We start from the raw sequence: 57,671 nt of genomic DNA, 5'->3' as shown, positions 1-57,671 counted from the left end.
AGATTTAGTACAGCAAGCCGACAAGCCCGTATTGGCCTACTGCCGCACCGGCACACGCAGCTTATTGCTCTGGGCATACCATCAAGTGCAAAACGGCATGAGCGTTGCCGAAGCCAAAGCAGCCGCGGCCAAAGCAGGTATTGACTTAAGCAATTTTGAATCACGTTTGCAGGATGCTGCCGAGCATAAATCAGCTTAATCCGGCAGCATAAAAGGCCGTCTGAAACGTTTCAGACGGCCTTTCCATTGTTTTTTTTCAAATCAAAAATCCTGCTGCGTAGCCATCATTACGGCCATGTGCACCAAACCAAATGCGATGGAAAGCAGCACGGACAACAAAACCGCAACCATCAGCCATAAACTCACATCCAATAAGGTCATGTTTGTACTCCTTCTTCATCAGGCAGGCTTATTTTAGTCGGCTAATGTTGCAAAATTTTGACTTTCAAATCATACAAACAGGCCGTCTGAAAGTTTAGACTAAACACTCAAAGTTTTAGTTCAATTATTCTTTCAGACGGCCTATTAAATAGATGGGCGGAGATTTTTGCGAAGCTCTCCAACTGTTATTCTGCTTTGGTTTCTGTGACAAAACCGATTTTACTGATACCGGCAATTTGTGCAGCTTCGAGCGCCTTTTCAACATACTCATATGCTACACTTTTATCCGCAGCGATAGCCAAAATAGTATTTTCGTTTTTTGACTTTTCTTCTTTCAAACGGGCCGTTACACCGTCAAAAGTCACTTTACTATCTGATTCTGCACCTAGATAATAGCTGCCATCCGGCGCAACGGTTAAACGTAAAATATCTTTTTGCGCAGGCTTCTCTTTCTGGACAGCCTGCTCCGAAGCGGTCGGTAACGTCAACGGAATCGAATGCGTCAGCACCGGCATGGTAATCATAAACACAATCAGCAACACCAGCATCACATCGACCAAAGGGGTCACGTTGATGTCAGACATCGGCGCGTCTTCATCACCGGAATTCATTGAACCGAATGCCATATTTTAATCCTTTTGATTCAACAGACGAACGTGCAAATCATGCGCGTAAGCGTCTAAGTCTTGGGAAACCGTTTTTTACCGCGGGTTAAGAAGTTGTAAGCCAACACCGCCGGAATCGCCACAAACAAACCTGCCGCAGTCGCCACCAAGGCTTCACCAATCGGGCCTGCTACCGCAGCGATGCTCATTTGGCCGCTTTCACTGATGTTAATCAACGCGTGGTAAATACCCCAAACGGTACCGAACAAACCGATAAACGGCGCGGTGGCGCCAATCGATGCCAAAGCAGTCATGCCACCGTCAAATTGACGCATGCTCTGATTCATGCTGGTGCGGATTTGGCCGGCTAAGAATTCATTCAGCGGCAATGCGTTGGCTAAGGTTTTGGTGGTGCTTTGACGATAATTGTCGTAAGCACGCACGGCATCAGCGGTCAGCATGCTGATCGGCGCATCAATATTTCTGACTTTCTGCACGGCATCGTTCAAAGTAAACGAATCCATTACCGCTTTTTTAGCAGCAGCATTACCTGCTTTAGCTTTGCGCAGCTTAACCACGCGCACGATCAAAACGCTCCACGTGACAATACTCATGATGACCATCAATAAAAATACACTGATTAAGACGTAATCGCCCGATTGAAACACTAATCCTAAATTCATGGTTTTTCCAAAATCAAATAAATAAATGAAAGATTTGGCGGTGGCCTGCTTAGCCTTAGGCCGCCGCATGACTGCTTTCAGACGGCTTATCCGCCCAAGCTGAAGCGCACCGGCACACGGTAGCTGGTCCACACATTGGTGTTGAAATGGCCGGATTTTGCTGCATTGCGCGCGGCACGGTCTAAACGTGACGAACCGCTGCTCTTGGCAACCGATACCGAAATAACTTTACCCCCCGGCGCCACCAACACATTCAACACAACAGTACCTTCTTCACCATTCTCTTGTGATAAAGAAGGATATGGCGGGGTCGGAATCGAACCGGTGGCCTGCACCGGATTGCTGCGGCTGCTGCCCGGACCACTACCGACGCCCGTGCCGCTGCCGTCACCGGAGCCGCTTTCACCTTTTTTACCGCCTGAACCGCTGCCACTGCCTTTTCTTTCGCCTTTGGCAGACGAACCACCTTTACCGGTCTCGCTGCCCGCTTTTTCAAACGCGTTACCGCCGGCTTTTTCCACCGGTTTTTCGGGTTTAGGATCTGGTGCCGGTTTCGGTTCAGGCTTGGGTTCAGGCTTGGGTTCAGGTTTTGGCTCGGGCTTAGGTTCCGGCTTAGGCTCGGGTTTTGGTTTGGTTTTTTTGACCGGTTTCGGTTTTTCTTTAGTTTGCTGCATATCCGCGTCTGCTTTTTTGGTAATCACCGGCTTAATCACGGGCTTCGCCTCTTCTACCGGTTTCGGCTTAGGTTTTGGCCCCGGACGAGGTTTAGGCTTCTGCGGCGGAGCCTGCACCGGAGCAGGCGCACCGGCACCTTCCGGTGCACCATCGCCGCCACCTAAATCTCCTAATTCAACAAACTCGATATGCGTCACGTCAACAATGTCAAGCTTATGGGCTTTCCATAATAAAGACATCAAGCCAATGTGCAAAAGAGCGACCACGGCGACCACCGTGGGGTTTAAAATTCGATCTTTTTTCATAGTATGCGCATGGTAATAGCAATTATTCCTGTTTGCAACTTATTTCTACACAATTCCGCCCTTTGACAGGCTTACTAATATTCAAACAACTACTTTAAAAATCAGATATTTAAAATAAAGGTAATACTTACTTTCATATCAACCCACAAAAACGGCTTTATTTCCGATAACGTATCGGGAATAAAGCCGTTGGAACGGATATGGATTTACCGGAGTACAGCGGTCACGTCTTTCATGCCAACTTAAAACTTAATCCGTTTAGGTGGCGGTATTTGAATTTAGTTCACCACATCAATACGAATATTCGGCTGCGCCACTTTATTCCGGCACACACTCAACTTCATCAGACACAGTAGTCGGCATGGTCTCTACTACTTCCTGCTCGGGCAAAATGTCGATTTTAGGAAAATACAGCAAATCATAGGTTGGCTTGTTCAACAAATCTTCCAGTGTAAAACCATCGAGATAGTTGAAAAACGATTTAATCGCGCCGCCAAGGATACCGGCCAAACGGCAAGAAGGTGTAATCAGACAATCATTGTTGTTTCCCATACATTCAACCAACTGCATAGGTTCCAAATGCCGTATCACAGCACCGATATTGATCTTGTCTGCAGTCATAGCCAGCTTTAATCCTCCGCCTTTTCCACGCACACTGGTCAGGAAGCCGCCTTTTACTAGAGCGGTAACCACTTTCATCAAATGACTTTTAGAAATACCATAAGTATCGGCAATGGTGCTGATGTTGACCAATGCATCATCGTTAATCGCGGTGTAGATTAAAACGCGTAGCCCATAATCTGTATGTTGGGTTAAATACATAACAATCTCTGTTCTGAATCGGGTTGTATTTGTTATTTAAAATCAGCCACCCTATTGTTTTATCATGCAGTTGGGGCGGTATGTATTTGACTTTATATGAAGTTAAGTTTCATAATATATGAAACTTATAAATTAATCCAGTAAAATCCGACACGAGCTGCCGATTATGAAACCATTAAAACGCCATCCCGCGCTGATTGAACTCTCGCGCGAACACCATCACTCTCTTTCTTTATGTGTGCGTATTTTGCGCACACCATCTGAAAGCCATCAAGCCGAAATCGAACCGCATTTTGTTGAATTGGCGCAACATTTCCAAGAAGAAGAAAACCAGTTCGCGCCGCATTGGCGGAATATTGCGCCCGAACTGCGCGCACGTTTTGAAAACGACCACGCCAAACTGCGCCAAATGATGGCACAACCCGATTACACCAGCGAGGCATGGAATCAAGAATTGGCCACCACCCTGCGCGACCATGCCCGCTTTGAAGAGCGCGAGCTTTTCCCTGCCGTTGAGCCTTACTTAGACGATGCAACGGCCTAAGCGGACAAATAAGGCCGTCTGAAACTTTTCAGACGGCCTATCCACTATCCACCATAATAATTCAAGGAACCACCATGAACGCACTGTTCAAACACCCCGTTTGGGCCATGGCTTTCCGCCCGTTTTACTCGCTGGCCGCCCTTTACGGCGCCTTGTCGATTTTACTGTGGGGCTTCGGCTATCAAGGCACACCCGAGCTGCCCGGCTTTTACTGGCACGCGCACGAAATGATTTGGGGCTACGCAGGCTTGGTGGTAATTGCGTTTCTGCTCACCGCCGTTGCCACTTGGACCAGCCAGCCGCCGACCCGTGGCGCGGTATTGGCCGGCTTAACCGCGTTTTGGCTTTTGGCACGCATTGCCGCGTTTATTCCCGGTTGGGGAGCGGCGGCCAGCGGTATTTTCGGTACAGTTTTCTTTTGGTATGGTGCGGTGTGCATGGCGTTGCCGGTGTTCCGTACCCAAAACAAGCGCAATTATGCCGTCGTCTTTGCCATCTTCGTGCTGGGTGGCACCCATGTCGCCTTTCACCGCCAACTCAGCCCGTTTGACCCCGCTGCCTTATTGGTCGGCCTGCAATCCGGTCTGATTATGGTGGCCGGTTTCATCGGCTTAATCGGCATGCGCATTATCTCGTTTTTTACATCCAAACGCTTAAATATTCCGCAAATCGCCAGCCCGCAATGGGTTGGCCATGCATCTTTGTGGCTGCCCATGTTGACTGCCATGTTGATGGCGCACCAAATGTTGTTGCCGCTGGCTGCCTTATTTGCCTTTACGGCTGGCGTTATCAACTTGGTGCAGGTGTATCGCTGGTGGCATAAAAATGTGTTGAAAGAGCCGATGCTGTGGATTTTGTTCGCCGGCTATTTCTTCACCGGATTGGGCTTAATGGCGGTCGGCATTTCCTACTTTACGCCGTCTTTCCTGAATCTGGGTGTACACTTAATCGGCGTGGGCGGCATCGGCGTGTTGACCTTGGGCATGATGGCGCGTACGGCACTCGGTCACACCGGCAATGCGATTTACCCGCCGCCGAAATCAGTGCCGGTCGCGTTTTGGTTGATGATTATTTCAACTTTGGTGCGCATTTTGGCTACCTTCGTTCACGGCACGGCTTACACCCACAGCATCCGCTTGTCGGCCGCACTATTTGCCGCCGCCCTACTGCTTTACGCGTGGAAATACATTCCTTGGCTGATTCGCCCGCGCGCCGATGGCAAACCGGGTTGAGTGGTTAGATTAAAGGCCATCTGAAAGAATTTACTTCTTTCAGATGGCCTTCTCGTTTTTCGGATTTTTCAGAAAGCCTGAAACCTACTGTCCTTTCAACCACTCATCGCGTGTGCTTTTGGCCTCTTCAAAGTAAGTATAAAGCGCCGCTTTGTTTCCGGTTGCCAGCAGCTGCTCCAAAGTATCCAATTGCCGACGGATACCGCCGATTAAATCTCGCAGGCTGTTTTTATTGGCCAAGCAAATGTCCGTCCAAATCGCCGGATGACTGGAAGCAATGCGGGTGAAATCTCTGAAACCGGAAGCGGCGAAGTTCAGATAAGCTTGTCCGTCGGGGTGGTCGAAAATTTCGTGCACAAAAGCAAAGGCCAACAAATGCGGCATGTGCGACACGGCGGCGAAAATGGCATCGTGCTCGGCAGCGCTCAAACGAAACGTTTTTGCGCCCACTGCCTGCCACAGCGATTCAAGCCGCTCAAGGCCGTCTGAATGCTCGTCGCCGTGCGGTGTGATAATCAGCTTTTTGTCTTGATAAAGACCGAATTGCGCTGCCAATGCGCCATGACGGTCGGAACCGGCTATCGGGTGCGCGGCGATACAGCGCGGCAAATGTTCGGGCAGATAAGTGCGGAAAGCTTCGACAGTGATTTGCTTGGTGCTGCCCACATCCGACACCAGCGCATCCGCCCACAAAAACGGCTTAATGGCCTGGCAAATCATCGGCAAGGTCGATACCGGCGTGGCAATCAACACCAAATCCGCCCCACCGATGCTCTCGGCATTGATTTCGGTAAACGCGGCGTCAATCACGCGTCGTTCTAATGCGCGGTCAAGATTTTCTCGGTTTAGATCTATGCCGACCACAGTTTCCACCAGCCCCAAGCGTTTCAAATCCAGCACAAACGAGCCGCCGATCAGCCCGACGCCGATAAGGGTGATTTGTTTGAGTGGGGTGATGGCAGACATAACAGGCGACAGCATGGATAAAAGAACGAGTTTACCTGATTAAGCGTTGGGAGTAAAAGGGCGACACCTTTGCACCTTAGATTTGAGTGCAATTTGAAGTTGCAGCAACACAGAAAGCGAGGGCATATCATGAAGATAGGCAAGCTTTCGAGCAGCGCATAACGAAGAAATGTGCCAAAGATAGGGATTTCGCACAGGTCTCAGGCCGTCTGAAACCGATTCCGTTTCAGACGGCCTGATTCAAACATTCATCGCCATTGGCCGACAAATTCCTGCCAATGCAGTTTATCCTCGGCTTGCTCCTTGAGATAATTTTTCATGCGCTTGACTTCGACTTCGTATTCATCGCTGTCCAAAGCACCGCTCATCAAGCGGAAACGCAGATACATCAAATAAGTATTGGCGGCATCGGTTTCGCAATAATCACGGATGTCTTTCAGACGGCCTTGATAATATGCTTCCCAAACTTGGCTGCCGTCCATACCCAATTTACCCGGAAAACCGCACAGCTTGGCCATATCGTCCAGCGGTACACTGGCACGAGGTTGATACAGCGCGAGCAAATCCATCAAATCGCAATGGCGGTTGTGATAGCGGCTGATATAATTATTCCATTTGAAATCGCGGCTGTCGCCGAAATCGCCCTCGCCCATGTCCCAATAACGCGCGGCGGCAATACCGTGTATCAGGGCGCGGTAATGCAATACCGGCAAATCGAAACCACCGCCGTTCCAACTCACCAGCTGGGGCGTATGGTTTTCAATCAGCTCGAAAAATTTCGCAATCACCGTCTCTTCGCTGTCTTCGATTTCGCCGATGGTACCGACATGGATTTTCTCGCTGCCCCAACGCATACAGCACGAAACCGCCACCACTTGATGCAGATGGTGCTGCATGAAATCGCTGCCGTTTTGTGCGCGCCGTTTTTGTCGGGCAAACAACACTACTTCGTCATCCGGCACGCTTTGCGGTAAATCGTAAAGCAAACGGATGCCGTTGACATCGGGAACGGTTTCAATATCAAAAGCGAGTATCGGGGTCATGGCATGCTCCTTGGGTCAGGATATGGGCATTGTGACACGAAGCCGTGGATAAAAAAGAGGCAACCCCCACAGGATTGCCTCAATACCTCAAATCAGAGATTTACGCTTCACAAACAATACAGGCTCTCGCCTGCGGCTTTATTAATGCAGCTCAACTCTGCATTAATAAACAGTCGTTTCATCGGCAGAATCTTGCCGCTAAAACGCCCGTTAAGGGAACTTGACGATATTCAAAACTTGCTTGGCTGAATATCTTGTAACTTTATGTAGTGAAATTTACGCGTTTTTAACGCACTTGCCAAGTCTTTTTTTGAAAAATTCGCTTTTCCTTCTAAAAATATAATATTTCTCTGAATATTTAAAAATATTAAAATAATTTCTATAATTTATTTTAAAAATATAAAATGCCGATTTTTATAAAATCTTACCTATCATATAATGAAACGTTAAATTCGATTTATTTTTTTATAATATGTTGTTTTTTTTAAAATATATTTAATTTAATATATTGATTAAATGTTCAATAAATATGAAACTTAAATGTTTCAGTTATTTGACAAAAATAAATCCGAAACTTTCAGACGGCCTGTTTATCGCTTTAAATAAAGGGGATTACCCTCCTTTAATTACATACCTACATCAAATAAACATTCACTTTCTGCTCGATCAAACAGAAATAAAAAAGGTTCGGCAGTCACCGAACCTTCTATTTTTTGCAACTGTATGTAATCAATAAAAGCCTGCTTCACCTTCCGGACGGGTTTTAAAACGCTTGTGCAGCCAGAAATATTGCTCAGGAATTTCACGCACGCGCTCCTCGATGAAGTCGTTCATACGTTGGGTATCGGCAACTACATCCCTACTGGGAAAATCCTCCCACGGTTCGTAAAAACGCAAAGTCACGGTATTATCCGCCTCACGAAACGGAACCGCCGGAATCACTTTGGCTTTGGCCATACCTGCAATGCGGCTCAAACCGGTAATCGTGGCCGTCGGAACGCCGAAAAAATCGACAAAAATCGAATCATTGCGACCGAAATCCTGATCGGGCAAATAGAGAAAAGGCGCATCGCTTTTGCGCAAATATTTGATAATTGCGCGCAGGCCTTCCGTGCGGCCAATCAGAAACACATTATCGTAGCGGTGGCGGCCTTTTAAAATCTGCTCGTCCACCGCTTTGTTTTTCTGATGCGAATACATGCTGGTCAGCGGCACATCTTGGTTGAGTGTGTACACCGCCATTTCAAAGGCGGTAAAGTGCGGATAAAGCAAAATTACTTTTTCGCCCGATGCCAGCACATCATCCAGATAATGCTTGTTTTCATAGCGTACAAAACCGCGCAACCTCTCCGCCGGCGCATACCAATAAAGACCGTACTCAAACATCAGCTTGGCCATGTGCTGAAAATGGCGTTTCAACACAGCTTCACGCTTTTCACCGCTCCATTCGGAAAAACATTTTTCCAAATTAACCTGCCCGACTTTGCGGCGCGGTTTCACGACATAATACGCCAGCCAACCCACTGCGTCGGCGATTTTGTGTATCAGCTTAAACGGCAGAAGCTGCACCAGATACAAAATAAAAAAAGCAAATTTCATGTTTCAGACGGCCTGTGTATGAAGTGGCATCATTATAACAGCAAAGGCCGTCTGAAAATTTCAATACCGTATGCTATTTTTACTTCAGACAGCCTTTATCCATGAGATACGTGAGTAACATATCCCCATACAGGGTTCCGTTTTGGAAGCATAGGCCGATCTACAGTAGAAACGTATTTTAATGGAGCAAACTGCTAAATTCACAGTCATTTTTATAGACACAACTTGACGAATTTGCTGCTCTTCTATACTATTTAAAAATGATTATCATTTATTTAAGGATATACCCATGAAACCATTGCTACTGAAACGCAAATTAATCTGTTCCGCCACTATATGTGCGTTGCTGCCGGCAAATACTTGGGCTCAAACAGAAACCGAAAACGAACAGGTAGCATTAGAGCCCATTGTTGTGATGGGTACTGCTGTTCCCACTAAAGTAACACGCAAACGGCTTGACCAAACTAATACAACCGATTTGAAACAAGTTATGAAAAATCAAATAGGTATGTCTGTAGGTGGCGGCAATGGCGTAGCACAGTACTACAGTATTCGTGGGATAGGGGAGGACAAAATCGTGTTGGACGTGGACAACACCAGCCAATCCACCAAAGTTTTCCACCACCAGAGCCGTTTTCAGCTCGATCCTGCTTTGTTGAAAAGCATCAATGTAGAAAAAGGCACCGGTTCGGCAAGTGCCGGGATAGGGGCAGTCGCAGGGGTAATTCGGGCGACAACGGTTGATGCGAAAGATTTGTTGGTGGATGACAAACCTTTTGGTTTCCGTGTAGGTGCAGGTTACAGCAGCAACAAAGGACACCACAGCAGTTTGGCGGCCTACACCTACCAAAACGGTTTCAGCGGTCTGATTGCAGGCAATTTTCTAAATAACGGCGAATACAAAAGCGGCGGCGAACTCCAAAAAGGCAGCAAACTTAACCAACGCGGTCTGTTGGCAAAAATCGGCTACGATTTTAATCCAGACCATACCGCTTCTTTAAGTTACCGCCAAGAATATCAAAAAGGTTCGCGCAGCAATAAAGCGGAATTCCGTACCGATGAGTACCGCGGCTTCCCGGGAGCGGAGCAAAAAGAGCAAACATTGAATGCACAGTACACAGGGCACAATATCGGCTTTATCAATAAACTGGATATAAACGCCTTCCAAATCCGCACCGAAGACATCAAACCGCCCAAAGATTGGGAAAGCGGTAAAAATGTCTCGCACACAGGCGAAAAAACTACCGCAAAAGCCATAGGTGGCAATGCGGATTTTACCAGCAGCATTTTTGATAAGCACACACTCAAATACGGCATCAACTACCGTCGCGAGACCTCCGTGCCGTCTGATAAAGCCACGTGGCTGAAAATTTTGAACGTTACCCCCACTCCGAACGCAAAACCGATATCGGCGTGTACGCGGAAGGTATTTGGGATTTGTCCCCATTACCTTAACCACCGGTTTGCGTTACGACCATTTTAACTGGACTTCAGCCAGCGACAACCCTGCCGCACGCAAAGCCAAAGCGGGGCAAATCAATCCCAGCTTGGGTGTGATTTGGGAAGCCAATCCCAATCTCACCCTATTGGCAACACTCAATCAAGCCAGCCGTTCACCGCGCTTGAACGAGGCTTTGCTGGCAAACGAACGGGCAGGCGCAGTAATGGATATTAATCCCGATTTAAAAGCGGAAACGGCACGCCGTGCGGAAGCAGGCTTCAAATGGAAAACAGGAAACTTTGATGTTTCAGGCAGCGTATTCCGTCAAAAAATCGACGATTTAATTATTTACAAATGGGCAAACATCAGCAAAACATCCGTCAGCAAACGCGGTGCAGTATTCAACAACGGCAGCCTGAACATGAACGGCTATGAATTGGACGCGTCTTACCGCAACGGCGGTTTAACCGCACGCGTAGGCGTATCACACACCAAACCCAAAATACAGGGCAACGACATTTGGTATGGTGAAACCCCATTGGCAGATGAACACCATGAGAGCTCATTTTATTTTTGGAACACCGGCCGCCAATGGCTGACCGGCTTGTCTTACCGGTTTGAAAATCCCAAGCTGGAAATCGGTTGGCTTGGCCGCTACGCCCAAAGCACGAAGTACACAGATACCGCCCGCCGAAAAGGTACATTACGCGCCACCAAATCAGGTTATGGCGTACACGACATTTACGCCAACTGGCAGCCGCTGAAAAAAGATACCATGAACGTGAATTTTGCCGTCAATAACGTAACCGACAAAAAATTCCGCAGTCACAGCCAGCACTTCCCCGATGGAGAACAACGGGTACCGTTTTACGAACGTGGGCGTGAATTCGTTCTCAGCGTAAATTATCGTTTCTAAAAATCCCATGACGGCCTTTTAGAATCTACCTTTCATCGCTTTGTTTTTACTGATGTAAATAGCGGTGTACATTGTGATTGAGCGTGTACACCGCCATTTCAAACGCCGTAAAGTGCGGATAAAGCAAAATCACTTTTTCTCCCGATGCCAGCACATCATCCAGATAATGCTTGTTTTCATAGCGTACAAAACCGCGCAACCTCTCTGCCGGCGCATACCAATAAAGACCGTACTCAAACATCAGCTTGGCCATGTGCTGAAAATGGCGTTTCAACACAGCTTCACGCTTTTCACCGCTCCATTCGGAAAAACATTTTTCCAAATTAACCTGCCCGACTTTGCGGTGCGGTTTCACGACATAAATGGCTGTTATATCTATAATAGTGAATTGAAATATTCGTTGGCTGCAGCTTTGCCGTACTATCTGTACTGTCTCCGCCTTGCCGCCTTGTACCTTTCTTATTTCAATTCACTATAGTAGCCATGGCATGTGCGCGTCGGACGCACTCAAATCAGTGTATTTGCACAATCCTGACAGCAAACTGTTTGAAATCAATCGCCGTTGCGTCTGATATCGCTCTTTTTCAGAATGCTGAATACACGGTCTTGGATGATGACAGGCAGCCACCGAAACAAACGCCTGTCGAAAATACGTTCAGGCGGCCTTTCAGGCCGTCTGAAACAATGGGCAATTAAGAAATGTGCAGCTTGCGCTTTGCCGCTGACAGCAGGGTAAAGTCAGATACCGTATTTTCCTGCCAGATAAACTGCCGCATAGCAGAAGAATATGGCACCATAAGTCAGCGAACAGAAAATTTTCTGCCGGGATGTTTGAGGAACGGGGACAGTCCAAACAGCGATGGCTGCCATGATCAAAATCACGTCACCCGATGTGGGATTCTCGATACGGCGGTTGCACAGTTACAATATGCCCCAGCCTACTGCCAGCAAAACAGTAAAGCTTGCTCTGATTATTTTTCACGGTTCATTACCAACCTTGTCTGCCTGCCACACCGCGGATGCTGCCACCCGCAAGTACCGTTGAAACTCCAGATGCCCCATCGGCTCTGCGGTTCCGCCTGCAACTGCTCCTCCGGCAGCATAAGTGGCAAGCTTGCCGGAGAAAATTTATCGCCGCTGATTTGCTGTTCGACTAAATAACCCGCACTTGACCGATCACACCGAAAGTGCCTTGGACACGTGTTAAGTCTTCATTGCTAAAACGTACATGATGCTCCCCTTCAATAAAAATAATAAACAAATTTAATCAGGAACTCGAAACTAAAAAACAGATCTTGTTCCTGATTTGTTAGGAAAAAAATAATAAAAATAATAAAAGTTTCAAACTGATTTCAGCTTCTAATTAACTTATTGATATCAATAAGTATTACTTTAATTTCAGCAGGTTTGTAAAATCCGCAATTTGCGATTTGAGACACTTTCAGGCCGTCTGGTGCTGCCGTACATGCCAATTTTTCTTGCTTTAATTTAATAAGAAGCAGGATTTTGGCAGGATAAAAGGTTCGTTGTTTGAGCTACCCAAAGACAGCGACTTCAAGCCTGCTGCCAAAATTCTGCGCTGTGAGGGAAATCCGCCCGGAGACCGAACCTGCAACTGCGCCGCCTTTCTTTTGCCTGCTTTTAAGCTTCGCCTGTCATAACTATGGTTTAACATTAAAGTCTCACTTATATGGTTTCATATGGTTTCAGAAAACATCCAATCTTTTCAGACGGCCTCAACCATGAAACCGCCCGCCCTTAATCTGCAAACCGTTGCGGTTGATTTGATTGGACAAACCATGATTGCGCAGCGCATGGGTGAGCGCCACGGCCAAACCGTCGGCCGCATCGGCTTGCGGCGTACCCGACAACCCCAGCATCTGCACCACCATATGCTGTACCTGCTCTTTCGCTGCTTTGCCCTGCCCGACCACCGCCTGTTTTACCTGCAACGCCGTGTATTCATACACCGGCAAACCACGCAGCACCATGGCCGCAATCACCGCACCGCGCGCCTGACCGAGCATCAGCGTGGCTGCCGGATTGACGTTTACAAACACTTGTTCGATGGCGGTTTGATTCGGTTGGTACACATCAATGATTTCATTGATGTGTTCGCAAATCACGCCGATGCGTCCGGCCAGTTCGTCACCGGGAATGGTTTTGATGCAGCCGGAAGCAACGTAGCTGTGTTCACGGCCATATACGTCAATCACGCCAAAGCCGGTTATGCGGCTGCCGGGGTCAATGCCTAAAATGCGGATGTTTTTTTATTCATTGGATTCAAGTTGGAAAACAAGCCGTCTGAATCGGTTTCAGACGGCCTTTTTTATTTAAAGCAAACGGTGCTGCAAAGCCGGTAAGCGCGTACGCACGCTGTTCAGACGGCCCGCATCCAAATCCGCCGCCACTACACCTTCACCTTCCGGCAACACAGCCAGCACTTCGCCCCACGGGTCGATAATCATACTGTGACCAAAGGTGCGCCGTCCGCTTTCATGTTTACCGCCTTGAGCCGAAGCAACAACGTAACATTGGTTTTCTACTGCCCGCGTGCGTAACAGTAATTCCCAATGTGCCGCGCCGGTGGTGTAGGTAAAAGCCGCGGGCAGCAGCAATACGTCAAACGGCGCCTGCATGCGGAAAAATTCGGGGAAACGCAAATCGTAGCAGACGCCCGCTGCCACACCCATGCCGTCCACCTGCCAATCAGGCACTTCCTTGCCCGCAGTGATGGTGCCGGCTTCGGCATAGCGTTCGCCCAAGCCGGAAAAGCCGAACAAGTGCATTTTGTGGTAATGCGTCAAAGACCGGCCGTCGCGGCCGTAAGCCAGCATGGTGTTCATCACTTTACCGTCTTCATCGCTGGTTAAAGGAATGGTGCCACCGAACAAAACCACCCGGTTTTCACGTGCGGCCTCACTTAAGGCCGTCTGAAGTTTGCCTTCGCCCAATGTTTCGGCAAAAGCAATTTTATCGGTATCCTGCTGCCCCATAACCGGCCAGTATTCCGGCAGCAACACCCAATCAGCCCCTTTTTCGGCGGCTTCTTTGACCAAACGGCGCATGGTTTGGATATTGGTATCGGGGTCAGTAGTGGAAACCATCTGCACGGCGGCAGCGCGGATTGTGTGAGCCATATCATTTCCTTTCAGACGGTCTTTACTGAACCGTCATTCTTTTACAGCCAAGTCGGTTATACTTACCCCATCTTATTTTTTTTCACCCGAAAGGCAAATCATGAAATCCACCGCCTTTATCCTAACCGCCCTGCTCCTGCCCACTCTGGCGTATGCCGAAGTGAAAATCTACGGCGAACTCAAAAGCGGCGTAGAAAGCTCGCGCACCAAAATCAACGGCAAGCCTGTTTCCCATACCCAAATCGCCGATCAAGGCAGCTTTATCGGTTTGCGCGGCTCTTACCCGATTGGCAGCAACGGCAGCCAAATGACGTGGCAATGGGAACAAGACGCACCCACCGCTTCGGATAAATGCAACAGCAGTAACAACGGCTCATTACGCCAAGAATGGCGCGGACGTAAACAGCGCGGCGAATCGTATATCGGTTTTGAGAAAGATCGCTGAAACTCAACAGGCTGAGACCTTTGTAAAACCCTAGGTTTGAGTACAGTTCAACGTTGTCGCAGCGCAGAAAGCGAAGACCTACCATGAAGATAGGCAAGCTTTCGAGCAGCGCGCAACGAAGAAATGTGCCAAAGATAGGGTTTTGCAAAGGTCTCAGGCCGTCTGAATATTCAGACGGCCTGTTGGTTCTCAAAATACTGGCTAGCGCGGCAAGCCCAATTTTGCCGCGATTTTTTCCCACACTACTTCCAAAGGAATCGCACCGAGCAAACGCGCTTTGTCATCCGTATTAATGCTTTCCGGGTGCGGTAATTCGCCGAAATCGCCTGCCCACACCACTTCAGCCTGTTCCGAATACGGCCGCCAACGGCCAACCCATGTCGAGCCGAACAGAGCAACTTGTAGCTTATCCAAGGCTGCCGCAATGTGCATAGGTGCGGAATCGACGCCGAAAAACAATTGAGCGCCGTCGATTGCAGCGGCAAGTTCCCGCAGGTTGAGTTTACCGCCCATATCCCATACCTTCACACCGGCAGGAATATTCAGACGGCCTAAAATCTCATCCAGCATTTTGCGTTCGGTTTCATCAGGCGCGGCGGTGAGCACCACATGGCAGCCGTGATTAAGCAAAAGCTGTACCACTGCCGCATTTTTACCGTCTTCCCAGCATTTAAACAACCAACGCGAACCGGGATGCACCAACACATAATCTTCGCCACGCCAGCCTTGTTGGCGTAATTTGTTCTCCCAACTTTGCCGCGCTTCATCACTGATGGTGAGCAGCACTTTCGCTTCGCCGCAATCTTCACGCGCCATCAGTGGCGGCAACACCGCCAAATGCCGCTCGATCACATGATGGTTCACATCCAAATCAGGATTGATAAAATCATGGGAAAACCGCCATGCCGCATTATCGCGCTTTCCATAAGCCAAAGTCGCGCTACATTCGGTGCAAAATTTGGCAATAAACGCCGTGCGCCATTGGTCGGACAGGTTAAATGCCCAATCATAACGACGCGCTTTAAGCTGTTTGAACAAATCGGTTTCATGTTTGATTTGCGCCTTCAGACCTTGCTTTTTCCACGCGCGGGCCACGCTGAAAATATGTGTAATCTCGGGATTGTCGCGGATGATGTCGGCAGTTTCCCGATACACCAGCATGTCGACTTCGCAATCGGGAAAACGCTGTTTGATGGCGGCCACCACCGGCGTGGTCAGCAACACGTCGCCATGATGGCGCAATTTGATGATTAAAATTCGTTTGGGGTCAGCGATGGACATAATAAATAAGCTTTCATGAGCTTTCAGACGGCCTGATGAGTTCGGCACCAATTTAAGAATAGCCCGCAATTGTAAAACGAATAGGAATTTTAGGGAATGCCCTTATATATATAAGCCATTCAATTCCAAACGGAGAATGACAATGACACACACCATTTATCTGGCCGGCGGCTGCTTTTGGGGCGTAGAAGCCTATTTCCGCCGCATTCACGGTGTCGTAGAAGCGGTGTCGGGCTACGCCAACGGCCGTACCGAAAATCCGTCTTACGAAGATGTTTGCCACCACAACACCGGCCATGCCGAAGCGGTGAAAGTAGTGTTTGACGACGAAAAAATCAGCTTGGCCGAGATATTGCAATACTATTTCCGCATCATCGACCCGACTTTGCTCAACCGTCAAGGCAACGATGTCGGCGAACAATACCGCACCGGCATTTATTATACCAAGCCGGACGATGAAGCAGCTATCCGCGCCGCCTTGGCCGCCGAGCAGCAACAACACGCCGCACCGATTGTAGTCGAATGCGAGCCTTTACAGCATTTCTACCCTGCCGAAGACTACCATCAAGATTACTTGGGCAAAAACCCCAACGGCTATTGCCACATCGACATTCGTTTGGCGTATAAACCCTTATCTGCTGATAATGCCGCCCCGCGTGTATTCAGCAGGCCGTCTGAAAGCGAAATTCGGGCAAAATTGAGCGACGAGGAATATTACGTCACCCAACAAAGTGGCACCGAACGTCCGTTTTCCCACGCTTACGACCATCTGTTCGAGCCGGGTATTTATGTCGATATTGTCAGCGGCGAACCTTTGTTTAGCTCCGCAGATAAGTTCGATTCCGGCTGTGGTTGGCCCAGTTTCGCCAAACCGATTGTGCCTGAACACATTACCATGTTGGAAGACTTAAGCCACAATATGCATCGCATCGAAGTGCGCAGCAAAGCGGCCGATTCGCATTTGGGACACGTTTTCCCGATGGCCCGCAAGCACTAGGCGGCCTGCGTTTCTGCATCAACGGCACCAGTCTGCGTTTTATCCCGTTGGATAAAATGGATGAAGAAGGCTACGGCGAATGGAAATATTTGGTTGAGGCCGTCTGAACGTTTTTTCACCTTCAAATACAAGGCCGCCTGAAGTTTCAGACGGCCTGAAAACTATTTAAAACCAATATAAAAATCTAAGAAAATTATTTTAAATCAATGGCATGATGAAAAACGGCAGCAGAAACATCACACTCAAGCAAACTTCACCGAATAAAATTCGTGCCAATTGTTTGGTCGATATCGATATGACGCTGATTGGACACTTCGTTGCAGAACATTTGTTGTTCCAATATGATCTCGGCCTGGGGCACACCTATTGGCGAAAGGCGTCTCTGGCTTGTTTGCTAACATCAAAACCAAAAAATTATGATCTATATAGAGAAACAAAATATTCAAATCAATTTAGGCGCGTTTGGCGAATTTAAAGATATTTTAAAAACACACAAAATCGCTGACGCACAGATTGAGTAACTAGGATTGGTTTATTGGTTTTAGATTTATGTCGAGAAATAATTTAATCAAAATTGTTCTATAAAACAAAAGGCCGTCTGAACATTCAGACGGCCTTTACTCATATCAAACTTAATCATGCTTTGAGTGAATAATCCACTCGCTGATTTCCAGCCACATTACAGCAAACCCGGCTGACCCAACGCAGGGTCGGTCGCGCGGGCGGCTTGTGCCTCGGCAACGGTCATGCCCAAAGCTTTGGCAACGCCTTCGCCGTAAGCAGGGTCACACATAAAGCAGTTGCGGATGTGGCGGTGTTTGATGAAATCCTCCGCATCGCCCATAGCCGCGGCAGTGTTGCTGAACAAGGCTTGTTTTTGAACATCACTCATCAAGTTAAACAGCGCACGTGGCTGGCTGAAATAATCCGCATCATCTTCACGGAAATTCCAGTGGTCGGCATCGCCATTAATTTTCAAAGGCGGTTCGGCAAAATCAGGTTGCTCTTGCCATACACCAAAGCTGTTTGGTTCGTAGTGTTTCAAGCTGCCGTAATTGCCGTCCACGCGGGTCAAACCGTCACGGGCATTGCTGTGTACCGGACAACGCGGTGCGTTCACCGGAATTTGATTACGGTTGACGCCCAAACGGTAGCGTTGTGCATCCGCATAGTTAACCAAACGTGCTTGCAACATTTTGTCTGGAGAAACACCAATGCCCGGAACCAAGTTGCTTGGCGCAAACGCGGATTGTTCTACATCAGCAAAGAAGTTTTCAGGGTTTTTATTCAGCTCAAACTCACCTACTTCAATCAGCGGGTAATCACCTTTCGGCCATACTTTAGTCAAGTCAAACGGATGGTACGGCACTTTTTCCGCTTCGGCTTCCGGCATGATTTGCACATACATTTTCCATTTCGGGAATTCGCCACGTTCAATCGCTTCATACAGGTCGCGTTGATGGCTTTCACGGTCTTGGCCAATTATTTTTTCCGCTTCTTCATCGGTCAGATTTTCAATACCTTGTTGGGTACGGAAGTGGAATTTCACCCAGAAACGCTCGCCGGCTTTGTTCCAGAAGCTGTAAGTATGCGAACCAAAACCATGCATATGACGATACGATTTAGGAATACCGCGATCCGACATCACGATGGTTACTTGGTGGAAAGCTTCCGGCAATAAAGTCCAAAAATCCCAATTGTTGGTGGCAGAACGCATATTGGTGCGCGGGTCACGCTTAACCGCCTTGTTCAAATCTGGAAATTTGCGTGGGTCGCGCAAAAAGAATACCGGCGTATTGTTGCCCACCATATCCCAGTTGCCTTCATCCGTATAGAATTTTAAAGCAAAACCACGAATATCGCGCTCGGCGTCGGCCGCGCCACGCTCACCGGCAACGGTGGTAAAACGGGCAAACATTTCAGTTTTCTTGCCAACTTCGCTAAAAATAGAGGCACGGGTATATCGGGTGATATCATTGGTCACAGTAAAGGTGCCGAATGCACCGCTACCCTTGGCATGCATACGGCGCTCAGGGATGACTTCGCGTACAAAGTCGGCCAATTTTTCATTCAGCCACAAATCCTGTACCAGCAACGGACCGCGCGGCCCTGCGGTCAGACTGTTTTGATTGTCGGCTACCGGCGCACCGTTGCTCATAGTCAAATGGTTTACAGGGCATTTATTCATGGTTTTGCTCCTTGGTATTACGTTATTGAATGGAAATCTTTTAAAGCAGGCTCAGTTTAAGCTGCTTTGATGACTTTTATTATCATGGTCGGAGATGACTGCCGCCCGTTGCTGTTTGTTACGATGATACAGACTATACATGAATAATTTAGCTATTAAAACTATAGGATAGATTATTATTTTCTATTTAAATTTTAATCTTACAACAGCTTTAACCTCTTGATATTCAGCCGGAACTATCGTCTATCATGACCCATACAGTGTGACACAAAGCACAGCCAACAGCAGCATTTTTACGAAAAATTAAATCAAATAAATAGGATAATCATCCAAATAAACTTTTATTCTATTTTAAATACAAATATTTAATCTCATACTGATTATCATACCCCACGTTATGAATGGATTCAGACAACCTATCGGCTCTTAAAATTTAACGCAATAATTACATTTTTACCGGTTGAATGCGATGCCGCCAATAACATACAAAATGCCGTCTGAAATTGTGTTTCAGACGGCATTTGGATACATTAAATCAATTAAGCATCAATATTTTGCGCAATCAAGGCATTGTTTTCGATAAACGCGCGGCGCGGCTCGACTTCATCGCCCATCAAGGTCACGAACACTTCATCCGCCGCAATGGCATCTTCAATGCGCACTTTCAGCAAACGGCGCACGTTCGGATCCATCGTGGTTTCCCACAATTGCTCGGGATTCATCTCGCCCAAGCCTTTGTATCGCTGAATGCTCATGCCTTTTTGCGCGGCACTCATCAAGATATTCAAGGCTTCTTCAAAACTAGTAACCGGTTGCTCATTCTCGCCTTTCAGCAATACTGCTTCTTCACCGACCAAACCATCCAACATTTCCGCAGTTTGCACGATGGTTTGATAAGATTTGCTGCTCAAGAATTTCGGCTCGATGTAGCTGATGGCAACATTGCCGTGCAACTGACGGGTAATCTTGATGAAATGGCTGCCTTCTTGATGGCCTTCAATGCGTTGCAACGCAATTTCCTGATTTTTGAGCAGACCGCCCAACTCAGCAATGGCTTTATCGGTGCTTTCCGCCGTCGATAAATCCACCGGCTTGGCATAGAGCATGGCATTGAGTACCAAGCTGTCAATCACGCGGCTTTCTTGCTCGATCACGGCTTTGGCCAACAAGAATTGCTTGGCGATTTGCGCCAATTCTTCGCCTTCGATGGTGCGGCCGCCTGAAACCAATTTGGCTTTATCTACAGCCAAACCCAACAACCATTGGTCTTTTTCAAATTCGTCTTTCAAATAACGCTCTTGCTTACCGTATTTGGCTTTATACAAAGGCGGCTGAGCAATATAGATATAGCCGCGCTCGACCAATTCCGGCATTTGGCGGTAGAAGAAGGTCAGCAACAGTGTACGGATGTGTGCACCATCGACGTCGGCATCGGTCATGATGATGATGCGGTGGTAACGCAGTTTTTCCGGATTGAATTCTTCCTTGCCGATACCCGCGCCCAACGCAGTAATCAGCGTCGCCACTTCTTGGCTGGCCAGCATTTTTTCAAAACGCGCTTTTTCCACGTTAAGAATTTTACCTTTTAACGGCAAAATCGCTTGGAATTTGCGGTCACGGCCTTGCTTGGCCGAGCCGCCGGCGGAATCCCCTCGACCAGATACAGTTCTGACAAGGCCGGATCTTTTTCCTGACAGTCCGCCAGCTTGCCCGGCAAACCCAAACCGTCCATCACGCCTTTGCGGCGGGTGATTTCACGGGCTTTGCGGGCAGCTTCGCGTGCGCGTGCGGCATCGACGATTTTTCCGGTGATGATTTTGGCTTCGTTCGGGTTTTCTTCCAAGAATTCGGTCAAAGCCTGGTTGATGACTTCGTTCACCACCGGCCCGATTTCACCCGACACCAGCTTGTCTTTGGTTTGCGATGAGAATTTCGGGTCAGGCAGCTTTACCGACAACACGCAGGTCAAGCCTTCGCGCATGTCGTCACCGGCGGTTTCGACTTTGGCTTTTTTTGCCACTTCATTAGCTTCGATATAGGCATTCAAAGTACGCGTCATCACGCCGCGCAAAGCCGCCAAATGGGTGCCGCCGTCGCGTTGCGGAATATTGTTGGTGAAACATTGCACCGATTCTTGGTAGCTGTCATTCCACTGCATGGCGCATTCCACGCTCATGCCGTCTTTTTCGCCGGTGGCATAAAAGATTTTTTCATGCAGCGGCGTTTTTTTGCGGTTCATATATTGCACGAAACCGGCCACACCGCCACTCAAGGCAAAGCTTTCGTGTTTACCGTCGCGCTCATCGGTCAATTCGATGTCCACGCCGTTATTCAGGAACGACAATTCGCGGATGCGTTTGGCCAAAATATCAAAACTGTATTCGACATTGCCGAAGGTCTCTTCACTGGCACGGAAACGCACGATGGTGCCTTTTTTATCCGATGCCCCAATTCGGCCAACGGTTTTTCCGCCGCGCCGTTTACAAATTTCACAAAATGCTCTTTACCGTCGCGGTAGATGATTAAGGTCACCCAATCAGACAAGGCATTGACCACCGACACCCCACGCCGTGCAGGCCGCCGGAGATTTTGTAGCTGTTGTTGTCAAACTTACCGCCCGCGTGCAACACGGTCATGATCACTTCGGCTGCCGAGCGGCCTTCTTTCGGGTGGATGCCGGTCGGCATGCCGCGGCCATTATCGGACACACTGACGGAATTGTCGGCGTGAATGGTGACGGTGATTTTGTCGCAATGACCGGCCAAGGCTTCGTCGATCGCATTGTCGAGCACTTCAAATACCATGTGGTGCAGGCCGCTGCCGTCCTGCGTATCGCCGATGTACATACCCGGGCGTTTGCGCACCGCTTCCAAGCCTTCTAAGACTTGGATACTGTCTGCGCCGTATTCTTCGTGTTTTTGGTCGGTCATAATCTTTATCTTTTTGAAACTAAATAGAAAACAGGCCGTCTGAATACTTTTTCAAGTGCGCTTCGGCATGGCGGAAATCGATACCGGCCAAACCCGTAACGCAACGGCAAATAACATGTCATTATACCTGATTTTGTTGAGTATTTCAGCTTTTATGCATGCAAATATTCCATAAAAAATGCCGTCTGAAAACAATTTCAGACGGCTTTACGGATATATTTTCATCAGATACGCATCGGCATCACAATATATTTGAAATCGGGGTTGTTCGGCATGGTGAACAAGGTCGAGCGGTTGGCATCGCCGAAAGCAAGCTGCATATCATCCGAATGGATGTTGCGCAACACGTCCATCAAATAGCCGATGTTGAAACCCACTTCCAATTCACCGCCTTGATAAGCGATTTCCAATTCCTCACGCGCTTCTTCCTGCTCGTTATTGGAACACACCACGCTCAGCAGCCCCGGTTGCAAGAACAAACGCGCACCACGGAATTTTTCATTGGCCAGAATCGAGGCACGCTCCAATGCACTTAGCAATTCGCTGCGCGATACCAAGAAAATTTTATCGTTGTCTAACGGAATCACACGGTTGAAATCGGGGAATTTACCGTCGATGACTTTGCTCACAATCACGGTATCGTTGCAGCGGAAACGCACTTGGTTATTCAACAATTCCACGCTGATGGCTTCGCCCGGATGATTTAAGAGCTTAAACAGTTCCAACACGGTTTTGCGCGGCAGAATCACTTCGGCTTTCGGCAATTCGGCTTCAATGGTGGTGGCGGAATACGCCAAGCGGTGGCCGTCGGTCGCCACCAAGCGCAATTGGTTGCCTTCTACCTGCATCAGCAAGCCGTTGAGATAATAGCGGATATCTTGCACCGCCATGCTGTATTGCACTTGCGAGAGCATGTTTTTAAAGGTTTCCTGCGTCAGTGAAAAAGCCGCGCTCACGTCTTCGCCCACACTCATCAACGGAAAGTCTTCCGCCGGCAGAGTTTGCAGCGCGAAACGTGATTTGCCTGCTTTCAAGGTCAGGCGGTTATCCGCCCAATCCAGCGACACAATGGCGCTATCCGGCAGCGCGCGCAGAATGTCTTGGAATTTTTTGGCATTGGTGGTGAGGCGGAAATCACCCGCCTGGCTTTCGGGCCCGTGGGTGTTGATTTGGATTTCCAAGTCGGTCGCCAAGATATTGGTTTGGCCGTTGCTGCTTTCGATTAACACATTAGACAGAATCGGCAAGGTATGGCGGCGTTCCACAATACCGGTAACGGCTTGCAGCGGCTTGAGAATGCTGTCGCGGTCGGCTTGCAAAATAAGCATGGGGAAAGTCCTTTGGATTTTGTTTGGATTTTGTTGGTTTTCGGTTTCAGACGGCCTACTATTAATCAGGCCGTCTGAAAAAATGCATTACAGCTATTTCGGTTTCAGCTGAGGTTCAAAGCCTTTATGGGCAGCCTGAACATCAGTTCTGGATCATAATCAGCAGCTTCTCATAATCCTGCGCCAGCTCGGGATCCTCTTCGCGCAGTTTCGCGACCGCCTTCACGCCGTGCATTACAGTGGTGTGATCGCGCCCACCGAAAGCATCGCCGATAGACGGCAGGCTTAAGTTGGTGAGTTCTTTGGTCAGACTCATCGCCACTTGGCGCGGACGGGCAATGTTGCGCGTGCGTTTTTTACCCAGAATGTCGCTGATTTTGATGCGGTAATATTTGGCAGTGGCATCAATAATCAAATCGGCGGTAATCACTTTATGGCGTACAGCAATGATGTCTTGCAACGCGTCGCGCGCCAAATCAATGTCAATCGGCTTGTTCATAAAGCGGCTGCTGGCGCTGACGCGGTTGAACGCGCCTTCCAACTCGCGCACGTTGGAACGGATTAGGTTGGCGATGAAAAACGCCGCTTCTTCGGTCAAGTTTACGCCGGCAGATTCGGCTTTTTTCTGCAAAATCGCCACGCGCATTTCCAATTCGGGCGGTTCGAGCTCCAGCGTCAAACCCCATGAGAAACGCGACTTCAGGCGGTCATCCATGTCTTCGATTTTGGCGGGCAAAACGTCGCAGGTTAAGATTAACTGTTTCTTTTCATTATGAAAATGGTTATACAGATAGAAGAACTCTTCCATCGTTCGGTCTTTGCCTTTTATGAACTGAATATCGTCGATAATCAGCAAATCGTATTGCTTGTATTGCTGCTTGAACACATCATAACTATTCGAGCGCACAGCATTCATAAAGCTGCGGATGTAGTCATCGGAATGCATGTAGCGCACTTTGGCATCGGGCTTGTTTTTCAGCAATTCGTTGCCGATGGCCTGCACCAAGTGGGTTTTACCCAAACCGGTGCTGCCGTATAGGAAAAACGGGTTGTAGCTTTGGCCCGGATTTTCCGCAATTGATTGCGCGGCGGCGGCGGCAATTCGGTTGCCCTTACCTTCCACCAAAGTATCAAACGTGTAATCCGCCGATAAATTAGTTGTCTGATAACGCGCTTCTTCTGCATCACGCTGCACTTCCTGCTTAATTTTGCCGGGCGCGGGTTTGTCTTCTGCTGCTTCTGGCATTGCTTTGTTTTCCGGCAGAGTTTTCAAACGTTCGGCTAAAATATCGGCAGCGGATTTTTTCGGTGTCGGCTTGACAGCCTGTTCAGACAGCATGGCTAAATTCGCTTCAACAGCTTCAGCGCTGACTTCTTGCCGTACCGGAATTTCCGCCACTTCCGCCGCTTGATTCTCTGCTGCAGGCGCATCGTGCTGCGCCGCCATGATGTAACTCTGCCCTACGCCGACTTTAAACACCAGCGGAACCTGTTCCGGCACCAATTGCGCACGAACGGCATCAATCTTGGCAGCAAACTGGTTTTTCAACATATTGACGGCAAACTGGTTTTTGCCATACACCACCCACACCCCACCTTCCTCGCCCACGGTCAACGGTGCAATCCATTGCTGGAATTGTTGCGCGGGTAAGGTCAGATTCAGACTCAAAAGGCACTGCGGCCAAAATTCAGCTAAGGTCATGGAATGGCTCAAATCGTGAAACAGTTGGGGAAAACAAAGGTGCAGAAAACAGCAAAGGCCGTCTGAAAGAAAGGGAACAGCTTGATAATACACTGTTTTCAGACGGCCTGAAATCTATGTAAGCATATACAGATTGAACGATTATACTGAATTTTATCCACAACCGCATCAAATTTTTATCCACAATCGGCTGCTTTATCCTTCTTCATCGCACTAACCGTACATATCCCTAATCCGGCTTTACTTCTAATGAATGTTAAATCCAACACATTCCAGCCTCCCGAATAAACGAAGTCGCCATATTGATTGACAAAAGCTTGAAATTGGGGTGTAATTCACAGTTTAATTCTACCGATTTTTTAGGAAAAGACATGAAACGCACTTATCAACCTTCCGTTACCAAACGCAAACGCACCCACGGTTTCTTGGTTCGCTCTAAAACCCGCGGTGGTCGCGCAGTATTGGCTGCCCGTCGCGCCAAAGGCCGCAAACGCTTGGCTGTTTAATCTTGAATTACGGTTTCGGCAAGCAGTATCGCTTATTAAAAACGGATGATTATTCATCCGTTTTTGCGTTGAGAAACTGCAAAAGCCGCGATTTGCTGCATGTTTCGCAATCCGGTGACAACGGCTTGGGTCATGCGCGCTTAGGTTTGGTGGTCAGCAAGAAAACCGCCAAACGCGCCAACAAACGCAATTACATGAAACGTGTGATCCGCGATTGGTTCCGCCGTCACCGCAGCCAACTGCCGCCGCATGATTATGTGGTGCAGGTCCGGCGCCTGTTTACGCGCGACAATGCGCCCGAAGCCCGCGACCAGCTCGCCCAACTCATGATTCGGAAACGCCGATGAACTCGCCTTTGGCTAAAATGATGCTGCTGCTGATTCGGTTTTACCAATATGCCATCAGCCCGCTCATTCCACCGCGGTGCCGCTTCACGCCGACTTGTTCGCAATATGCTGTGGAAGCGGTGCAGAAACATGGCGCCCTTAAAGGCGGCTGGTTGGCATTTAAACGCATCGCCCGCTGCCACCCTTTCGGCGGCTCCGGCCGCGACCCCGTGCCTTAAGCATCAACATAAAACGGGATTCTCTTTCTTTCACTTTACTTCCCGTTTTACCGCTCATTATATAGATGCCGTCTGAAAATATGGGATTCTCCTCATACCGATCTTCATGAAAATCATCGCTTATCGGCATGATTTCCTTTTATTTCTCAGTGATTTCTATATAATGCCGTCTGAAGCAATATTCAGCACTTTAACTTACCTATCCAGCAATTCCGGGAATTTTTATGGATTTCAAAAGACTTATGGCATTTTTTGCCATCGCCTTGTTGATTTTGATGGGCTGGGAAAAACTGTTCCCATCACCAAAACCGACACCGGCACAACAAGCCGCCCAGCAGCAACAGCAAGCAGCCGTTGCCCAAAATGAAGCCGCGCTTACCGCCGCCACACCGATTACCGTAACCACCGATACCGTGAAAGCTGTAATCGATGAAAAAAGCGGTGATTTGCGACAAATGACTTTGTTGAAATACCAAGCCACCGGTGACGAAAGCAAAAACTTCGTTTTGTTTAACGACAGCAAAGAATACACTTACGTTGCCCAGTCCGAACTGCTGGATGCGCAAGGCAATAATATCTTAAAAGGTGTCAGCTTTACCGCCGCACAAAAAGACTACACGCTCAACGGCGGCAAGGTCGAAGTACGTCTGAGCGCGCCGGAAACCAATGGCCTGAAAGTCGATAAAGTGTACACCTTCACTAAAGACAGTTACGTGGTAAACGTACGCTTTGACGTTACCAACAGCACCGGCCATCCGGTCAATCTGTCGGCCAACTACAATGTCGTGCGCGACAGCAGCGAACCGGAAGGCCAAGGCTACTTCACCCATTCTTATGTCGGCCCAGTGGTATACACCCCTGAAGAGAAGTTCCAAAAGGTCGATTTTTCAGACTTGGATGACGATGCCAAATCCGGCAAAAACGAAGCCGAATACGCCCGTCAAACCAAAACCGGCTGGCTGGGTATGATTGAGCATCACTTCATGGCCACTTGGATTTTGCAACCGAAAGGCGGCCAAACCGTCTGCGCCCAAGGCAACTGTACAATCGACCTGAAACGCCGTAACGACAATCTTTACAGCGCCGGCGTGAGCGTGCCTTTAGCCACAATTCCGGCCAACGGCACCAGCCAAGCCGTGATGAACCTGTATGCCGGCCCGCAAACTACCGATACTTTGGTACAAGTAGCCGACAACCTGCAATTAGCCAAAGACTACGGCAAAGTGCATTGGTTCGCCTCACCGCTATTCTGGCTGCTGAACAAGCTGCACGACGTGATTGGCAACTGGGGGTGGGCGATTGTTGCCTTGACCATCATCGTCAAAGCTGTGCTGTATCCGCTGACCAACGCCTCTTACCGCTCGATGGCGAAAATGCGCGCCGTTGCGCCTAAGCTGCAAGCAATTAAAGACAAATACGGCGACGACCGCATGGCGCAGCAACAAGCCATGATGCAGATGTATAAAGACGAGAAAATCAACCCGCTGGGCGGCTGCCTGCCTATGCTGTTGCAAATTCCCGTGTTCATCGGTTTGTATTGGGCGTTGTTTGCTTCGGTAGAATTGCGCCAAGCACCATGGCTGGGCTGGATTCAAGACCTGAGCCGTCCTGACCCTTGGTTTATCCTGCCGCTGATTATGACCGCGACCATGTTCATCCAAACCTATTTGAACCCGCCGCCAACCGACCCTATGCAGGCCAAAATGATGAAGATCATGCCGTTGATTTTCTCGGTGATGTTCTTCTTCTTCCCTTCCGGTTTGGTGCTGTACTGGGTAGTCAACAACTTGCTGACCATCGCCCAACAATGGTACATCAACAAAAGCATTGAAAAGCAACGCACCCAAGGCGAAGTGATTTCTTAATGTGAAATAAACCAAAGGCCGTCTGAAAACAATTTTTCAGACGGCCTTTTTTGTATAATTCACCCAAAATCAAATGTCGGTTAAAATACCTCTTCCGGAAAATTCACCACGATTTTACGCTTCTTACTGCATTTGACCTGTGTCACATACTGCTCCTCACCGTTTACCAACCGATGCACTGTTACCCCGTAAGCCGTATCATGACGCGGCGACAATCTGTCCCATCGACGAAAACAGCATATATTGGTAATCACCGTTTTGCAGCACCAAATTCGTCCACAAATCACGCCCGATACCGCCCCAACGCGGCGAACGGTCAATTGCTTCCTGCCTATCGTTTTCAAACACCAATTCCGCACGCTTAGGTTTACCAAACTGATAACGGAATTTCCCGTCCTGCTCGGTCACGCGCACTTGCTTGCCCTGCGCATTGGTGCAGAAGAAAATTAAATGATCGGCAGCATGGGCAAATGAAGCAGAGCCCAGCAGCAGAATACACAAATAATTTCTTGTTCTCATATTAAGCATTCCTTATCCTGTTTCTGAAGTCTTAGGCCGAGACCTTTGTAAAATCCCTATTTTGGTACATTTCTTTGTTGTGTGCTGCTCAAAATCTTACCTATCTTCATGATATGTCTTCGCTTTATGTGCTGCTACCACTTTAAGCCACACTCAAATCCAGGGTTTTGCAAAGGTCCCGCCCCGTCTGAAAACATCACAACCAATACAAGCTTTCAGACGGCCTGTCCCGCATGCAACACAAATATCGTTGGCCGCTTTTTCAAATTTGGTAATTCGCCCATTTTTTTCCAATCAGCTACCGTTTTGCTAATGATGGTTTGTGTCGGCAGGGTTAAATCGCAAGCGATACACAGGCGTGTTTCGGCATGCAGGTTATCTAGTATATCGCCGAGTAAGGCATCATTGCGGTATGGAGTTTCGATGAAAAGCTGGGTTTCGTTTTGGCTGCGGCTGCGTTTTTCTAAGGCTTTCAAGGCTTCAATGCGCTCGCTTTTTTCAGACGGCAGATAGCCTTTAAAAGCAAAATTTTGCCCGTTTGCCCCGAAGCCATCAAGGCCAATAATAAGCTCGACGGCCCAATCAGCGGCCGTACCTCAAAGCCGTGTTTATGCGCCAATGCCACCAAGTTCGCGCCCGGATCCGCCACTGCCGGGCAACCGGCTTCGCTGACAACGCCCATACTGCGGCCTTCCTGTAAGGGTTTGAGCAGCTCGGGCAGCGTTTTCAAATCTGTGTGTTCGTTGAGGGTTTGCAGGTTCAGCTCACGGATAGGCGTGGTTACACCTAAATGTTTCAAATGCGCGCGCGCGGTTTTCTCCGCTTCCACGACAAAATCGGTCAGGCCGATAATCTGCGCTTGCTCTTGCGGCAGCAAACACGGTGTATCCGGTGCGCCTAAGGGGTAGGAATCAGGTATAAAACGGGGGACATGATTTACTTTCTATTCAAACAGGCCGCCTGAATTTTTCAGATGGCTTCATCATCTTTTCAGACAGCTTTACAACACTTCCACCCCTTCATTGTTTAAAAAATCAATCAGGCGGAAAATCGGCAGACCGATGAGCGCATTAGGATCGGTGCTGTCGATTTTTGCCAACAAAGCCGCGCCCAAACCTTCGCTTTTGGCCGCACCTGCGCAATACACGGCATCGGGTTCCCGCTCAAGATAACGGCGGATTTGCATCTCGGTTAATTCGCGCATGGTAACGACTGTGTGGTCGACGTGCTGCTGCATACGGCCGGAAACGGTGTTCAAAAGCACGATTGCGCTGTAAAATTCTATGTGCTTACCGCTGAGTGCGGTCAGCATTTGTTGTGCATTCGCCACGTTCATCGGTTTGCCCAATTGACACTGATTGCACCAGGCTACCTGGTCGGCACCGATAATCAGCGCGTTCGGAAATTGCGCCACCAACGAGCGCGCTTTGCCTGCGGCCAACCGTAAGGCGGTGCTTTGCGCGTGCTCCCCTTCGATCGGTGTTTCATCAATATCCGGGGAGGCCGTCTGAAAAACCAAACCCAATCGCACCAACTGCTCACGACGGAATACCGATCTCGACCCTAAAATTAATGGCAATTTTTCACTCATTTTTGCTTAAAAATATTGACGTTAGACTGCCGAAATTATATCATACCCCGTTTATGTTAGACCCTAATTTGATTGACCCAGAAGTTTTCGCCGCCGAAAAGCAGCATCTGCGAGGCAGTTTCCTGCTCAATGAGTTGGACGAACGTGTTTGGTCGCACGAATATCCGGCTGACAAGCAAACCAAAGTTTGGTTTACGCTGCAAGGCGGACGCGACCGCCTGCAGCGACTGTTTCTTGACTTGACGGTAAGCGCCGATATGCCGCTGTTTTGCCAGCGCTGCGTGAAGCCTATGCCGTTCGAACTCAACGAGACCAGCCGTATTGTTTTGTTTGCCGATGACGAGCATTTGGATGATGCCATGCTTTCCGATGAGGAATTAGAAGGCATGCTGATCACCAAATCGCTTGATATTAGAGAACTGGTTGAAGACCAAATCCTGATGGCTTTACCATTTTCACCGCGTCACGAAGACTGTAGCAATGTCTCTCTGGAACACGTCAATCAGGACAAACCCAACCCTTTCGCTGTTTTAAAATGTTTGAAAAACAGTTAATTAGGACACAGTATTATTTATCTAGGAGCTTGAAATGGCCGTTCAACAAAATAAAAAATCCCCTTCTAAACGCGGTATGCACCGTTCACACGATGCATTGACCGCACCTGCCCTGTCTGTTGACAGCAACACCGGCGAAGTACACCGCCCACACCACATTTCACCTAACGGAATGTACCGTGGTCGCAAAGTAGTTAAAGCCAAAGGCGAATAATTTATTCGACTGACTGAAAAAGCCAGAATATTGCCCTGCAATGCTGGCTTTTTTACGTTACATCTCTGATATGGATGGCGGTAACGCTAAAACGCAAACCGCCGTTTATTCGTCACATTTTCTCTATCGGGACGTTAAAATGACTCAGAAAATCTGGTATACATACGATGATATTCATCGCGTGATCAAAGGCTTAGCTGAAAAAATCCAAAATTCCGGCGTTAAATACGATGCCATGATTGCCATCGGCGGCGGCGGCTTTATTCCTGCCCGTATGTTGCGCTGCTTTTTGGAAATCCCGATTTACGCCGTCACCACTGCCTATTACGACAGCGACAACCAAGGCCAAGTGACCGAAGAAGTGAAAAAAGTGCAATGGTTCGACCCTTTGCCGGAAGCCTTAAAAGGCAAAAATGTGTTGGTTGTTGACGAAGTGGACGACAGCCGCGTAACCATGGAATTTTGCCTGACCGAATTGCAGAAAGAAGATTTCAACACCATCGGTGTGGCCGTGTTGCATGAAAAATCAAAACCAAAGTCGGCAAACTACCGGAAAATATCCCTTACTTCAGCGGTATTACCGTAGAAGACTGGTGGATCAACTACCCATGGGATGCGCTAGATATCGACGAGCATAACCAATTGGCCGTACAAAACCGCGGTTGATATTTCGATAAATTGCTGCCAAATACAATTATATCAAACAGCACAATCCTTTCTTAAGAAATGTCGCTTATTCACGACATTTCTGTTTTCAGACAGTCTCACCCCCAATCAAGCCGTCTGAAACACAAAACGGAGAACAACATGATTACATTAGCCGTAGATGCCATGGGCGGTGACGCCGGCTTAACGGTTACCGTACCAGGTGCCATTGCTTTTTTGAAAAAGCAGTCCAATGTGCATTTAATGATGGTCGGCGATGAAGTTGGCCTTCAGCAAGCATTAAAATCTGCCAATGCACCAATGGATCGCATCAGCATCATCCCAGCCAGTCAAGTGGTTGAAATGGATGAAGCGCCACAACTGGCACTGAAAAACAAAAAAGATTCATCCATGCGCGTAGCCATCAATCAAGTAAAAGAAGGCAACGCACAAGCTGCCGTATCTGCCGGCAACACCGGCGCACTGATGGCAACTGCCCGCTTCGTGCTCAAAACCATACCCGGTATTGAGCGCCCTGCCATCGCCAAATTTATGCCTTCCAGCAATACCAACCATTTCACACTGATGCTGGATTTGGGTGCCAACGTAGATTGTAGCGCCGACCAGCTTACCCAATTTGCCGTGATTGGCAGCGAATTGGTGCAGGCCATGTATCCGGAGAAAGGCCAACCGCGCGTCGGTTTACTCAATGTCGGCACAGAAGACATCAAAGGTACGGAAACAGTCAAGCAAACCTTTAAGCTGCTCAAAAACAGTAAATTGAATTTTATCGGCAATATTGAAGGAAACGGTGTATTCAACGATCAAGTAGATGTGGTCGTGGCCGATGGTTTTGTCGGCAACATTATGCTGAAAACCATTGAAGGCGCAGTGAAATTCATGAGCGGCGAAATCAAGCAGGAATTCAGCCGCAATGTGTTTAATAAACTGGCGGCCATTACTGCCCTGCCAGCACTCAAAGGCATGAAAGCCAAGCTCGATCCGCGTAAATTCAACGGCGCGATTTTTTTAGGCTTGCGCGGTGTGGTTATCAAAAGCCACGGCGGTACTGATGAAGTCGGCTTTATGTATGCACTGGAAGAAGCCTATCACGAAGCCAAATTCGCCAGCTTAGCTAAAATCGAACAAGGTGTGGCCGAACAATTAGCCGCCTTGGAAGAAGTACGCGAACAAGAAGCCTTGGACAGCGGCGCTTCCCATATCAGTACACCTTAATCGGCGTAGCATCTTTAAATTCAGACGGAACGAAAGTGTCTTAGCAGAATTTAAAGCATGAATCACCAAAATTCTGTACAAAAGGCCGTCTGAAATCCATGAACTGCCCCCAATTCTTGGACAAGTGAAAAATCTTTCTCAAACAGCCTTTTCAAGCTGGGTTCTGTAAGCCGCAGGACTCAGCTTTTTTAAATTCAAACTAATCCGTTTATGATTATAGTAATGTATGTAATCATCTATCACTCTAGTCAATTCTGCCACCGATAACGTACCTTCTTGATGGAAGCTCTCCGTTTTCAGTGTATCGAAAAAAACGCTCCATCGGCGCATTGTCCCAGCGTGCCTTTGCGCGACATACTTTGCACAATCCCTTTCTCAGCCAGTTTCGTTCGATAAGCACCGTTGCGGTAAAGCACACCTTGGTCGGAATGCAGCAGCGGCGTTTGGCCTTTCAGACGGCCTGAGAAAGGATATGACAGTAAAGCCAATCAAACACTTACTGCAACATAAAAGGCTTTCAGACGGCATTATGCGTAAGGCACCGAGGCCGCCCGTTAACAGAAGAAGATAAAACAAGAAATAAACAATTGTCGAAAACGCGCTATGTGATGGAACAGAGCTTCGGTACGCTGCACCGTAAATTCCGCTATCACCGTGCGGCTTATTTTGGTTTATTGAACGTCACTGCACAAAGTCATTTGAAGGCGATTGGTATCAACCTGCCAAAAGCGGCCAATAGGCTTCGTGTGTCTGCTGTCTGAAAAGGGGAAAGAGGCTCAAAAAGTAGGCAATGATCGAGAACTACAGAATATTTAATATTGGAAAAAAGCTTACTGAGTTACCTAAGTAAGCTTTTTTTGATTATAGCAAGGTTTTGTAAAGGCCTCGGCCTGTTTTTATTCTTCGCTCGGAATCTGATTTAATTTTTTCAACAACTTTTCCGATTTTTCCGGATCATCGTTACGCATCAATTTGGCAATCGGGTATTCCAACTGATTGGTGTCGCTTTTCAAAATAATGTTTTTCACATCCAAAAGATTATTGGTGTTCATGGAAAAACGGCGTAAGCCCATGCCGAGCAGCACGCGGGTGAAGGCTGTGTCGCCGGCCATTTCGCCGCACACGGAGACACTTTTGTCTATGCGGTTGGCGGTACGGATGATGTGCTGAATCATTTTCAACACTGCCGGATGGCTCGGCTGGTAAAGGTGGCTGACGGCCTCGTCGCCGCGGTCGACCGACAACACGTATTGAATCAAGTCATTGGTGCCGATGGAAATAAAATCGACCATTTTCAGAATGCTGCCGACCGTCATCGCCGCAGACGGAATTTCAATCATGCAGCCGATGCTGACTTCACCGAACGCTTCACCGCGTTCGGTCAATTGTTTCTGCGCCGTCTCCAAGTGAATCAGACATTGGCGCACTTCGGATAGCGATGTAACCATCGGCCACATCATGCGCACGGGGCCGTGCTGGGCGGCACGTAAAATCGCGCGCATCTGCGTGCGGAACATCACCGGCTCGGCCAAGCACAAGCGGATGCCGGTTAAACCCAATGCGGGATTCAGGCTGCCGTTGGGCGTGGCGTTTTGGCCGAACCAACGGGGATTTTTGTCCACGCCCAAATCAACGGTGCGGATGGTGAGGTTCTTGCCTTTGAGCTTTTTCACAATCCCGCTATAGACTTCGTATTGCTCGTCTTCAGACGGCATGTTTTCGCGGTTGAGATAGAGAAATTCGCTGCGGAACAAGCCTACACCGTCGGCACCGATATTGTGTAAAGCCTTGATGTCTTCGGCGGACTCGATGTTGGCGAGCAATTCAATGTTGATGCCGTCGGCGGTGGTGGCGGCGGTTTTCTTGAGTTTGTTCAACTCGCGCTTATGGCTGCGGTATTCGCGCTCCAAGCGGCGGTATTCCGCCAGCACCACGTCATCGGGGTTAATCAGCAAAATACCGTTGATGCCGTCAACAATGACGATTTCATTTTCGGTAATCAGCTTGCGGGCGTTGTGCAGACCAATAACCGATGGAATATCCAAGCTGCGGCCTAAAATGGCGGTGTGGCTGGTCGGACCGCCGGCATCGGTAACAAACGCGGTAATGTGTTGTTCTTTAAACAAAACAGTATCGGCCGGCGACAGATCATGCGCAATCAGAATGGTGTCTTCAAACGGGTTATTGGCCAAATTCAATTCGTTGCTCTGACCGACCAAATGATTGTGAATGCGCTGCACCACTTGCAGCATATCCTGCTTGCGTTCGCGCAGGTAGGCATCCTCCATTTCGTCAAATTGGGCGGCAAGTTTGTCGCTTTGCTGTTTCAGTGCCCATTCAGCATTGATGTTTTGCGCGCGCAACAAATCGACCGGCTCGCGTGAAAGCGTCACATCGGTGAGCAGCATCAAATGCAGCGAGATGAACGCGCCCAATTCGGTCGGCGCGTTTTCAGGAATGGCGTTGCGCAGCTGCTCCAATTCTTTACGCGTGGCTTTCACCGCCGCATCAAATCGTGCCACTTCCGCTTCGATGTTTTCCGGATCGATGTCGTACTGCGGCACTTCGGTGCTGCCGCGTGACACCAAGTGCGCATGACCGATGGCTATACCTTTGCCCGCCGCCACGCCGTATAGCATAATACTCATATTATTCGCCTTCGCCGAAGTAATCATTGATCAAATCGGTCAGAGCCTGCATGGCGGCAGCTTCGTCGCTGCCGTCAACTTCAATTTCAATCACGCTGCCTTTGGCGGCTGCCAGCATCATCAAACCCATAATGCTTTTGCCGTTGACACGGCTGCCGTTTTTGCTGACCCAGATTTCGCTTTGAAAGCGTGATGCGGTTTGGGTGAATTTGCTCGACGCACGCGCGTGTAAACCCAATTTGTTGATGATTTCGATTTCTTGCTTGAGCATGGTTTTTCCTGATTTTGCTTTTTATTCATACACTATCAGACGGCCTGTTGGCTCAGGCCGTCTGAAAAAATCCATTCATGGCGGCGAGTCTGACTCAGTTTCAGATGTCCTCTGCCGCTTTTTTACACATCAAATCGTCCGGTGCCGCCGTGATGGCAAAAATGCCGCGAATCGCCGCTTCTTTCACTGTTTCGGTAAACGCAGTCAGGTCGGTGGCAGCCGGTGCGTATTGCACGGCTTTAATTATCATCGGCGCATTCAGGCCGGTGAGGATCGCGGATTTGCCTTCTCGTACCATGCGGCGGGCGGCGTTACACGGGGTCGCGCCAAAAATATCGGTCATAATCAATACGCCGTGACAATCTTCCGAAAACTCCTGAATCATGGAAATCGCGCGGTTAATCAGGTCGTCTTGGTCTTCGTTCGGCTGCGCGCCCAAAATATGGACGTTTTCAGGACTGCCTTGCGGAAAAAAATGATGTGTCAAACCACGGTAGGCTTCACCTATGGTTTCGTGAGTAATGATAAGCAAGCCAATCATTTGCGTTCCTGAAATGAAATAAGGTTTTTATGGTGTTGAGATGGTTGCAGATGCCTGAATAAACAAGGCCGTCTGAATGTTTCTTGGCGTAGCTTTACTTTATTGTTCAGACGGCCTGCTGATTAATCCTGCTTCAAAGCGTAAATTTCGCCCAAATTGCGCCAGCAGCCGGCCGCGTCCATGCCGTAGCCGAAAACATAGCGGTTGGGCACATCCAAGCCGACGTAATCACCTTTGGTTGGCTTTTCTTTGTCGATTAATTTATTGGCAAACACCGCCGCACGACAGCTTGCCGCCCCCATTTCCAACAGCTTTTCCTGAATCGCATGCATGGTGTGGCCTTCATCGAGAATGTCGTCCAACACCACCACATGACGGCCGCGGATTTGCTCGGCATCGGGCATGCGTTTCCAATTGAAATTACCGCCCTGCAATTTGTCGCCGTAGCGCGAAACATGCACATAATCAAAGTCCAGCGGAAAGCGCAGTAACGGCAATAATTGGCCGGTAAACACCACCGCCCCACCCATCACAGGCAGCAACAGCGGATATTTATCGCCCAAATCGCGGGTTATGCCGCCGGCCACTTTCTGCAGCGCAGCTTGGCATTCTTCTTGGCTGAACAACAATTCAGCGTTGTCGAGCATGGTTTGAGTTTGATGGCGTTTGGTTTCGAGATCCATTTGTCTGTACCGCGCAAAATCTAAAATTTAATTATAACAGCAGGCTTAAAACGGCGGCTAAAATATCGCAATGCGCGATCACCATCTAGGCTGAGATCTTCGCAAAACTTCAGACTTGAGTACGGTTTGAAGTTAGATCAGCGCAGAAAGCGAAGACCTATCATGAAGACAGGCAAGTTTTCGAGCAGCGCATAACGAAGAAATGTGCCAAAGATGAAGATTTGGCAAAGGCCTCTGTCTGCCGAAAACTTTTGGTCAAACCTTTGCGCTATAATATGCCCCCTTTCCTTTTTCAGACGGCCTATCCGCCATGACGCAGCATTCCGACCCGTTCCAACATTTCGAAAACCTTGAATCTCCCGCCACGCAAGATTTCGCCGCCAAAGCGCACAATGAAACCCAAGCACGTTTTATGGAAAACGATACTTCACGCACGCTTTCAGACGGCATTTTGGCGCAAATGCAGGACACGCGCCAAATCCCGTTTTGCCAAGAGCACCGTGCGCGCATGTACCATTTCCATCAAGACGCGGAATACCCAAAAGGCGTGTACCGTGTTTGTACCGCTGCGACGTATCGATCAGGTTATCCGGAATGGGAAATCTTGTTTTCAGTGGCCGATTTCGATGAGATTTTGGGCGATGACGTTTACCTCGGCGGCATCTCGCATTTGGTCGAAAAACCGAATCTGGCCTTGCTGACCTTGAGTCGCGCCGGTGGAGATGCAGCCTATACCTTGGAAATGGATTTGGCTGCCGGTACGCTGGTAAACGGCGGTTTTCACTTTCCGGCCGGTAAAAACCACATTTCATGGCGCGATGAAAACAGCGTATGGGTTTGCCCTGCATGGGACGACCGCCAACTCACACAAGCAGGCTATCCGCGCGAAGTGTGGCTGGTCGAGCGCGGGCAAAGTTTTGAAGAAAGCACGCCGGTTTTCCAAATCGACCGCGACGGCATGATGGTCAATGCTTGGCGTTATCTCGACCCGCAAGGTTCGCCGATTGATTTAATCGAAGCCTCGCAAGGGTTTTACACCAAAACCTATTGGCAGGTTTCCGCACAAGGTGAAGCCAAGCCTTTGAATTTGCCGGAAGATTGTGATGTGGTCGGATATTTGTCCGGCCATTTGATGCTGACCCTGCGTAAAGACTGGCTCCGTGCCAACCAAAGCTACCCGAGCGGCAGCCTGTTGGCAGTAAAGCTGCACAAAGGCGAACTCGGCGCGGCGCAATTGCTGTTCGCACCCAATGAGACGCAAGCCTTGGAAAGCGTGGAAACAACCAAGCGTTTTGTGGTGGCCAGTACGTTGGAAAACGTGCAAGGCCGTCTGAAAGCATGGCGTTTTGCCGATGGTGCGTGGCAGGAAATCGAATTGCCCCGCCTGCCGATGGGCACATTGGAAATGACTGACCAGCCGTGGGGCGGCGATGTGGTGTATTTGGCTGCCAGCGATTTCACCACGCCGCTGACGCTGTATGCCTTGGATTTGAACGTAATGGAACTCACCGTCATGCGTCGCCAGCCGCAGCAGTTTGCCGCCGCCGGCATTCAAGTACAGCAGTTTTGGACAAGCTCTGCAGACGGCACACAGATTCCTTATTATCATGTCAGTAAAAATGTTTCAGACGGCCTCTCATCGCAGACACCGACCTTAGTGTATGTGTACGGCGGCTTCGGTGTGCCCGAATTGCCGCATTATTTGGGCAGCATCGGTAAATATTGGCTGGAACAAGGCCATGCGTTTGTATTGGCCAACGTGCGCGGCGGCGGCGAATTCGGTCCTCATTGGCACCAAGCGGCGCAAGGTTTGCACAAACACAAAAGCACTGACGATTTACTCGCCATCGTTGACGATTTGAGCCGCCGCGGTTTGAGTTCGCCCCCACACATCGCCCTGCAAGGGGGCAGCAATGGCGGCTTGGTAGTGGCATCTGCCTTTGTACGCCAGCCGCAAAGCTTCGGCGCGATGGTGTGCGAAATGCCGCTGACCGATATGTTGCGCTATCCTTTATTATCGGCCGGTTCAAGCTGGACAGACGAATACGGCAATACGCAAAAATACGACATCTGCCGCGGTTACTGGCAGCAGCACTCGCCCTACCACAATCTTTCAGACGGCCGCCACTATCCGCCGGCCTTAATCACCACCAGCTTGAGTGACGACCGCGTCCATCCCGCCCACGCGTTGAAGTTTTATGCCAAATTGCGTCAAAAAAGCCCGCAATCATGGCTGTATTGCCCCGACAACGGCGGCCACACGGGTAACAGCACACAACAGGATTCCGCTGATGAATTGGCCTGTATTCTGGCGTTTTTAAACTGTTTTTTAGTGAAAAAAGCCGTCTGAACGGCAAAATTCCCGTTCAGACGGCCTGCAAACGGTATGCCGAAGCAAAATGGTTCTGATTAACCCTTTGATAACAAACAAAAACAAAATGCTGCTTGTAGGATAAAAACAGCCTATGATAATATGCAGCGTAACGAAAGCATTCCCTGAGAATGCAGAAAGCGCATTTTTAGATGGAAAACTCTAAACGAATTCGGTACAATACATCCGATTTATTTTTTCAAACCCGCCGCAAGGCATATAAGGAACGACTGACATGTCAAATATCGAACAACAAGTTAAAAAAATTGTTGCTGAACAACTGGGCGTGAATGAAGCCGAAGTGAAAAACGAATCATCTTTCCAAGACGATTTGGGCGCAGACTCATTGGACACCGTTGAACTGGTAATGGCTTTAGAAGAAGCTTTCGGTTGCGAAATCCCTGACGAAGAAGCCGAAAAAATCACCACCGTACAATTGGCTATCGACTACATCACTGCCCACAACGGCTAATCCGTAGTCTCACCAACACGCCGGCCTCTGCTGCGATTCCGCATACAGGGGCTTTTACCTTATTAGATATGCTCAAAATTAGAGAAAAATTCTAATTTTCAGACGGCCTATCAGGCATTTCAGCCTTACCGTCCACCAATCCCGATTAACGACAGCGAGATTATCATGAGTCAACGAAGAGTAGTCATTACAGGCCTCGGCCAAGTATCACCGGTCGGCAACGACGCCGCCACCGCATGGAGCAACCTGCTCGCAGGCAAAAGCGGCATCGGCATGATTACCCGCTTTGACGCATCCGAAATCAACAGCCAAATTGCCGGCGAAGTGCGCGATTTCGACATCAGCGAATACATCAGTGCCAAAGAAGCCCGCCGCATGGATGCCTTTATCCACTACGGCTTGGCCGCCGCCCTGCAAGCCATTCGGGACGCAGGCTTGGACGATACCCCAGATTTAGACAAAGACCGCATCGGCGTAAATATCGGTTCAGGCATCGGCGGCATGCCGAGCATTGAGGCCACCGGTATTGCGGTGCAAGAAGGTGGTGCGCGCAAGATTAATCCGTTCTTTATTCCGGGCTCGCTGATTAACCTGATTTCCGGTCATGTCACCATTTTGAAGGGCTACCGCGGCCCTTCATACGGCATGGTCTCGGCGTGTACCACCGGTGCACACTCTATCGGCGATGCAGCGCGTTTGATTAAATACGGCGATGCCGACGTAATGGTAGCAGGCGGCGCGGAAGGCTCTATCAATTTATTGAGCGTTGGCGGCTTTGCGGCCATGAAGGCTTTGTCGACCCGCAATAACGACCCTACAGCAGCTTCCCGCCCGTGGGACAAAGGCCGTGACGGTTTCGTGATTGCCGAAGGTGCCGGTGTGTTGGTATTGGAAGAATTGGAACATGCCAAAAAACGCGGCGCGAAAATCTACGCCGAGATCGTCGGCTTCGGCATGAGCTCGGACGCCTACCACATCACCGCACCAAACGAAGAAGGTCCTGCTCTGGCCGTAACCCGCGCATTAAAAGATGCCGGCCTGAACGTAAGCGATGTGAATTATGTCAACGCACACGGCACTTCTACCCGTTGGGTGATGCCAATGAAACCAAAGCACTGAAACTGGCTTTGGGCGAACATGCTAAAAATGTGGTGGTGAACTCAACCAAATCCATGACCGGCCACTTGCTGGGCGCAGCCGGCGGCGTGGAAGCCGTGTACAGCATCATGGCGATTCACGATCAAAAATCGCCACCAACCATCAATTTGGAAGATCAAGACATCGAAGCAGGCTGCGATTTAGACTATTGCGCCAACGAAGCGCGCGACTTGAACATTAATGTTGCCATTTCCAACTCTTTCGGCTTCGGCGGCACCAACGGCACATTGGTATTCAAAAAATTTGAAGGTTGATTGGTTTTATTTGAAAAGCCGTCTGAACAATATTGTTCAGACGGCTTTTTTATATGGTTAAATCCCAATCAATCTACTTTATGCCGTTGATTTTGACACTCACTCCATGCCAAAACCTCTTCTAAGCCGAATAGCTCTTCCCCCATACCATCGGTAAACGTGCGCCAATCAGACAGATATTTATCTTGCAACAACGAAATCACGGGAATACCCTGCCGATGGCTTGCGCATATTCGTCAATCAAGCCGCTGTTTTCACTTTCGGCATGGCCGAATTTATTAAACACCAGAATATCGGGCGGCGTTTGCAAAGCTTCTCGGATAACTTCAGAAGAGGCCGCCAAACCACGCGGATCAAGCAGACAAGCCTCGGTGGTGCAGCCTTGGTCATACATAATGGTATACACCCTGCTATCCGTTAAAGATTGTACACGTTCACGTAATTTTTGGTTGTTTTCATCCAAAGGATTCAATAAACCCGCTACTTTTAATCCATGCCGCTGCCAATGCCCCACCGCCTGCCACAAGACTTGTAATTCGCAGGTTCCTTCACCTTGATACATCAGCACGGCAATCGGTTTCATGGTTTTATCTCCGGTTATAAACGGATAAAAGCTTATGCCAACTCTGCCTCAGTGGCAAGCTTTTCTCAAGGCCGAAACCTTTGCAGAACCTCATGGACCACCAATAAAAACCATAACAGCCGTCATTCCCGCGCAGGCGGGAAGCCATCTTAAAATTTCAGAAACTTATTTTATTCAATAGTTTGCCATGTTCAAAAATGGATGCCTGCGCGGAAATGACGCCGATTCTTGGTAAAGTGGTTTTTCAGGGAGTTTTGCAAAGGTCTCAGGCCGTCTGAATACCATATCTCATTTCCAAACGGTCAATTCCTTTACCCAAAAATAAAAAAGGATATCAGTTTCCCAACATCCTTTTCAGACGGCCTATTCGCTTAAATCACTTCTAACGTGAAATAATGGCGTAATTTTTCATACACCTTGTCCGTAACATTAATGCAACCATTAGTCATGACACGATCGGCCACCAATGGCGAAGCGATGCGCTCCATACGGCGCTCAGAAGGTTTGCCCAACCAAACGCGGTGTAATGCAAACAAGAAATCGCGCTCTTCTTTAAAACCAATCACCTCTCCGCCATAGCCCGATTTTTTCGTGGCCATGATGGTCATAGGAAAAGTACCTTTAGGCGTGGTTTTACCGATAAGCACAGGATGGCATTGTTTATCATCGGCAAAGCACAATTCGGCTTTGGCGGTATCCACAATGACCTTCTTACGCTTCATGTAATCGCTGACTGCATCGGCACTGGCAAACGTGTTTAAGCCCAACAACAAGGCCGTAGTTAACCAAAATTTTTTCAAACTATATCCTATTACTGACGGATGCGTTGCGACGTGGTTTCCACTTCGCGGATAATCACTTGCGGCTCTGCTTTAGATGCAGGCGGCGGGCAGGCAGCATCTTTAGGGAATACAGGATTCCAGTAGAAGCTGCGCGCAAATTTGTTTTTATCATAGATTACTTTGTATTGACAAGTAGTGATTCCTTCTACGCCTGAAGTGTTGTCAGGATCCACGCCTACGCCCGGGGTATAGAAATGAAACAGGTAATCCCATTCACGCACGCCAACCATCCCTTCATTGTAATGCGGGCGCCCCAAGATTTTGTAGATGTCGTCTTTGGTCAAACCTGGGCGCATTTGGTCTAATTCATCCCAAGCCGGGAACGTACCGCGGTCGTTATTGAAAGTCAATGAATACGGTTTAGGGAACACCGGGTTATCGGTGGTACCTTCCGGCGTAATATCGCTCTTGGCCGCACATGCTGCCAATAAGCCGGTTGCCAACAATGACAAACCGATTTTAACGATTTGATTAGTTTTCATAACATAATCCTTTTTGATTTCCCGAACCGCCTTTTTCAGACGGCATTAATTGATTCCGGCACTACGCTGCTGCCGCTTACTTAACAAGTGGCTACATGGCATTTTTCAATCCTGATTGCCCAAAGTGCCACATTTTCAACGTCGTCAAAAACTGACATTAATTGTCACTTTGTAACCATTTCATTCAACAATACCCCAAAACATCAGTCGCATCATTTTGATGCCGAAAATATTTTTTATTACGTATTTTACTGTTAAGTATTGTTTTATTTAAAATTTAACTACTTTATTGAAAATACCTTATTTCCTCTTAAATATAACATGCAATTCCCATGCCATATTTAAGGAAGCAAAATTTATTTTAAGCGGCTCTAGCGCAACCTTCTCAACAGCACTTTGTACGAATCATCATGCCGGCAATTGAAGCCGAATTCGGTTTCTTTTAGGGGCCGGTAAAACGTATGCTTGCTATACCGTTACATTATGCGGGTCGATACTTGGCAATACAAATTCCATGCCGACCAACCCTCGACAACCGCGCCATCCATCAGTATTGAGATGGCCTCAATCGAGCTACGACGGCCGCTAATAACCTTTTGTAGCGTTGCTTTGGAAGCAGTTAAATGCAAGGCGAAAAGTTGCAGGATTTGGCGGAATTCAGGCTCGGTAATTTTGTTGAGGCTTTGGGCGTACTTTTTCATTCCATATCAGAAATTAATCGCTATATTTGGTGATTTTGCTTCCTCAGCCTCTTGGATAATAGGCCGTCTGAAAGCTTGTTTACCAATAAAGAATGAGTAATCTTTCAGACGGCCTTTTTATTTATTTTAACTTATCATCGCGAATCCGCACAAAAGTCGCGAAGCGCGGTGTACCTTTTTGTGTAAATCCACGGTAGCGGTAGGTAATCGTTGCGCCGATGGGTGGCGGATGGTCGCGCTCGATATCTTTAAACCCGCTGCCGATCCGGAATTCACCGTACTGATTGCGGCAGCCGATGGCGCCGAGCCGGCCTTGATTTTTACCTTTGCCTTCATAATGTCGGGTAACGGTACATTCGGCATCGTGTTGGCTTTTAAGCTTTAAAAGCTGACTGCTGCGTCCGCCGGTGTAGGTTTGTTCAGGGTTGCGCAACATCACGCCTTCGCCGCCTTGGGCTTCAATATACTTGAGAAAATCGTAGGCATGTTGGGTATTTTCTACGGGATTTGTTCAATCACGGTAATGGGGGCAGTCGGGTACAGTTGCAGCCACTGTTTGGCGATATCAAGCCGCTGATAGAGGTTGCCACTGGCTTTGGGTACATCGAACACATGCAGTTTAATATTTTGCCAATCGCCCGAAGTCGAACGTACGGTAGCGGAAATTTGCTCGAACTGCCCGCGTGCGCTGAATAGTTCGCCATCCAGGGGATAAGGTGGAAAGTGGCGGGTATAATCGGCAGGCGGTGTAAACGCGTGACCTTGTCGGCTGATGAGCTGTTTGCCGTTCCAAAAGGCGCGCACACCGTCAAGCTTTTCGCTCATTGCCCAACCTTGGATATTTTGGTTTTTGTATTCTTGTGCCAGTAATAAATCGGCGGCTAACAATGGGCTTGAGATGAAAAGCGCGGCGAAAATGGGTATGATAAGTCTCATGGCTTTTATTTCCGTTTATTATAATAATTTAAGAAACTATATTGTATTACACCAATAGGCCGTCTGAAAATATATATGACGGCCGGGAAGGAATCAAATCATGGCCTTACAGGTTGAGATTATGGCGGTCACGCCTTTTCGTCAGAATTGTTCGTTGTTGTGGGATGATGAAACTCATGAAGCGGTTTTGACGGATGTGGGTGGGGATGTACCGTTTTTGTTGCAGCAGGTTGCGGAAAAAAGGCTCACCATTAAAGAAATCTGGCTCACGCACGGCCATTTGGACCATGCCGGCGGAGTGGATGAATTTGTGAAGCAATACCCTGTTCCAGTGATCGGGCCGCATAAAGAAGACGAATTTTTGTTGCAAGCCTTGCCACAAACCACGCCGCAATTTGGATTTCCTGTTTCGCCTGCGGTAGTGCCGACCCGTTGGTTGAACGAGGGCGAGACTTTAACAGTCGGCCGATATGAATTTACGGTATTGCATATTCCCGGCCACACTCCGGGGCATGTGGTGTTTTATTGCGCTTCGGAAAATCTGCTGATTGCGGGCGATGTATTGTTTTACGAGACAATCGGTCGCACAGACTTCCCGAGAGGTAATCATGAAGATTTAATTAATAATATCCGCAGTAAGCTTTTGGTATTGCCGCCTGAAACTCAAGTTGTACCCGGACACGGCAGATTGACGACTATTTCACATGAAAAACAACATAATCCGTTTCTTTAATTTCAACTTTAGTATGTTTTATGATGGACTCTGTAAAAACTCATTAATTTAATGAAATTCGCTGTTGCAAATAAAAAGGCCTCATGTAGTATGGTTATTAAATTCGCAAACATGCGTAGTTTCTACAACAAAACATTTAAGGAAATGGATATGTCTTTAGATTTAGGTAACTTGTTGCAAAGCCAAGTAGGTAATGTGTTGGGCCAGTTTTTAACAGCCAACGGCGAATCTGCTGAAAACAGCACGCAGGCAGCTGGTTTAGCAGCGCCTGCGATTATCGCCGGTTTGGTGAAACATGTAAGCGGCAATACTGCCAATGCTTCAGGTTTGTTGGATTTGATTACCGGTACAGGTGGGGCGCGTTTGAATACTGCGGTTGCCGATGTTACCACCGGTAACGGCGCAAGCAGCTTGATCGATTTGGGCAAACAATTATTGCCTAATCTATTAGGTGGCAATGCACCAAACGTAGCCGACCAAATTGCAGCAGAAAGCGGCATTTCTAAAGCATCTTCAGGTTCCCTGCTGGCATTGGCATTGCCTTTGGTATTGTCTGTGCTGCGCGGTAAAGCACAAAATGACAACCTGAGCGGTGGTCAATTGCTGGGTCTGTTAGGTCAACAACAAGGCTGGTTGTCACGCGTATTGAGCCCGAACATGTTATCAGCATTGGGCATCGGCAGTTTGAGCGGTTTATTCGGCGGCTTGACTAATGTGATTAGCGGTTTAGGTACAACCGGTGCGGCAGCTACTGCATCTGCCGCTGCGGCGGCTCCCGTAGCGGCTAAAAAAGGTGGCGCCGGTAAATGGATTGTATTAGGTTTGGCTGCCTTGGCGGCATTGTTTGCCTTCAAGAGCTGTAATAACAAACAAGAACCTGCTCCGGCACCGGTTGAAGCCAGCACCCCTGCTGCTTCAGATGTAGCAGCTCCTGCGGAAGTGTCTGCGCCAATCGAAGCATCTGCACCGGCTGTCGCCTCTGAAGTAGCGGCTCCTGCCGCTTTTGACACAACCCCTGCCGTAGCTTCCGAAACTGATCCTGTGGTACAGGAAGCCGATGCGGCGGCTCATGTATTGGTTGAAGACGGTGTGGCCAAATTCTACTTCGCGACCGGTAAAAACGACATTGCCGAAGGTGCGGATGCCATCATTGCAGACGTGATTGCAGCCGGTAAAGAAGGTAAAAAACTGGTAATCAGTGGTTTTGCCGACAGTACTGGTAACGCGGTGGCGAATGAAGAATTGTCTAAACAACGTGCCCAAGCTGTTCAAGCTTTCTTTGAAGCGCAAGGCGTGAACTCAGCCAATATTGAGTTGCGCAAACCTGAAAACACCACCGGCGCAATTGGCAATGAGCAAGAAGGCCGTCGCGTTGAAGTAAAAGTTGAAGGTTAATCCAATCAGTCATGATTTGATGAATTAAGTGAAGGCTGTCTGAACGTAAATCGTTTCAGGCAGCCTGAGACTTTTGCAAAACTTCGCATCGAATAAACAGCCGAAACTACAAAGTACAGTTTCGGCTGTTTTCATCGGTTTTAGGCTCCCTCCCCTTTCACCTTCCCGGGTTGCCTAACAAATATATCCTTCAACAGGCACACTAAACTTGTTGGCTGCCGCCAACAGGTTCAAATATATCGCTTTCAGATGGCTTTGCACTGCCACTTTCAACAAACCGAAATAGCTTGCTCGGGCTAACGGAACTTGCGGAGCAGGATGACGAGGCTTTATTCCGCTACATAGATAGCGGATTTTCGACAGCTCGTTGTTACGCTGCTTCTCTTGCGCTTAAGGGTTAGACCCTGCTGCGCCTTACGCATGATGTCGTCTGAAAGTTGTTTTCTCTGCAGATGTTCTCGGCTGGCTTTACTGTGGCAACATTTGCCAGCATAAGCGGTTTCGATGCCTTTCAGCAAGGATTTCGAAATGGTTGCATTCGTGGCATTAGCCGGGGTGATGTGCAGCTTCTCAATATAGCTGTCGGAGTCGGTGCGGGTATGTTGTTGGTAGCCGGATTTCAACTTGCCGTCTTGCTTAATCCACCGTGCATCTTGATCTTTGCTCGGGGAGGTTTCGCCGCTAGATTGCACCGTTTTTACCTACTTTGACGAGTTGGCGTTGTTTATAGCCGGTGGTTTGGATGATGGTGGCAGCATCAATAACGGCTGCTTCGCCTTTCCCGACTTTGAGCCCTTTTCGGTGAGTCGGTGGTTAAAAAGATAGACCGGTCACCGTTGTCGCGCAGATAGCGGGTTCTTCGCATAGTAAGATACTGTTCGATCGTTACCCAATCGAGAGTGCAGTCGAGTTTGATGAGCGGGAAATGGTCGAAATGTTTTTCGATGTGGTTGAGAGCGTCGGTACGTAAAAAGCTGCTCATGAAGAACATCCTCTAAATTCGACTTATAGGGAATTTAGAGGGTTTTAGAGCGCTTGGGAGGTATTACGTTACTTGGTAACCATGGTTACTTTACATAAATTTTCAGAAGGGCTTTGCCAAGGTCCCGACCAGTTTATAGGCTTTATCAGCGGGTTTTGCATTCTTGATTTGTCGGTCGTTCAAAGATATTTTTACGGTACTTTTTGAAGGTATTTTTTCAATACCGCATAAAATACCGCAAATTTATGCTTTATTCAATTAGACGGCATTAGACTATATTAGACAGAAAAATCAGGATAACCACACCAGCCAATCACACGCTAAGCCTTTATTCATCAGCATTTTCACGATTGGATTAGACGGCATTAGACGTAAAAAAACCGCCTGAATTTCAGACGGTTTTTCTTTTGATGGTGCCGACATCGAGACTTGAACTCGAACGATCTAGGATCACTACCCCTCAAGATAGCGTGTCTACCAATTCCACCATGTCGGCCGGTAATTTTTATTTACTGCTGCGCGGCGAGGCCGGAGCGGGTGCAGCAGGTGCAGTATTTATGTTACTTGATGCAGGTGCAGTTTGTGCCGGTTGGCTTTGCTGCACGGTGCTGAAGTCTAAACCATGACGTGTGGTGTTGGAATGGATATACACCATAGCCATGCAGGTGGCGAAAAATACGGTGGCCGCAATAGCAGTCGAGCGTGTCAGGAAGTTGGCATTACCTCCCGAACCGAATACGCCTTGCGCACTACCGCTACCGGAACCGAAAGTCGCACCCGCATCCGCACCTTTGCCGTGTTGCAGCAATACCAATACAATCACGGCCAATGCGGAAATGATGTTCACAATCCAAATAACGGTTTTAAAGGCTTCCATAATTCTCTACGATGCTTGCGCGGCGTCAATAATGGCAGTAAACGAGTCATAAGACAAGGATGCGCCGCCGACTAATGCGCCGTCTACATGTGGTACGGCGAAAATGTCTGCTGCGTTTTCAGCTTTCACGCTTCCGCCGTAAAGAATGCGGATTTTAACATCGTCGCCACACAAAGACAAGATTTGTTTGTGGATAAACGCATGCATGTCGGCGATTTGCTCGACGGTGGCAACTTTGCCGGTGCCGATCGCCCAAACCGGCTCGTAGGCAACGGCGATGTTTTTGGTATCTAAGCCTTGCAACACCGATAATTGATGCGCAATCACTTCCTGCTCTTGGCCGGCTTCGCGCTCTTCCAAGCTTTCGCCGACACACAATAATGGAATCAGGCCGACGTTTAATACGTTTTCCATTTTTCGGCGTTGGATTTCGTTTTTCTCGCCGAAATACAGGCTGCGCTCGGAGTGGCCGATTAACACGATGTCGGTGCCTATATCGGCCAACATTTCGGCCGATACTTCGCCGGTGTATGCGCCGTTATTCGGGAAGCGGCTCACATCTTGAGCACAGGTTAAAATGCGGTTGTTTAGCACAATCTGCATGGCGTTGTGCAGCTGCAACAGATAAACGGTCGGCGCAGCCAAGCCGATTAATACGCGCTCGGCGGTGGGCATGATACGGAAGCGGTGCATGAGTGCGTTGTTGTTTTGCAGGCGGCCGTTCATTTTCCAGTTGCCGATGACCCATTTTTGATCCCACATACCGATTTCGTGTTGCATGTTGCTTGCTCCGTCAGATTAAATCACTGTAACGAAGTGTAGTTCATATCGACATGATTAGCAATATTTCCTCTCTAGGCGGCCATTATTGCGCCTTCAATCCAAGGCCGTCTGAAACAACGTTTTCAAACGGCCTTGTTCACTGCTTGGCAGACAATTGGTTTATAATTCGGTTTTATTTTTCAGACGGCCTTTACGCATGCATTCGCTTCATCTTTCCCACACCGACAAAGCCAAGCGTTATCAAGAATTGCTGCCGCAAATCGAGAGCGTCATCAGCGGCGAGACCAATCTGATCGCAAACTTGGCCAACACCGCCGCCATCTTAAAAGAAGCATTCGGCTGGTTTTGGGTTGGCTTTTATTTGGTCGAACAAGAAAACCAAGAATTGGTATTAGCACCATTCCAAGGGCCATTGGCTTGCACGCGGATTCCTTACGGGCGCGGCGTGTGCGGTCAGGCTTGGTCGCGCGGTGAAACCATTGTAGTCGAAGACGTGAACCAACACCCCGACCACATCGCTTGCTCATCCTTATCGCAATCGGAAATTGTGGTACCGCTGTTTGATTCAGACGGCCACTGCTATGGCGTATTGGATGTCGATGATGACAAACTGGCGCAGTTTGATGGCACCGATGCCTGCTATTTAAATGAATTGGCCGATATACTCAGCCGCCATGCAATGAAATAGGCCGTCTGAAATCTGGTAAGCCAGCCAATTCGATTCTATAATAACGGTTTTCCCGATAACACCCGCCACGGAGCAGCATCATGGACTTTGACAAAGCGCGTTTCAATATGGTCGAACAACAAATCCGCCCTTGGGACGTGTTGGATTTTAATGTGCTCGATGCCCTGATGGCCATTCCGCGCGAACGTTTTGTTGCCGGAAGCCAGCAAGGTTTGGCGTATTCCGACACCGAATTGCCGCTGCCCAACGGCCACAAAATGCTGGAGCCGAAAGTCGTGGCGCGGTTAGTGCAGGGTTTGAAATTAAACAAACAAGACAAAGTGTTGGAAATCGGCACCGGCTCAGGCTATGCCACCGCATTGTTGGCGGAATTGGCCGGCGAAGTGGTTTCAGACGACCTCGATATCGAGCAGCAAAACCGCGCTAAAACCGTATTGGACGATCTGGGTTATCAAAATATTTACTACGCACAAAACGACGGTTTGGTCGAACACACCGAAGGCGCCCCCTTCGATGCGATTTACGTTGGTGGCGGCGTGCATGGTGTGCCCGAAATCTTAAAAGCGCAATTGAAAGACGGCGGCCGCATGGTTGTCGTGGTCGGAGACAAACCGGTACAACGCGCCCTGCTCATTAACCGCAATAGCAACGAATTCAGCCAAAGCGTGTTGTTCGATACCCTCATCGCCCATCTCAACGACAAAAGCAACCAACCTTTCGGCAACTTTGATTTTTAAAGATTGCACCCATATCCAATTAAGGTACTGCCGAATAATTTGCTTCGGCCACGCCCAAAGAAAGGCCGTCTGAAACATTTCCTTTCAGACGGCCTGTTTTACTCTTGATAAACATATAAGCTAAAGGCCGAATAATGACGATTCCGCAACTTTCCGTGATTGAATTCAAAAAATGGCAAGATGAAGGCTGCGAATTTCATTTGCTCGATGTACGCACCGATGACGAAGTCGAAATCTGCGCCCTGCCCAACGCCATTCACATCCCGATGAACCTGATTCCATTGCGCCACAACGAGTTACCCGACGACGGCCTGCCGATTGTGGTGTATTGCCATCACGGCATCCGCAGCCTGCACACTGCGCTTTACTTGGCCGACATGGGATTCGAATCATTGTATAACCTGCAAGGCGGCATAGACGAATGGGCGCTGCAAGTGGATGCGAATGTTGCTCGTTATTAAAAACCTAAAGTACAAAAGGTTATTTTGTTTTGCTCTTCAACCAAACACACGATAAGATTAAGCCATAATTTTAAAGATAAAATTTTATCTAAACACGACCAGATAACTAAACCGAAATAACTAGAAATTCATCATGCTTACCGACCCATTCGGCCGTACCGTCGACTACTTACGGATATCCGTGACCGACCGCTGCGACCTACGCTGCACTTATTGCCTGCCCAAAGGCTTCAAAGGTTTTTCCATTCCCAAAGAATGGCTGACCATTGAAGAGCTTGGCCGCGTAGCTGCCGCGTTCGCCCGTCTCGGTACCAAACGCTTCCGCCTGACCGGTGGCGAACCCCTGTTACGCAAAGGTTTGGTCGATTTGGCCGCCGAAATCAACCGCCAGTCCGGTGTCGAAGACATTTCGCTCACCACCAACGGCACCCAACTTGACAAACATGCCCATGCCCTGCGCCAAGCCGGTGTACGCCGTTTAAACATCAGCCTCGACAGCCTGCGTCGCGACTGTGTCACCAACATCACCGGCAGCGACTGTCTGCCACAAGTACTCGACGGCATCAAAGCTGCCAAAGAAGCCGGATTCGAGCGCATCAAAATCAATATGGTGCCGCTCAAAGGCGTCAACGACATGGATTTGGACGAAATGGTCGCCTTCTGTATGGAACACGGCTTCATCTTGAATCTTATCGAAGCCATGCCGATGGGCACCACCGGCCAAGCCCACGCCAAAGTGAGCCTGCAACCGGTATTGGAAGAATTGCGCCAAAAGTTCGACTTAAGCCCGTTTGAAGGAAAATCGGCGGCGGTCCGGCGCGCTACTGGCAAAGCGAAAACAACGGTTTCACTCTCGGCTTGATTACCCCGATGAGCCAACACTTCTGCGCCACCTGCAACCGCGTGCGCCTGTCCGCCACCGGCAACATCCACCTCTGCCTCGGCCAAGAAGACAAAGCCCCATTACGCGACCTGCTGCGCGATAATTGCAGCGATGCCGAACTCGACCAAGCCATCCGCGATGCGATTGCGATGAAGCCGGAAAAACACGAATTCGTAGAAAATCCGAAGAAGATTATTCGAGTAATGGCGTTAACCGGAGGTTAAGCGCTAACTTTGTTTGCTTTATGAAAAGGCCGTCTGGACATTTATGTTTCAGACGGCTTTTTATTATTTACCACTCACAATCAATCAAACAAATCGCCCAATTTATCTAAAAACGATTTTTTGCGCGGGTTTGGCTGCGGTCGAGCCCGGTAGAAATGCTTTCAAATTCTTCCAGCAATTCTTTTTGGCGGTCAGTCAGGTTGACCGGTGTTTCCACCACCACATGGCAATATAAATCGCCGGTGGCGCTGGAGCGCAGTGATTTGATGCCTTTACCTTTCACGCGCATGCGGCGGCCGTTTTGAGTTTCTTTCGGGATATTGAGTTTGACCTTGCCATCCAAAGTCGGCACTTCCACATCACCACCCAACGCGGCCACGGCAAAGCTGATTGGCAGCTCGCAATGCAGATCCAAGCCGTTGCGCTCGAAGATTTTGTGTTCTTTCACATGCACATTGACGTACAAATCGCCGGCCGGTGCGCCGTGCTGACCCGGTTCGCCTTCGCCGCTCAAGCGGATGCGTTGACCGTCGTCGATGCCTGCCGGAATGTTGACTTCAACAGTTTTACTGGTTTTGGTGCGGCCTTCGCCACGGCATTTCACACAAGGATCTTTGATTTCTTTACCGGTGCCGTGACAGGTCGGACAGGTTTGCTGCATTTGGAAAATCGCTTGACGGATATGCACTGTACCCGAGCCGTGACAGGTCGAACAGGTGCTGGCCGAGGTGCCCGGTTTGGCACCGCTGCCGTGACACACGCCGCATTCTTCGTAAGTCGGAATATTGATGCGTTTTTTCAAACCTTTGGCCGCTTCCTCCAAGGTGATTTCGACACCGACCTGCAAGTCCGCGCCCTGATAATTCGGCTGACGGCCGCCACCCGTGGCTCCGCCGAACATTTGACTGAAAATATCGCTGAAGTCAAAGCCTTGGGCACCGCCAAAGCCGCCACCGAATCCGCCGCCAAAACCACCTGCGCCGCCGCCCATGCCTTGCTCGAAAGCGGCATGGCCGTATTGGTCGTACATGGTGCGTTTTTCTTTGTCGGAAAGGGTATCGTAGGCTTTTTGGATTTGTTTGAATTTCTCTTCCGCTTCTTTATTGTCGGGATTACGGTCGGGATGGTATTTCATCGCCAATTTGCGGTAGGCTTTTTTGATGTCGTCTTCACTCGCGCTGCGGGCAACGCCGAGGGTTTCGTAAAAGTCTTGATTGCTCATGTTCGTAGTGGAATAGATCTAGGTGTTAAAACTGGTGTGCAGATATGGGCAGTGATGAGAATCTCAAGGGGACAAAGCGAAATAAAAGGCCGTCTGAAAAAAGAATATTTTTTCAAATAACCTTCTTATGAAATAATCATTTTTAGAGAAACCTGCCCTATCCGCTGGGCGCAACCGAACAAAGCAGGATTTTGGCAGAATAAAAGGCTCGGTGTTTGAGCCGCCCTAAGCGGCGAGTTCGAACCTGCTGCCAACATGCTGTGTGAGTGGGAAGTTCGCCCTTACAGGCGAACCTGCAACCGCGGCCGCCTTTCTTTTGCCTACTTTTAGCTTCGCAGAAAACAATAATCTAACTCTAAAAACTATCTGAAAAAATATTTCCTAGAAAATTTTCAGACGGCCTGTTCATGATATTTATTTCCTATGCAAACAGATTCCGCAAATTGCCGACAATCCGTCAGTAAACTGCTATAATCCCTCGCTAATTTTTCACTTTTTTCAGCGTAAAGCAGACGAATCATGCAAGAACAATACCAACCGTCCGCCATCGAGCCGGCGGCACAAGCAAAATGGGACGAAGCCCGTATTTTCAATGTATCGGAAGATACGTCCAAACCGAAATACTACTGCCTGTCGATGTTCCCCTACCCGAGCGGCAAGCTGCACATGGGGCACGTGCGCAATTACACCATCGGCGACGTATTGAGCCGTTTCAAATTGCTCAACGGTTTCAACGTGATGCAGCCGATGGGTTGGGATGCGTTCGGCATGCCGGCGGAAAATGCGGCGATGAAAAACAACGTCGCCCCTGCCGCGTGGACATATGACAACATCGAATACATGAAAACCCAGCTCAAAAGCTTGGGTTTTGCCATCGACTGGGATCGTGAACTGGCCACCTGCACGCCGGAATACTACCGCTGGGAGCAATGGCTGTTTACCAAATTGTTTGAAAAAGGCATTGTTTACCGCAAAAACGGCACGGTCAACTGGGATCCCGCCGACCAAACCGTATTGGCCAACGAGCAAGTCATCGATGGTCGCGGCTGGCGTTCGGGTGCAGTAATTGAGAAGCGCGAAATCCCGATGTATTACTTCAAAATCACCGATTACGCCGAAGAGCTGCTGGCCGATTTGGACAAACTCGACCACTGGCCGGAGCAAGTCAAAACCATGCAGCGCAACTGGATCGGCAAATCACGCGGCATGACCGTGCGTTTCCCTGTGTCCGATAACAGCAAACAAGGCCTGGAAGGCGATTACGCCAATTATCTACAGGTGTACACCACCCGCCCGGACACCTTGATGGGCGCAACTTATGTGGCCGTGGCCGCCGAGCATCCATTGGCTACCGCCGCCGCTGCCGATGTGCCGCAATTGCAAGAATTTATTGCCGAATGCAAAGCCGGTTCGGTTGCCGAAGCCGATATGGCGACCATGGAAAAACGCGGCATGCCGACCGGCCGCTACGTGATCAATCCGCTCAACGGCGAAGAATTGGAAGTGTGGATTGCCAACTATGTGTTGTGGGGCTATGGCGACGGCGCGGTGATGGCCGTGCCTGCGCATGACGAACGCGATTTTGAATTTGCCAACAAATACAGCCTGCCGATTAAACAAGTGCTGCAGCGTATTACTATTGGTCTTTCTCCTGAACAAGAGGAAGCCTTTGGATTTGGCGGAGGTTCCGGTGCTGGTGCTGGCTCTGGAGACGGTAGTGGATCATCTGATAGAGATTTACCATTCATATCCCATCAATGGCAAGATTGGTATGCGGCTAAAGATGAATTCATGATTTTGATCAACAGCGGAGAATTCAACGGCTTAGACTTTCAGACGGCCTTCGACAAAATCGGCGAGAAACTGCAAAGCCTGCAACTGGGTGAACCGAAAACCCAATACCGCCTGCGCGACTGGGGCATTTCGCGCCAACGCTACTGGGGCTGCCCGATTCCGATTGTGCATTGCGAAAGCTGCGGCGATGTGCCGGTACCGGCTGATCAACTGCCTGTGGTCTTGCCGGAAAACGTCGTGCCCGACGGCATGGGTTCACCTTTGGCAAAAATGCCCGAATTCTACGAAACCACTTGCCCGCATTGCGGCGGTGCGGCCAAACGCGAAACCGACACCATGGATACCTTCATGGAATCGAGCTGGTATTTCTTCCGCTACATGTCGCCTCAATTTTCAGACGGCATGGTCAGCACCGAAGCTGCGCAATATTGGGGCGCGGTTGACCAATACATCGGCGGCATCGAACACGCCATTTTGCACCTTTTGTACGCGCGCTTCTTCACCAAACTGATGCGCGACGAAAGCTTGGTGAATGTTGACGAGCCGTTCGAGCGTTTGCTGACCCAAGGCATGGTTGTGTGCGAAACCTATTTCCGCGAAGGCGCCAGCGGCGGCAAAGAGTGGATTAATCCGGCCGATGTCGAAGTCCAAACCGACGAAAAAGGCCGCCCTATTTCCGCCACGCTCAAGGCTGACGGCCTGCCGGTGCAAATCGCCGGCGTGGAAAAAATGTCGAAATCGAAAAACAACGGCGTTGACCCGCAAGCCCTGATTGAAGCCTACGGCGCCGACACTGCCCGTCTCTTTATGATGTTTGCCGCCCCGCCGGAGCAATCTTTGGAATGGAGCGACAGCGGTGTGGAAGGCGCGCACCGCTTCCTGCGCCGACTGTGGCGCACCGTGTTCGACTTCCGCAAACAAGGCGGCACCATAGCTGCATTCTCAGGCGACCAAGAGAGCTTGAGCAAAGAACTGAAAGAATTGCGCCACAAATTGCACAGCACCATCGCCAAAGTCAGCGACGATTACGGCCGCCGCCAGCAGTTCAACACCGCCATCGCCGCCGTGATGGAATTGCTCAACCAGTTTGACAAAACCGACACCAGCAGCGAACAAGGCCGCGCCGTGGCACAAGAAGTGCTCGAAGCCGTCACACGCCTGTTGTGGCCGATTGTGCCGCACATCTGCGAAGCTTTGTGGGCAGAACTCAACCGCACCCAACTGTGGGATGCCGCGTGGCCGCAAGTCGATGAAGCCGCTTTGGTGAAATCGGAAATCGAGATTATGGTTCAGGTCAACGGCAAACTGCGCGGCAAAATCACCGTGGCCGCCGATGCGCCGAAAGAGCAAATCGAAGCCGCCGCACTAGCCAGCGAAGGCGCGGTGAAATTCATGGACGGCAAAGCACCGAAGAAAGTGATTGTGGTGCCGGGCCGTTTGGTGAATATCGTCGTGTAAACATCGTGGTATAACACCCGAATCGGGCAAAGCCGTCTGAAAACTTTGAACTGTCCCCAATACTTGGACAAGTTAAGAATCTTTCTCAAACAGCCTTTTCAAGCTGGGTTCTGTAGCCGACAGGACTCAGCTTTTTTAAGTTTAAACTATCCGTTCATGATTGTAGTAATGTATGTAATCATCTATAGCAAATAAACTTATTTATCGATACACGCCTGAAACAGCCAATCCACATCCGCCATTCTCAGCCGATTCCCAACACCTTTAATCCAAGCCCGCTTTTTCTCTATCTGATTCAGATCGGGACTATAGGGCGGAAGCCATAACACGGTATGCCCCTTTTCCTTCAGCAAGGCTTCTGCCTTACCCTTATGAAACGCCGCATTATCCATCACCGCCACACTGTTTTGCGGCAGCTCCGGAATCAAAACCCGCTCCGCCCAAGCATCAAATATCCGGCGGTCAATACTGCAACCAAACAGCCCGACGGCAAACAGTTTGCCGTGAAATAACGCTCCAACGGCATTGGTCTGATGATGCCCCTGCCAATCATGAAGCGCATAACAACGCCGGC

General features: G+C 49.0%; 48 protein-coding genes, 1 tRNA gene and 14 pseudogenes (2 of these 63 cut by a window edge). 26 read left to right on the top strand and 37 right to left on the bottom strand.

Annotated elements, in window-relative coordinates:
- Nucleotides 1–199, top strand: the 3' end of a protein-coding gene (locus CGZ65_RS02115) for a TIGR01244 family sulfur transferase (RefSeq protein ID WP_096294633.1). It extends 242 nt beyond the left edge of the window; 199 of the gene's 441 nt are visible here — the last part of the coding sequence; its start codon lies off the left edge, out of view; it ends in the stop codon at nt 197–199.
- Between the two features lie 367 nt (nt 200–566).
- Here CGZ65_RS02115 and CGZ65_RS02110 read toward each other — a convergent pair whose 3' ends face one another.
- The 4 genes and pseudogenes from CGZ65_RS02110 to CGZ65_RS02095 form a co-directional block, all read right to left on the bottom strand.
- A complete protein-coding gene (locus CGZ65_RS02110) occupies nt 567–1,007 on the bottom strand; it encodes an ExbD/TolR family protein (protein WP_096294632.1) in 441 nt (146 codons plus the stop codon).
- 3 nt (nt 1,008–1,010) lie between these two features.
- A pseudogene (locus CGZ65_RS02105) lies at nt 1,011–1,669 on the bottom strand (MotA/TolQ/ExbB proton channel family protein).
- Between the two features lie 86 nt (nt 1,670–1,755).
- Nucleotides 1,756–2,649, bottom strand: coding sequence for an energy transducer TonB (locus CGZ65_RS02100; RefSeq protein WP_096294631.1), 894 nt, complete (start codon nt 2,647–2,649; stop codon nt 1,756–1,758).
- A gap of 318 nt (nt 2,650–2,967) precedes the next feature.
- A complete protein-coding gene (locus CGZ65_RS02095) occupies nt 2,968–3,471 on the bottom strand; it encodes an Rrf2 family transcriptional regulator (protein WP_096294630.1) in 504 nt (167 codons plus the stop codon).
- Nucleotides 3,472–3,637: 166 nt separating this feature from the next.
- Between CGZ65_RS02095 and CGZ65_RS02090 the strand changes: the two genes are divergently transcribed.
- Together CGZ65_RS02090 and CGZ65_RS02085 are read left to right on the top strand one after the other, a co-directional pair.
- A complete protein-coding gene (locus CGZ65_RS02090; RefSeq protein ID WP_198345322.1) occupies nt 3,638–4,015 on the top strand; it encodes a hemerythrin domain-containing protein in 378 nt (125 codons plus the stop codon).
- Between the two features lie 74 nt (nt 4,016–4,089).
- Nucleotides 4,090–5,247, top strand: a complete 1,158-nt coding sequence (locus tag CGZ65_RS02085) for an NnrS family protein (RefSeq protein WP_096294628.1) — start codon at nt 4,090–4,092, stop codon at nt 5,245–5,247.
- A gap of 84 nt (nt 5,248–5,331) precedes the next feature.
- Here CGZ65_RS02085 and CGZ65_RS02080 read toward each other — a convergent pair whose 3' ends face one another.
- The 3 genes from CGZ65_RS02080 to CGZ65_RS02065 form a co-directional block, all read right to left on the bottom strand.
- Nucleotides 5,332–6,204, bottom strand: coding sequence for a prephenate dehydrogenase (locus tag CGZ65_RS02080; RefSeq protein WP_378595556.1), 873 nt, complete (start codon nt 6,202–6,204; stop codon nt 5,332–5,334).
- A gap of 257 nt (nt 6,205–6,461) precedes the next feature.
- The gene (locus CGZ65_RS02070; RefSeq protein WP_096294626.1) at nt 6,462–7,256 is read right to left on the bottom strand and encodes a 3'-5' exonuclease; all 795 of its coding nucleotides are present in this window, start codon (nt 7,254–7,256) and stop codon (nt 6,462–6,464) included.
- 729 nt (nt 7,257–7,985) lie between these two features.
- Nucleotides 7,986–8,855, bottom strand: coding sequence for a lipid A biosynthesis lauroyl acyltransferase (locus tag CGZ65_RS02065; RefSeq protein ID WP_096294625.1), 870 nt, complete (start codon nt 8,853–8,855; stop codon nt 7,986–7,988).
- Nucleotides 8,856–9,144: 289 nt separating this feature from the next.
- Between CGZ65_RS02065 and CGZ65_RS13665 the strand changes: the two genes are divergently transcribed.
- Nucleotides 9,145–10,338 carry a TonB-dependent receptor plug domain-containing protein gene (locus CGZ65_RS13665; RefSeq protein WP_232507488.1) on the top strand — a complete coding sequence of 398 codons (1,194 nt, stop codon included), beginning with the start codon at nt 9,145–9,147 and terminating at the stop codon, nt 10,336–10,338.
- Nucleotides 10,286–11,212 carry a TonB-dependent receptor domain-containing protein gene (locus tag CGZ65_RS13660; RefSeq protein WP_232507487.1) on the top strand — a complete coding sequence of 309 codons (927 nt, stop codon included), beginning with the start codon at nt 10,286–10,288 and terminating at the stop codon, nt 11,210–11,212. The genes CGZ65_RS13665 and CGZ65_RS13660 overlap by 53 nt, the downstream gene beginning before the upstream one ends.
- Nucleotides 11,213–11,261: 49 nt before the next feature.
- Here CGZ65_RS13660 and CGZ65_RS02055 read toward each other — a convergent pair.
- The 3 genes and pseudogenes from CGZ65_RS02055 to CGZ65_RS02045 form a co-directional block, all read right to left on the bottom strand.
- Nucleotides 11,262–11,594, bottom strand: a pseudogene (locus CGZ65_RS02055) (LpxL/LpxP family acyltransferase); the annotation flags it as partial.
- 1,354 nt (nt 11,595–12,948) lie between these two features.
- Nucleotides 12,949–13,476 carry a crossover junction endodeoxyribonuclease RuvC gene (gene ruvC, locus CGZ65_RS02050; protein ID WP_096294623.1) on the bottom strand — a complete coding sequence of 176 codons (528 nt, stop codon included), beginning with the start codon at nt 13,474–13,476 and terminating at the stop codon, nt 12,949–12,951.
- A 69-nt stretch (nt 13,477–13,545) separates the two neighbouring features.
- Nucleotides 13,546–14,352: a carbon-nitrogen hydrolase family protein gene (locus CGZ65_RS02045; protein WP_096294622.1), complete on the bottom strand. Its 807-nt coding sequence runs from the start codon at nt 14,350–14,352 to the stop codon at nt 13,546–13,548.
- 100 nt (nt 14,353–14,452) lie between these two features.
- On the opposite strand from CGZ65_RS02045, the gene CGZ65_RS02040 reads away from it, so the two are divergent.
- Nucleotides 14,453–14,797, top strand: coding sequence for a porin family protein (locus CGZ65_RS02040; RefSeq protein WP_096294621.1), 345 nt, complete (start codon nt 14,453–14,455; stop codon nt 14,795–14,797).
- A 201-nt stretch (nt 14,798–14,998) separates the two neighbouring features.
- Here the strand turns inward: CGZ65_RS02040 and rfaQ are convergent, their stop codons facing one another.
- The gene (rfaQ, locus tag CGZ65_RS02035) at nt 14,999–16,078 is read right to left on the bottom strand and encodes a putative lipopolysaccharide heptosyltransferase III (RefSeq protein ID WP_096294620.1); all 1,080 of its coding nucleotides are present in this window, start codon (nt 16,076–16,078) and stop codon (nt 14,999–15,001) included.
- A gap of 109 nt (nt 16,079–16,187) precedes the next feature.
- Between rfaQ and msrAB the strand changes: the two are divergent.
- Nucleotides 16,188–17,182: pseudogene (gene msrAB, locus CGZ65_RS02030) on the top strand (bifunctional peptide-methionine (S)-S-oxide reductase MsrA/peptide-methionine (R)-S-oxide reductase MsrB); the annotation flags it as partial.
- 572 nt (nt 17,183–17,754) lie between these two features.
- Here the strand turns inward: msrAB and CGZ65_RS02025 are convergent.
- From CGZ65_RS02025 to dnaA, 4 genes and pseudogenes are all read right to left on the bottom strand, one after another.
- Nucleotides 17,755–19,263 (bottom strand): catalase, encoded by a 1,509-nt coding sequence (locus tag CGZ65_RS02025; protein WP_096294619.1) that lies wholly within the window; start codon nt 19,261–19,263, stop codon nt 17,755–17,757.
- Nucleotides 19,264–19,802: 539 nt separating this feature from the next.
- Nucleotides 19,803–22,193: pseudogene (gene gyrB / locus CGZ65_RS02020) on the bottom strand (DNA topoisomerase (ATP-hydrolyzing) subunit B).
- A gap of 224 nt (nt 22,194–22,417) precedes the next feature.
- Nucleotides 22,418–23,521 (bottom strand): DNA polymerase III subunit beta, encoded by a 1,104-nt coding sequence (gene dnaN / locus CGZ65_RS02015; RefSeq protein ID WP_096294618.1) that lies wholly within the window; start codon nt 23,519–23,521, stop codon nt 22,418–22,420.
- Nucleotides 23,522–23,663: 142 nt separating this feature from the next.
- Entirely contained in the window at nt 23,664–25,223 is a 1,560-nt protein-coding gene (dnaA, locus tag CGZ65_RS02010; protein ID WP_096294617.1) for a chromosomal replication initiator protein DnaA, read from the bottom strand.
- Between the two features lie 371 nt (nt 25,224–25,594).
- Between dnaA and rpmH the strand changes: the two genes are divergently transcribed.
- The 4 genes from rpmH to yidC all read left to right on the top strand — a co-directional run bounded on the left by rpmH (nt 25,595) and on the right by yidC (nt 28,159).
- Nucleotides 25,595–25,729 (top strand): 50S ribosomal protein L34, encoded by a 135-nt coding sequence (gene rpmH, locus CGZ65_RS02005; RefSeq protein WP_002214728.1) that lies wholly within the window; start codon nt 25,595–25,597, stop codon nt 25,727–25,729.
- Nucleotides 25,730–25,731: 2 nt separating this feature from the next.
- A complete protein-coding gene (gene rnpA, locus CGZ65_RS02000) occupies nt 25,732–26,076 on the top strand; it encodes a ribonuclease P protein component (RefSeq protein WP_096294616.1) in 345 nt (114 codons plus the stop codon).
- Entirely contained in the window at nt 26,073–26,294 is a 222-nt protein-coding gene (gene yidD / locus CGZ65_RS01995) for a membrane protein insertion efficiency factor YidD (RefSeq protein ID WP_096294615.1), read from the top strand. The genes rnpA and yidD overlap by 4 nt, the downstream gene beginning before the upstream one ends.
- 224 nt (nt 26,295–26,518) lie before the next feature.
- Nucleotides 26,519–28,159 carry a membrane protein insertase YidC gene (yidC, locus tag CGZ65_RS01990; protein WP_096294614.1) on the top strand — a complete coding sequence of 547 codons (1,641 nt, stop codon included), beginning with the start codon at nt 26,519–26,521 and terminating at the stop codon, nt 28,157–28,159.
- Between the two features lie 198 nt (nt 28,160–28,357).
- Here yidC and CGZ65_RS01985 read toward each other — a convergent pair whose 3' ends face one another.
- The 3 genes and pseudogenes from CGZ65_RS01985 to CGZ65_RS01975 form a co-directional block, all read right to left on the bottom strand.
- Nucleotides 28,358–28,678 carry a hypothetical protein gene (locus CGZ65_RS01985; protein ID WP_123804283.1) on the bottom strand — a complete coding sequence of 107 codons (321 nt, stop codon included), beginning with the start codon at nt 28,676–28,678 and terminating at the stop codon, nt 28,358–28,360.
- Nucleotides 28,679–28,893: 215 nt separating this feature from the next.
- Nucleotides 28,894–29,611 (bottom strand): annotated as a pseudogene (locus CGZ65_RS01980) (SAM-dependent methyltransferase).
- Nucleotides 29,612–29,678: 67 nt separating this feature from the next.
- The gene (locus CGZ65_RS01975) at nt 29,679–30,269 is read right to left on the bottom strand and encodes a Maf family protein (protein ID WP_096294612.1); all 591 of its coding nucleotides are present in this window, start codon (nt 30,267–30,269) and stop codon (nt 29,679–29,681) included.
- A 53-nt stretch (nt 30,270–30,322) separates the two neighbouring features.
- Here CGZ65_RS01975 and CGZ65_RS01970 point away from each other — a divergent pair, with 53 nt between their 5' ends.
- The 4 genes and pseudogenes from CGZ65_RS01970 (at nt 30,323) to plsX (ending at nt 32,918) form a co-directional block, all read left to right on the top strand.
- On the top strand, nt 30,323–30,823 hold the full coding sequence (locus tag CGZ65_RS01970; RefSeq protein WP_096296063.1) for a YceD family protein: 501 nt from the start codon (nt 30,323–30,325) through the stop codon (nt 30,821–30,823).
- A 34-nt stretch (nt 30,824–30,857) separates the two neighbouring features.
- Nucleotides 30,858–31,037: a 50S ribosomal protein L32 gene (rpmF, locus tag CGZ65_RS01965; protein WP_095503301.1), complete on the top strand. Its 180-nt coding sequence runs from the start codon at nt 30,858–30,860 to the stop codon at nt 31,035–31,037.
- Nucleotides 31,038–31,176: 139 nt separating this feature from the next.
- Nucleotides 31,177–31,703: pseudogene (locus CGZ65_RS01960) on the top strand (phosphoribosyltransferase).
- A 141-nt stretch (nt 31,704–31,844) separates the two neighbouring features.
- Nucleotides 31,845–32,918, top strand: a complete 1,074-nt coding sequence (gene plsX / locus CGZ65_RS01955; protein WP_096294611.1) for a phosphate acyltransferase PlsX — start codon at nt 31,845–31,847, stop codon at nt 32,916–32,918.
- Between the two features lie 138 nt (nt 32,919–33,056).
- On the opposite strand, the gene CGZ65_RS15030 is transcribed toward plsX, so the two are convergent.
- Nucleotides 33,057–33,248 carry an IS3 family transposase gene (locus CGZ65_RS15030; RefSeq protein WP_096294610.1) on the bottom strand — a complete coding sequence of 64 codons (192 nt, stop codon included), beginning with the start codon at nt 33,246–33,248 and terminating at the stop codon, nt 33,057–33,059.
- Nucleotides 33,215–33,406, bottom strand: a complete 192-nt coding sequence (locus tag CGZ65_RS12645; protein WP_123804288.1) for a hypothetical protein — start codon at nt 33,404–33,406, stop codon at nt 33,215–33,217. Before CGZ65_RS12645 ends, CGZ65_RS15030 begins: the two co-directional genes overlap by 34 nt.
- Between CGZ65_RS12645 and CGZ65_RS01945 the strand changes: the two are divergent.
- Nucleotides 33,381–33,679: pseudogene (locus tag CGZ65_RS01945) on the top strand (transposase); the annotation flags it as partial. The gene CGZ65_RS12645 and the pseudogene CGZ65_RS01945 overlap by 26 nt on opposite strands.
- A gap of 135 nt (nt 33,680–33,814) precedes the next feature.
- On the opposite strand, the gene ptsP reads toward CGZ65_RS01945, so the two are convergent.
- The 4 genes from ptsP to CGZ65_RS01925 form a co-directional block, all read right to left on the bottom strand.
- Nucleotides 33,815–35,566, bottom strand: a complete 1,752-nt coding sequence (gene ptsP, locus CGZ65_RS01940; protein WP_096294609.1) for a phosphoenolpyruvate--protein phosphotransferase — start codon at nt 35,564–35,566, stop codon at nt 33,815–33,817.
- A gap of 1 nt (nt 35,567) precedes the next feature.
- Complete coding sequence (locus tag CGZ65_RS01935) at nt 35,568–35,837, bottom strand: HPr family phosphocarrier protein (protein ID WP_096294608.1); 270 nt, start codon at nt 35,835–35,837, stop codon at nt 35,568–35,570.
- 100 nt (nt 35,838–35,937) lie between these two features.
- Nucleotides 35,938–36,378 carry a PTS sugar transporter subunit IIA gene (locus CGZ65_RS01930; RefSeq protein ID WP_096294607.1) on the bottom strand — a complete coding sequence of 147 codons (441 nt, stop codon included), beginning with the start codon at nt 36,376–36,378 and terminating at the stop codon, nt 35,938–35,940.
- Nucleotides 36,379–36,500: 122 nt separating this feature from the next.
- Nucleotides 36,501–37,061 (bottom strand): hypoxanthine-guanine phosphoribosyltransferase, encoded by a 561-nt coding sequence (locus CGZ65_RS01925; protein WP_096294606.1) that lies wholly within the window; start codon nt 37,059–37,061, stop codon nt 36,501–36,503.
- A gap of 310 nt (nt 37,062–37,371) precedes the next feature.
- On the opposite strand from CGZ65_RS01925, the gene CGZ65_RS01920 reads away from it, so the two are divergent.
- The 3 genes and pseudogenes from CGZ65_RS01920 (at nt 37,372) to fabF (ending at nt 41,316) form a co-directional block, all read left to right on the top strand.
- On the top strand, nt 37,372–39,411 hold the full coding sequence (locus CGZ65_RS01920) for a prolyl oligopeptidase family serine peptidase (RefSeq protein ID WP_096294605.1): 2,040 nt from the start codon (nt 37,372–37,374) through the stop codon (nt 39,409–39,411).
- Nucleotides 39,412–39,667: 256 nt separating this feature from the next.
- Nucleotides 39,668–39,904, top strand: a complete 237-nt coding sequence (gene acpP / locus CGZ65_RS01915; protein ID WP_047759914.1) for an acyl carrier protein — start codon at nt 39,668–39,670, stop codon at nt 39,902–39,904.
- A gap of 165 nt (nt 39,905–40,069) precedes the next feature.
- Nucleotides 40,070–41,316: pseudogene (gene fabF, locus CGZ65_RS01910) on the top strand (beta-ketoacyl-ACP synthase II).
- Between the two features lie 68 nt (nt 41,317–41,384).
- Here fabF and CGZ65_RS01905 read toward each other — a convergent pair.
- The 6 genes and pseudogenes from CGZ65_RS01905 to CGZ65_RS01885 all read right to left on the bottom strand — a co-directional run bounded on the left by CGZ65_RS01905 (nt 41,385) and on the right by CGZ65_RS01885 (nt 44,860).
- A pseudogene (locus CGZ65_RS01905) lies at nt 41,385–41,878 on the bottom strand (DUF2478 domain-containing protein).
- A 392-nt stretch (nt 41,879–42,270) separates the two neighbouring features.
- Nucleotides 42,271–42,621 (bottom strand): murein L,D-transpeptidase, encoded by a 351-nt coding sequence (locus CGZ65_RS01900; RefSeq protein WP_232507568.1) that lies wholly within the window; start codon nt 42,619–42,621, stop codon nt 42,271–42,273.
- An 89-nt stretch (nt 42,622–42,710) separates the two neighbouring features.
- A complete protein-coding gene (locus tag CGZ65_RS01895) occupies nt 42,711–43,223 on the bottom strand; it encodes an outer membrane protein assembly factor BamE (protein ID WP_096294602.1) in 513 nt (170 codons plus the stop codon).
- Between the two features lie 371 nt (nt 43,224–43,594).
- Nucleotides 43,595–43,690: pseudogene (locus CGZ65_RS15025) on the bottom strand (IS1595 family transposase); the annotation flags it as partial.
- Nucleotides 43,691–43,699: 9 nt separating this feature from the next.
- Nucleotides 43,700–43,924, bottom strand: a complete 225-nt coding sequence (locus CGZ65_RS01890; protein WP_096294601.1) for a hypothetical protein — start codon at nt 43,922–43,924, stop codon at nt 43,700–43,702.
- 121 nt (nt 43,925–44,045) lie between these two features.
- A pseudogene (locus tag CGZ65_RS01885) lies at nt 44,046–44,860 on the bottom strand (DNA ligase).
- Nucleotides 44,861–44,960: 100 nt separating this feature from the next.
- Between CGZ65_RS01885 and CGZ65_RS01880 the strand changes: the two are divergent.
- Complete coding sequence (locus CGZ65_RS01880; protein ID WP_096294600.1) at nt 44,961–45,593, top strand: MBL fold metallo-hydrolase; 633 nt, start codon at nt 44,961–44,963, stop codon at nt 45,591–45,593.
- Between the two features lie 150 nt (nt 45,594–45,743).
- On the top strand, nt 45,744–46,988 hold the full coding sequence (locus CGZ65_RS01875) for an OmpA family protein (RefSeq protein WP_096296062.1): 1,245 nt from the start codon (nt 45,744–45,746) through the stop codon (nt 46,986–46,988).
- A gap of 174 nt (nt 46,989–47,162) precedes the next feature.
- Here CGZ65_RS01875 and CGZ65_RS01870 read toward each other — a convergent pair.
- From CGZ65_RS01870 to tpiA, 4 genes and pseudogenes are all read right to left on the bottom strand, one after another.
- Nucleotides 47,163–47,970: pseudogene (locus CGZ65_RS01870) on the bottom strand (transposase).
- Nucleotides 47,971–48,381: 411 nt separating this feature from the next.
- A tRNA-His gene (locus CGZ65_RS01865) sits at nt 48,382–48,466 on the bottom strand.
- Nucleotides 48,467–48,475: 9 nt separating this feature from the next.
- Nucleotides 48,476–48,847: a preprotein translocase subunit SecG gene (gene secG / locus CGZ65_RS01860; RefSeq protein WP_096294599.1), complete on the bottom strand. Its 372-nt coding sequence runs from the start codon at nt 48,845–48,847 to the stop codon at nt 48,476–48,478.
- A gap of 6 nt (nt 48,848–48,853) precedes the next feature.
- Nucleotides 48,854–49,627, bottom strand: a complete 774-nt coding sequence (gene tpiA / locus CGZ65_RS01855; RefSeq protein WP_095502254.1) for a triose-phosphate isomerase — start codon at nt 49,625–49,627, stop codon at nt 48,854–48,856.
- Between the two features lie 199 nt (nt 49,628–49,826).
- On the opposite strand from tpiA, the gene CGZ65_RS01850 reads away from it, so the two are divergent.
- The 4 genes and pseudogenes from CGZ65_RS01850 (at nt 49,827) to moaA (ending at nt 52,623) form a co-directional block, all read left to right on the top strand.
- Nucleotides 49,827–50,318, top strand: a complete 492-nt coding sequence (locus CGZ65_RS01850) for a GAF domain-containing protein (RefSeq protein WP_096294598.1) — start codon at nt 49,827–49,829, stop codon at nt 50,316–50,318.
- Nucleotides 50,319–50,398: 80 nt separating this feature from the next.
- A complete protein-coding gene (locus tag CGZ65_RS01845) occupies nt 50,399–51,055 on the top strand; it encodes a protein-L-isoaspartate O-methyltransferase family protein (protein ID WP_096294597.1) in 657 nt (218 codons plus the stop codon).
- A gap of 134 nt (nt 51,056–51,189) precedes the next feature.
- A complete protein-coding gene (locus CGZ65_RS01840) occupies nt 51,190–51,516 on the top strand; it encodes a rhodanese-like domain-containing protein (RefSeq protein WP_096294596.1) in 327 nt (108 codons plus the stop codon).
- A 133-nt stretch (nt 51,517–51,649) separates the two neighbouring features.
- Nucleotides 51,650–52,623: pseudogene (gene moaA, locus CGZ65_RS01835) on the top strand (GTP 3',8-cyclase MoaA).
- Nucleotides 52,624–52,703: 80 nt separating this feature from the next.
- Here moaA and dnaJ read toward each other — a convergent pair.
- A pseudogene (gene dnaJ / locus CGZ65_RS01830) lies at nt 52,704–53,845 on the bottom strand (molecular chaperone DnaJ).
- Nucleotides 53,846–54,364: 519 nt separating this feature from the next.
- Here dnaJ and leuS point away from each other — a divergent pair.
- Entirely contained in the window at nt 54,365–57,097 is a 2,733-nt protein-coding gene (gene leuS, locus CGZ65_RS01825) for a leucine--tRNA ligase (protein ID WP_096294595.1), read from the top strand.
- Between the two features lie 141 nt (nt 57,098–57,238).
- On the opposite strand, the gene CGZ65_RS15020 is transcribed toward leuS, so the two are convergent.
- Together CGZ65_RS15020 and CGZ65_RS13130 are read right to left on the bottom strand one after the other, a co-directional pair.
- The gene (locus CGZ65_RS15020; protein ID WP_123804297.1) at nt 57,239–57,298 is read right to left on the bottom strand and encodes an IS3 family transposase; all 60 of its coding nucleotides are present in this window, start codon (nt 57,296–57,298) and stop codon (nt 57,239–57,241) included.
- Nucleotides 57,295–57,671, bottom strand: the 3' portion of a protein-coding gene (locus CGZ65_RS13130; RefSeq protein WP_415906972.1) for a transposase. The gene runs 274 nt beyond the window's last position; the window shows 377 of its 651 coding nt (coding positions 275–651); its start codon lies beyond the right edge, outside the window — the gene reads right to left on this strand; its stop codon occupies nt 57,295–57,297. The genes CGZ65_RS15020 and CGZ65_RS13130 overlap by 4 nt, the downstream gene beginning before the upstream one ends.

Origin of the sequence: Neisseria weixii, assembly GCF_002327085.1 — a bacterium.
GTDB lineage: Bacteria > Pseudomonadota > Gammaproteobacteria > Burkholderiales > Neisseriaceae > Neisseria > Neisseria weixii.
The sequence above is the reverse complement of the archived record's forward strand: the minus strand, read 5'-3'. Positions and strand labels throughout refer to the sequence as shown.

Excerpts from the sequence above, each read along its gene's own strand:
- plsX (WP_096294611.1), top strand. The coding sequence starts at position 31,845 with ATGATTACATTAGCCGTAGATGCCATGGGCGGTGACGCCGGCTTAACG.
- CGZ65_RS01930 (WP_096294607.1), bottom strand. The coding sequence starts at position 36,378 with ATGATTGGCTTGCTTATCATTACTCACGAAACCATAGGTGAAGCCTAC.
- rpmH (WP_002214728.1), top strand. The coding sequence starts at position 25,595 with ATGAAACGCACTTATCAACCTTCCGTTACCAAACGCAAACGCACCCAC.
- yidC (WP_096294614.1), top strand. The coding sequence starts at position 26,519 with ATGGATTTCAAAAGACTTATGGCATTTTTTGCCATCGCCTTGTTGATT.
- CGZ65_RS02025 (WP_096294619.1), bottom strand. The coding sequence starts at position 19,263 with ATGAATAAATGCCCTGTAAACCATTTGACTATGAGCAACGGTGCGCCG.
- CGZ65_RS01895 (WP_096294602.1), bottom strand. The coding sequence starts at position 43,223 with ATGAAAACTAATCAAATCGTTAAAATCGGTTTGTCATTGTTGGCAACC.
- CGZ65_RS02045 (WP_096294622.1), bottom strand. The coding sequence starts at position 14,352 with ATGGCTCACACAATCCGCGCTGCCGCCGTGCAGATGGTTTCCACTACT.
- CGZ65_RS01975 (WP_096294612.1), bottom strand. The coding sequence starts at position 30,269 with ATGAGTGAAAAATTGCCATTAATTTTAGGGTCGAGATCGGTATTCCGT.
- CGZ65_RS02090 (WP_198345322.1), top strand. The coding sequence starts at position 3,638 with ATGAAACCATTAAAACGCCATCCCGCGCTGATTGAACTCTCGCGCGAA.
- acpP (WP_047759914.1), top strand. The coding sequence starts at position 39,668 with ATGTCAAATATCGAACAACAAGTTAAAAAAATTGTTGCTGAACAACTG.
- CGZ65_RS01985 (WP_123804283.1), bottom strand. The coding sequence starts at position 28,678 with ATGAGAACAAGAAATTATTTGTGTATTCTGCTGCTGGGCTCTGCTTCA.
- CGZ65_RS15030 (WP_096294610.1), bottom strand. The coding sequence starts at position 33,248 with ATGCGCCGATGGAGCGTTTTTTTCGATACACTGAAAACGGAGAGCTTC.
- rpmF (WP_095503301.1), top strand. The coding sequence starts at position 30,858 with ATGGCCGTTCAACAAAATAAAAAATCCCCTTCTAAACGCGGTATGCAC.
- CGZ65_RS01845 (WP_096294597.1), top strand. The coding sequence starts at position 50,399 with ATGGACTTTGACAAAGCGCGTTTCAATATGGTCGAACAACAAATCCGC.
- CGZ65_RS01935 (WP_096294608.1), bottom strand. The coding sequence starts at position 35,837 with ATGCTCAAGCAAGAAATCGAAATCATCAACAAATTGGGTTTACACGCG.
- dnaA (WP_096294617.1), bottom strand. The coding sequence starts at position 25,223 with ATGACCTTAGCTGAATTTTGGCCGCAGTGCCTTTTGAGTCTGAATCTG.
- CGZ65_RS01840 (WP_096294596.1), top strand. The coding sequence starts at position 51,190 with ATGACGATTCCGCAACTTTCCGTGATTGAATTCAAAAAATGGCAAGAT.
- ptsP (WP_096294609.1), bottom strand. The coding sequence starts at position 35,566 with ATGAGTATTATGCTATACGGCGTGGCGGCGGGCAAAGGTATAGCCATC.
- CGZ65_RS01850 (WP_096294598.1), top strand. The coding sequence starts at position 49,827 with ATGCATTCGCTTCATCTTTCCCACACCGACAAAGCCAAGCGTTATCAA.
- CGZ65_RS02085 (WP_096294628.1), top strand. The coding sequence starts at position 4,090 with ATGAACGCACTGTTCAAACACCCCGTTTGGGCCATGGCTTTCCGCCCG.
- secG (WP_096294599.1), bottom strand. The coding sequence starts at position 48,847 with ATGGAAGCCTTTAAAACCGTTATTTGGATTGTGAACATCATTTCCGCA.
- CGZ65_RS02095 (WP_096294630.1), bottom strand. The coding sequence starts at position 3,471 with ATGTATTTAACCCAACATACAGATTATGGGCTACGCGTTTTAATCTAC.
- CGZ65_RS02110 (WP_096294632.1), bottom strand. The coding sequence starts at position 1,007 with ATGGCATTCGGTTCAATGAATTCCGGTGATGAAGACGCGCCGATGTCT.
- dnaN (WP_096294618.1), bottom strand. The coding sequence starts at position 23,521 with ATGCTTATTTTGCAAGCCGACCGCGACAGCATTCTCAAGCCGCTGCAA.
- tpiA (WP_095502254.1), bottom strand. The coding sequence starts at position 49,627 with ATGCAACACGAAATCGGTATGTGGGATCAAAAATGGGTCATCGGCAAC.
- CGZ65_RS02070 (WP_096294626.1), bottom strand. The coding sequence starts at position 7,256 with ATGACCCCGATACTCGCTTTTGATATTGAAACCGTTCCCGATGTCAAC.
- CGZ65_RS02065 (WP_096294625.1), bottom strand. The coding sequence starts at position 8,855 with ATGAAATTTGCTTTTTTTATTTTGTATCTGGTGCAGCTTCTGCCGTTT.
- CGZ65_RS01925 (WP_096294606.1), bottom strand. The coding sequence starts at position 37,061 with ATGGATCTCGAAACCAAACGCCATCAAACTCAAACCATGCTCGACAAC.
- CGZ65_RS01920 (WP_096294605.1), top strand. The coding sequence starts at position 37,372 with ATGACGCAGCATTCCGACCCGTTCCAACATTTCGAAAACCTTGAATCT.
- CGZ65_RS01900 (WP_232507568.1), bottom strand. The coding sequence starts at position 42,621 with ATGAAGCGTAAGAAGGTCATTGTGGATACCGCCAAAGCCGAATTGTGC.
- CGZ65_RS02100 (WP_096294631.1), bottom strand. The coding sequence starts at position 2,649 with ATGAAAAAAGATCGAATTTTAAACCCCACGGTGGTCGCCGTGGTCGCT.
- CGZ65_RS02040 (WP_096294621.1), top strand. The coding sequence starts at position 14,453 with ATGAAATCCACCGCCTTTATCCTAACCGCCCTGCTCCTGCCCACTCTG.
- yidD (WP_096294615.1), top strand. The coding sequence starts at position 26,073 with ATGAACTCGCCTTTGGCTAAAATGATGCTGCTGCTGATTCGGTTTTAC.
- CGZ65_RS01970 (WP_096296063.1), top strand. The coding sequence starts at position 30,323 with ATGTTAGACCCTAATTTGATTGACCCAGAAGTTTTCGCCGCCGAAAAG.
- CGZ65_RS01875 (WP_096296062.1), top strand. The coding sequence starts at position 45,744 with ATGTCTTTAGATTTAGGTAACTTGTTGCAAAGCCAAGTAGGTAATGTG.
- rfaQ (WP_096294620.1), bottom strand. The coding sequence starts at position 16,078 with ATGTCCATCGCTGACCCCAAACGAATTTTAATCATCAAATTGCGCCAT.
- leuS (WP_096294595.1), top strand. The coding sequence starts at position 54,365 with ATGCAAGAACAATACCAACCGTCCGCCATCGAGCCGGCGGCACAAGCA.
- CGZ65_RS13665 (WP_232507488.1), top strand. The coding sequence starts at position 9,145 with ATGAAACCATTGCTACTGAAACGCAAATTAATCTGTTCCGCCACTATA.
- CGZ65_RS01880 (WP_096294600.1), top strand. The coding sequence starts at position 44,961 with ATGGCCTTACAGGTTGAGATTATGGCGGTCACGCCTTTTCGTCAGAAT.
- CGZ65_RS01890 (WP_096294601.1), bottom strand. The coding sequence starts at position 43,924 with ATGAAAAAGTACGCCCAAAGCCTCAACAAAATTACCGAGCCTGAATTC.